Here is a 56,184-nt window from a genome sequence, read left to right as displayed (position 1 = left end):
ATCATCGGGCGTCCCAAAACGCGCGGTCGGGGCAAACAACCCAACCGGTTGATAGCCCCAGGATCCGCCAAACGGGTATTCTGATATCGGGGTAAGCTCGATATGGGTAAAACCCATGTCTTTCGCATAATCCACAAGGTCCGTCGCGAACTCTTGATACCCCAACGAGCGATTGCCCTCTTCCGGAACGCGCCGCCAGCTTTCCAGATGCACCTCATAGACCGAGATTGGCTGATCGACTTTATGGTGTTTGCCACGCGTGTCCATCCAGGCGGAATCTGCCCAGGTGTATTTTCCAAGATCGCGCACGACCGAGGCTGTTTTGGGCGGTAACTCTGAACCACATCCTACGGGGTCTGCCTTTTCTGGAAGAAGATTCCCGTCGGAACCCACGATTTCAAACTTGTAAACCGCACCTTCGCCCAAGTTCGGCATGAATATCTCATGCACGCCGGTTGCACCGCGCCGGCGCATGACGTTCCTGCGCCCGTCCCAGCCATTGAAGTCGCCGATGATCGATACGCGACGTGCGTTTGGCGCCCAGACCGCGAAGTGCACGCCGTCGCACCCCTCATGTGATACGACATGCGCCCCAAGCGCCCGCCACAACTGGCCGTGCCTGCCTTCGCCCAGCAAATATTCGTCAATCTCGCCCAGAACCGGCCCGAACGCGTAGGGGTCATGTTCCGACCAGCCGTCGTTTTGTCGGGTTAGACGCAATAGATACGGGAACCGCTTTTTTCGGCGCGGAACGACCCCGGCGAACACGCCACTTTCCGCATCGACCCTTGAAAGCGCACAGAGTTTGCGCCCGGTTTTCCGGTCAAGAACTTCGACTTCGTCCGCTTCGGGGTGGAAGCATCGGATCACCAACCGCCCGTCAACCTCATGCAGCCCAAGAACCGAGAACGGATCGCCATGCTCGCCCTTTGCAATGGCAGCGGCATCGCTGGGTTGGATGAGGTCGCTGCTCATGCTGATTTGCCCAGTGTCTTGGTCAGAACGCTGTCCGCCTGCCAGATATCGCGGGCATAGCCACGGATCGTTCGGTCTGACGAGAACCAGCCCATGCTGGCGGTGTTTTGCAAGGCCATCGCGGCCCATTTCTGGCTGTCGCGATAGGCCACATCGGTCCGGCGCTGGGTGTCGAAATAGCTGTCGAAGTCACATGTGACCAGAAAGTAGTCGTGATCGTAAAGCGTTCCGATCAGGGAATGATAGCGCCCCGGCTCTTCGGGTGAAAACAGCCCTTCGAAAATCTGGCCGAGGACGCGTTCGAGCCGTGGGCTGGCGGCGATGGACGCCCGCGAATACTCATGAACGGTACGCCGTTCCATGACTTCCTGCGCGGTCAGTCCGAACAGAAAGAAATTGTCCGCCCCCACATGTTCGCGGATTTCGACATTGGCCCCGTCCAGAGTGCCGATCGTCAGCGCACCATTCAAAGCAAATTTCATGTTTCCGGTCCCCGAAGCCTCTTTCCCAGCGGTGGAAATCTGTTCGGACAGGTCTGCGGCAGGGATCAGGTTTTCGGCCATCGTGACATTGTAATTTGCCGGGTAAACGACCTTTAGCAGGTCGGCCGTTACCGGATCCGTGTTTATTACCTTGGCTACATCGTTGATCAGTCGCACGATTTGCTTGGCGACGTGGTAACCCGGCGCTGCCTTGCCGCCAAAGATCTTGACCCGAGGCGTCCATTCGGACCCCGGATTATCCCGCATCTCATTCCACAACGCGACCGTTTCCAAGATGTTCATCAACTGACGCTTGTATTCGTGGATGCGCTTGATCTGGACATCGAAAATTGCGTCCGGGTTGATGGAAACACCGCAATTGTCTGCGACCCAGTTTGAAAGCTGTTCCTTGTTGTGACGCTTGGCAGCGCTGAAATCATGCAAAAAACTATTGTCGGATGCGCGGCTTTTGAGTTGTTTCAACTGCTCGAGATCGGCCACCCAGCCTTCGCCGATTTCCCGGGTTATCAGATCGCTCAGAACCGGATTGCAGGTGTGCAACCACCTGCGCGGCGTGATGCCGTTGGTCTGGTTGATGATCCGCGTGGGGTGAATGCGATGCAGGTCGGCGAAGACCGTATCTTTCACCAATTCGGTGTGCAGAGCCGAGACGCCGTTCACCTTGTGCGCCATGACGAAGGCCAATTCACCCATGTGAACTTCGCCATTCTTCAGGATGCGCGGGCTGTCGGGAAACTCTTGCTGTTGCAGTTGGTCGATGGCCCGAATGATCTCAAGGTGCCGTGGCAGGACGCGACCCAGCAAGCCTTCGTGCCAACGTTCCAGGGCCTCAGGCAAAAGCGTGTGGTTGGTGTAGCCGAGACAACGGCGTGCCAGTGTTATCGCCTCGTCCAGTGGCAGGTCGTGTTCGTCTGCCAACAGACGCACAAGCTCAGGCCCGGCAATCGCCGGATGCGTATCATTGAGTTGAATGGCGACGGCATTCGGCAATTCGCGAATGTCACCATGATCGCTGAGGAAACGGCGCAGCAGGTCCATAATCGAGGCGGCGGTAAAGAAGTATTCCTGCTTTAACCTCAGTTCTTTGCCCGCGTCTGTCGTGTCGTCGGGATACAAAACGCGCGAAATCGTACGCGCCAGTGCTTCAGATCGGCTGGCAGCGAGATAGTCGCCGCGGTTGAAGCTTTCCAGATCAAACTCGTTTTCAGGCCGGGCGGACCAAAGCCTGAGCGTATTTCCCCACGCTCCTTTCCACCCTACGACCGGTGTGTCGAAAGCCTGCGCCAGAACCGTATCTGAAGGATGCCATTCAGCGTTGCCATTCTGGTGGGCCACGTATCCGCCAAAGGCGATCCGGTAACGTACCTCGGGGCGCTCGAATTCCCATGCAAAACGCTGGCTCAGCCACGTTTCCGCTTTTTCGACCTGTCGACCGTCGACAAAGCTCTGTTCGAAAAGCCCGTGCTCGTATCGAATGCCGTAGCCATAGGCCGGTATGCCCAACGTGGCGAGGGAGTCCATGAAACAAGCCGCCAGCCGGCCAAGGCCCCCATTGCCCAAAGCGGCATCCGGTTCGTCCTGAAATATGACAGCGGCATCCTGCCCCAAATCTTCCAGCGCCTGACGCACTTCATTCGTGAGGCCGAGGTTGGCCGTCATATCTTCGACCAGTCGACCGATCAAAAATTCCATGGACAGGTAATAAACGCGCTTTGCGCCGGATTGATACGTTTCACGCGTGCTTTCAAACCACGGATCAACGATCCGGTCCCGCAAAGTCAGTGAAACTGCCATGCGCCAGTCATAGGTCGAGGCGTGCGGAACGTCCTTGCCCAGCGAATATGTTAGATGTCGGAGGATTTCTGATTTCATAGTTGCAGTACGACCAGGGTTTTAGATTGGGTTGACGTTGAGTGTGGGCACGATGTGATCCAACGTGCCGCAGTAATTTTCGAATTCATGGCCTTCGGTTTTCGGAACAGAGCGCATGGCATTGAGCATAACGTGGTTCATCCCGCTTTTCCCAGCTTCAAAGCGATGTCTCCTTACGTTGGATTGCCATAACAGGATCGCGGCCCATACGTTCTGCAAGCCCGGCAACGCAAAATGCGTTTATTGCCAGTTACATAGGCTCCAAGTCCCGTTGTTTTGCCTCAGATTTCATCGATGTATGCCGTCAGGGCGGCCTCGCAGCCGTCCTGCCATATTACGCTCAACCAACGCGAAAACGCTTCTGAAAATGGTTTCGCGTCTTTCAAGTCTCCGTAAATCCGGCTTTGTTCAAGCCAAGCGGCCGGATTTGACCGCGCCGCGCGGGCGGTTGCGTTCAGTTCTTCCCAAATGGGATCATTGGGCTCGATCACGCTGCCATCTTCCCGCTTTCCTGCGCACATGCGCGCCCAGAGCGCTTCGACCAAGGCCAGTCCGCTAACCGGGCCATCCGTGCTCAGCTGATCTCGTAGAATTGGTAAAACAAAGCCCGTGTGGCGGGCTGAACCATCAAAGGCCACGCGTCGATTCGTGTCGACAATCCGAGGGTTGGAGAACCGGCGTTCGACCAGCCCGACATATTCTTCCGGCGAGACCCCCGAAACCGGTGATACGGTTGGAGCGATTTCCGTTCGCTGAACTTTACCGAAGAAGAGCGAAATCAGCGGGTGCGACATACACTCGGAAATCGTCTGCAAGCCCAGAACTTCGCCGACATTTGCAAGGACCTGATGACCGGCGTTGAGGATACGAATTTTCATGGTTTCGAAGGCGTGGACATCATCAGAGAAAACCGCACCAACATCGTTCCAGTCAGGGCGTCCGGCGCAGAACTTATCCTCAATCACCCATTGGCGGTATGCCTCATGCGTGACGACGGCGGCATCTTCGATACCGAATTTCTTGGCAAGGGCCAGTTCGTTCGGCCCGGTCGCCGGTGCAATGCAATCCACCATCGAATTGGGGAAGGTCGCGTGGGTTGCGATCCAATCGGCCAGTTCGGGGTCAGACAGTTTTGCCAGGGACATCACGGTTTGCCGCAGGACATCCCCGTTGCTCTGAAGATTGTCGCAGCTTAGCCCGGTGAAGGGAGGGTGCCCCGCATCGCGTCTCAGACGCAATGCCTCAACGATGGCACCAAACAACGTGCGCGGTGTCAGGGGATTTGTGGCATCGTGTTGAATGTCAGGATGGGCGGCGTCGAAACCTTTGGTGACCGGGTCTACATAGTAGCCGCTTTCCGTCACCGTCATGGACACGATGCGAATTTCCGGGTCCGCCATCTTTTGAATGAGCGTTTCATTGCCCTCTTCAATCGGCAGGTAATCGATCATGGATCCAATCACCTCGGCGCCAACACTTTTCGGGTCCAACTCGATCAGGGTCGTAAGACAATCCTGAGCCATCAGTTTTTCCCGCATCGCGGCGTCGTATGGTCTCACACCCGCACCGATGATTGCCCAATCGCGGGCTTTGCCCATTTGCATGAGGCGGTGAAGGTACCAGGCCTGATGAGCGCGGTGGAAGTTGCCGACACCGATGTGAACAATGCCCGGTTCAAGCTTTGAACGGTCATACAAGGGCCGCTCAATGGTGAGCTTATCGAGTGTTGCGTTTGAAAGTGGCATCAGTTCCTGCATGGCCCGCCACCCACATTGCGGGGTTTGGCACCCAGTTTCCGCCCTGATCGACTGCGCACCTTGCTTTCGAGTTCTGAGCAGAATGCGCTCCGCCCGATTGCTCGAGCGGAACCAGTCTTAAGGGCTGCTTCTCCAGCCAGTTGCATTATTCGATCCTCAGACCCTGAGCGTCGAACTTATGCAGCTTGTCCATCTGCGGCGTCAGGTAGATCGTGTCACCGTGTTTGGCTTGGATGTCGCCGGTGATCCGAACCGTGACCATGTCGGCAAGACCTGTGTCATGGACGTGAATGAACGTATCCGAACCGAGGTGTTCAGCGACGCCGACAACGCCCTTCCACGTCCCTTCTGTCATGCTGACATCGGTGTGTTCAGGGCGAATGCCGATGGTGGCGGCTCCGTTCTTTTCGGCTTCGGCACCACCGATGAGGTTCATTTTCGGGGACCCGATGAAACCGGCAACGAATTCATTGCGCGGACTGTGATAAAGCTCCAACGGTGAGCCGACCTGCTCGATCACACCGGCACGCAGCACGACGATCTTGTCCGCCATGGTCATGGCTTCGACCTGGTCATGGGTGACGTAAATCATCGTGGTCTTGAGCCGTTCGTGCAGTTCGCTGATCTCAAGCCGCATTCCGACACGCAAGGCCGCGTCAAGGTTGGACAAAGGCTCATCGAAAAGGAACGCTGCCGGTTCGCGAACAATTGCACGTCCGATGGCCACACGCTGCCGTTGTCCGCCGGACAGTTGGCCCGGACGCCGATCCAAATAATCGGTGAGGTTCAGCGCCTTTGCGGCACCCTCGATCCGACGGTTTTGTTCCGCTTCGTCAATCCCGGCCATTTTCATCGGAAATGCGATATTCTTGCGCACCGACATATGCGGGTAAAGGGCATAAGACTGGAACACCATTGCAAGGCCACGCTTGGCCGGAGGCACATTGGTTGCATCCGAACCGTCGATTTGGATGTGACCTGTCGTGATGTCTTCGAGCCCTGCGATCAGGCGCAGCAACGTGGATTTACCACACCCGGAAGGTCCGACAAAAACTGTGAACTCGCCGTCTTCAATCGTAAGGTCCAAGGGTGGAATAACTTGAACATCGCCGAAGCTTTTGGTCACTTGGTTGAGTTTGATTTGTCCCATTGATCAAGTTCCTTATTTGACGGCGCCGAAGGTCAGGCCGCTGACAAGTTGTTTCTGGCTGAACCAGCCAAGAATGAGGATTGGCGCAATGGCCATGGTTGATGCCGCACTGAGTTTGGCAAAGAACAGACCTTCGGGGCTTGAATAGCTGGCGATGAAGGCCGTCAGCGGAGCCGCGTTGGCTGCCGTCAGGTTCAATGTCCAGAACGCCTCGTTCCACGCCAGGATGAAGTTCAACAGCAAGGTCGAAGCGATGCCGGGAATAGCCATGGGCGTCAGGACGTAGAGGATTTCTTCTTTCAGAGTTGCCCCGTCCATTCGCGCGGCTTCCAGAATTTCTCCCGGGATCTCTTTGAAGTACGTGTACAACATCCAAACGATGATCGGCAGGTTCATCAACATCAGGATCACGACCAGCGCGCCGCGACTGTCGAGGATGCCAAGTTTGATGCAGATCAGGTAGATCGGGTACAGAACCCCAACCGCCGGAAGCATTTTGGTCGAAAGCATCCAAAGAAGAATGTCCTTGGTGCGCTTTGAGGGCACGAATGCCATCGACCATGCCGCAGGGACTGCGACGATGATGCCTAATATCGTCGAACCGCCCGCAATGATGATCGAGTTCCAGAGGAACCGGGCATAGTTCGACCGCTCCATCACAGCGGAATAGTTTTCCAGGGTCCAGTCAAATGCCAGGAATACCGGGGGGTCGGCAATTGCGGTGGCTTCGGTTTTGAAGCTGGTCAGGACTGTCCAGAGGATCGGGAAAAAGATCAGCAGGCCGATGCCCCAAGCGGCGGTCGTATTGATGATCTTGCGTTGCTGAGTTACTGCGCGGGCCATTTTTTCCTCCTCACGCGTCCAGATTCTTGCCGACGATGCGCATCAGGAAGATCGCAACGATGTTGGCGAGAATGATTGCATAGACACCACCTGCGGACCCGAGGCCGACATTCTGACTTTCGAGAACGCGCTGGAAAATCAGATAGGTCAGCGTTCTGGTGCCAAAGGCACCGCCGGTCGTGACGAAGATCTCTGCAAAGATTGCAAGCAGGAAAATCGTCTGAATCAGGATCACGATCGTGATCGCGCGGCTGAGGTGCGGTAGCGTGATGTAGCCAAAGCGCTTAAGCGGGGGCGCGCCATCCATTTCGGCCGCTTCCAGCTGTTCCCCGTCCAGCGATTGTATTGCCGTCAAAAGGATCAGCGTGGCGAAGGGCAGCCATTGCCAGGAAACGATAATGACAATCGATGGCAGCGACGCTTCGGACAGCCACGAGATCGGCTCGGCACCGAAAAAGCGCCAGAGATGCGCGAGCAAACCGTTCACCGGATCCATGAACATGTTCTTCCACACCAGCGCCGACACGGTTGGCATGACAAAGAAAGGTGCGATCACCAGAATGCGGACAACGCCTTGGCCCCACATCGGCTGGTTCAAGAGGATGGCCAACAGAACGCCAAAAATCACCGTTATCAACAGAACCCCGCCAACGATCGTCAGGGTGGCTGCGACTGATGGCCAGAAGGCGCTGGAGCTGACAAAGCGGACATAGTTTTCGAAACCGACCCATCCGAGGTCTCCGCCCCGCAGCGGGAGGTATCTCTTGAATGAGAAGATGAGTGTCATGATCAGGGGGACAAGCATCCAGCCAAGGAGCAGGATGACCGCCGGCGCCATCATGAGGCGAGCCGCTGATCGGGAATGTTTGGTTGCCATGGGGCATACCTCCTGTGTTGATCGCCATTCGGCCATCTTAGTCGGAGCTGCGAAATGGAGAGAAAAAAGTGCTTCCCCGGGGGCGCAATTTGCCCCCGAGGAAAAGGGAGAGCTTAGCGGTACCCTGCGGCCTCCATGGCGTCATTGGTCAAAGCCTGAGCCTTGGCAAGCGCCTCGTCGACAGTCTGCTGCCCGGCATAGACGGCCGAGAATTCCTGGCTGACTTCAGTGGCGATGCCCGCGAATTCGGGGATTGCCACGAATTGAACGCCAACATACGGAACCGGCTTTACGGTCGGATTGTTCGGGTCAGCAGCAAGAATTGAGTCAAGCGTCTTCTGAGCGAACGGAACGGCCTGATAGTTGGGGTTTTCATACAGCGATGTGCGCGCACCCGGAGGTACGTTGGCCCAACCTTCGTTTTCGGCAACAAGCTCGATATAGTCCTTGGACGTTGCCCATTCGATGAACTCTTTTGCAGCAGCTTCTTTCTGTGTGCCTGCCGGAACGGCCAGTGCCCAGGCCCAGAGCCAGTTCGCCTTTTTGTCGACGCCCTCGCTGTTGGGGGCAAGCGCAAAGCCTACCTTATCCGCCACGGTCGAATCGTCTGGGTTCGTCACGAACGAGGCGGCAACTGTTGCGTCGATCCACATGCCGCACTTGCCCTGCTGAAACAGCGACAGATTTTCGTTAAAGCCATTCGTTGCGTATCCTGCGGGACCGGACTCTTCCATCATGCCAACAAAGAAGTTGAGCGCATCCGCCCATTCCGGTTGGTCAAACTGTGCGTTCCAGTCTTCATCGAACCAACGTGCACCGAAAGAGTTTGCGGTCACGGTGATAAAGGCACCCCCTTCACCCCAACCGGCTTTGCCGCGCAAACAGATTCCGTTGATGTCATTGTCACGATCCGTCATGGCCGCAGCCGCTTCGCGGATGAACTGCCATGTTGGTGCTTCGGGCATCTCCAGACCTGCTTGTTCCATCAGGTCGGTACGATACATGATCATTGAGCTTTCACCGTAGAACGGCGCGGCGTACAGAGTGCCGTCGTGGCTCAGGCCCGCCCGCATCGCCGGCAGGATATCATCGGCGTCATAGTCAGCCGACAAGTCATCCAGCGAAACCAGCCAGCCGTTCGCGCCCCAGATCGGTGTTTCGTACATGCCGATGGTCATGATGTCGAACGAACCGCCCTTTGCGGCGATGTCGGTGGTCACCCGCTGGCGCAGAACGTTCTCCTCCAAAGTCACCCATTCCACCGTGTGGCCGGTTTTGTCGGTGAAATCCTGGGTTAATCCCTGCATGCGAATCATATCGCCATTGTTAACCGTGGCGATGACAAGATTCTCAGCTAGTGCGCCGCTGGCAGTGACGAGTGTCATTGCCGTCGCTGCGCATAGAGCTTGTTTGAATGACATCCTAATTCTCCTCCTCGTTGGATGATGACTTGGACTCTAGTCAAAATCACAACGCGAAGTCAATTAAATATTTACGCGCGTAAATTTATGGGTGGCTGCGCGATCAAAAACCCCTCAGGCCGACTCCCGCATGATCAATCGGCCTTCGAACAGTTTTTCCTGCCTTTCAGGAGGGACCTGTCCCTTCTCGAACAATGCAAACAAAGTGGACACCGACCTATTCGCGATGGCTTCGTAATCCTGTGCGATCGTTGTCAAAGGGGGACAAGTAAATCTGGAGAATGGATGGTCGTCGTGTCCCGCAATCCTGAGGTTACATTCGGGACCATGACCAACTTTGAACCCAAGGCCATATGCGGCTGACAAAAGACCGATGGCAAAGCGATCATTGCTGCACAGGATCGTGTTGGTGCTGAATGCTCCATCGGACAAAAGTCGGCCCCCTTCGACTTTTCCAATTTCTTCGAAGTCCCATCCTTCGCCATTTACCCGAAAGATGTTCGGCGTTTGACCGTGCCGCTCCATGCTTTCGATATAGGCTTGTCGGTGTTTGTTGGCATTCGGGTTCAGAGGTTTCTTCATCTCGAAAAAACACGGTGGCTCACCGCTGCGACAAAGGTACTCGACCATCAGATCGACGCTCTGAAAATGATCCGTGCCGACAAATGCCCGCCCGACATCAGGCATATTTGCATCAAACAAGACGACCGGAATTTCGGCATCGAATGATTTCACTGCATCTGTGTCGGACAGCCTGCCAAAAGGTGCAAGCAACACGCCCGCAGGCTTCAGGGATTTCAGCGAATTGAGATTGTCTCGCTCCATTTCCGGATTGCCGTGCGAACTGAGCAAGATCGGGCTGTACCCGGCTTCAATGCAAGCAAGCTCAACGCGCCGGCCGATTTCAGAGAAGAACGGATCGGCCAGATTAGGTACGACGACACCAATATTCTTGGTGGTTCGCCGGTTCTGGTTCATCGCGAACACATTCGGATGATAATCGTACTCTTCCAGCGCTGCTTCGATCTTTTTTCTTGTGGAAACACGCACGCTTTCGGGATCGTTGAAATACTTCGAGACGGTAGGTCGGGAAATCCCGCTGACCGATGCAAACTCTTCCATATTACGGATTTTACGTTGCAAACTTTACCCCTCAAGATTGCAAAATAGCGCGCGATAAGTTTTGGCAAGTTTTGTAGCGAAAGCCCTGCGATGTCAACCAGAGGGCCATTTGCGCGTCATCGCGCCAGTTCGGGATGCCTGTAAGCTTCCGGGTAGCTCATCGGGGTCTGCGGCCCCAGGGGGACGACACCGTTCCACGATCGTCCGAAGTACCCTTGGCGACAATGGGTCAATGACCCAGCGCCGGCCACTCCGTCAAAGGCGTATACGCGACAAAGCCAACGCCACAGGTGCCTGTAATCGAGAATATGGGCACCGTTCAGCTTCATACGCAGGTAATAGACCGGGTCATGGCGATAGAGTGTCGGAAACAGGCGCAAGTCCGCCTCGGTAAAGTCCTTTCCGGTGAGAAAGGCGCGTCCGTCCGCCAGCAAGTCATCAAGATCGGCAAGTGTCTTGAAATAATCATTAAATGCCTTCGTATAGACACTTTGATCCGACGAGAACCCTGCTTTGTATGCACCATTGTTGATCGTCAAATAAATCCGTTCATTCAGGGCGGTGACAGCGGCGCTGGTGCCCTTGTCTTTTGGCAGGAGTTGAGGTCGATTTTTCGGCGCACCCAAAGCAACCGCGTGGGTATCAAGCATGCGGATGATCTCGGCGCTTTCGTTGTTCACAATGCGACCGGCCTTTTTGTCGTACAGGATTGGAAGAGATTGCTCATCCGAACCTTCGCGTCGATAAATCTCCTTCGCCAATCTCAGGTTCAGTCCCGTTCCGGTTTCAACCGTGCATTCGGGCAACGTTGCTTGGGTCAACGAGGCAACCCGGTGTGGTGCAAACTCCCAAAGGTTCGGGCCCGCCGGGTCATCATCGCCAGTGCGATTTGGGAAAGCGACATCCATTGTGATGCTGTCATTCAATCCCAGGATTGAGCGTGCCAGCGTTACGCGGTGACACCACGGACAATTGAGTGCGACAAAAAGGTGATAGCGGCCCGGTTCGGCCGGGAACTCTGCAGACCCGATGGCATGGCGAAACCCGCTGATGCCACGCACGAATTCACCCTTCGCCCGGCGCTTGGTCATGTCGGTCTGGTCTTCTTCTTTGGAGGTGTCTGTTTGCATGAGGCCATTCTTGTCCATACCGGCGGTTATGCAAGATATTCGTGGTGGCATACGCTTGCCATCAGCATGAAGCGTTGTCTGGCAAGTTTCGTGTTCCAAACCGAGTTGCTTACTGTAAGCTTCAGCGTCATGTCGCGACCGATAAAAATCGAAGAAATCGAGAGGCTTTGGGATCAAATCGCAAGCGGTCGCGATGTTGTTGGATTCGAGGACTTGGCGAAAGCTCTGTCAGGACTTGGGAATCAACAGGCGACCGACCATCTGGACTTGATTGCCGACGAATACGACCAGGTCGATGGCATTACCCGGCAGCAATTCCTGGCAACACTTGCATCGTTGACAGGAGACCTGACCAGCCGAGTGTCGATCGCCTTTGACGTCTTTGACGCAAATGGCGACCGTAAGATCACGCACGACGAATTGCGTGACGTACTTTTGGCCTTTGGGATTGCCGAGGATCTGACAGATCACTTCTTTGCCGCTGCCGATAAAGACGGGGATGGCGCGATCAGCTTTAGTGAATTTCAAGCGGCGACGTCCAATGCAGAAGGGCGTCATCCGCTGCGTTATCGCGATGTTCATCCGTCTTTGATGGCGCCCGCACCGACTGAAACAGTGACGTCGGTCCAGTTTTCAAAAAATCCGCAGTCCGCGCCTCAAGGCAAAGATCGACGCCGTGGGGAGGGTACATCCCGGCTGCAAATGCAAATTGGACTTTTTCGCCTGCTCCAAGGTGCAGCCTACCGCAGCTTTCGCGAGAATTTCGCTGCCAACTACGAAACCCACCTTGCCGCAAAAACGATGCCGTACACGATCACGGAATTCGCACGGTACACGGAACGTGCAATCGAGCTCTACAAAGCGCTGGGCGTTGTCGAGCCTGCGTGTTTCGAGGTTTTGGATGCCGTTCCCTTGTCGTTGCGACAAGAGCTAATAAAGCTGGACGATCGCATTTCGACGTGGGCTTCGATTGAGAAATCAATGGAAATGTCGAGGGCTGCGGCGGAAATGGATGCCGAGCGTACAGATCGGGCCAGAACGCATCACGTGTTTGATGCCCTGGTCGAATGCGCCCTGACGCTGCGCCGCAAGAACCTTACAGTGGCCGATCTATCCGATGGTGCCCTTGACCTTCATGAAGTCAAGCGACTGCGGTCTTTGGACCTGCATCAGCCGCCACCGTCGACGAAAGGCGGGCAGGATGGCGATAACGCCGACTACCTTGCGGCCTGGAACGGTGTGATCCTCGAGACGGCTGGCGAGGAAATAGATGGCGCCATGATGCCGAATGCCTATTGGTACCAGGAGTTTATGCCAAAACTGCTGGCCGCCTGCAGCGTGGCAACAGCGGATGACATTGTGGCCAACACCATGCCGGATGAAGCCGATCTTGATGAATGGTTTCACGAGGCGCGTGCGTCCGGAGAATTCCATCCATTTGCCGAGGCAGAGATGGACCAATTCGCAACGTGCGAGCCGTCACAAAAGCTGATGATCAAGCAGGCATGGCGTCTGACCCGCCACTATCTGAACGGCATTCAAAAGCGCCGGGAACGGCTGGAGTTTGGTCGCGACTCGGGATCGCTGTCGCAATACGTGGCCTTTTTGGACGTGTACCTTGGGCGCAGCGACGTCCGGGATGCAGACATGCGGTTGAGTTTTCCCTACTTTATAGGCCCATCAACGTGGCGGTTTCTTCATACAACGGCCGAAATCATCTGCCACCGCGATGTTGAAGATCAACCGAAGCTGATTGCGTTGTTCAAAAGCTTCTTTCGTTCCTTCGCTGCGATGTATCCCTGCCCATACTGCCGGTATCATCTGAACCGGTATGTCGTGCAAAACCGCGAGGTCGAGTACTATCCGCTCGAATACCTGGTTTTGGGCTGTGACCAGAGGAAAAACGGCTTCGAAGCCTCAATCGACAACAAATTGGACACGATTTCGGACGGTCCTTCGCTTCGCCTGTTTCTTTGGAAGCTTCATAACGCTGTGTCGTCCTCTATTACCCGGACGGAACCCTGGTTTCATCGCGACGAGCGCGCATTCTATGCCAGCCGCTATTGGCCAAGTCTTAGCGAGGAAGTGGCTTGCGCGCGGGCGTTCGGAGAAACCGAGGTTCCGATCAACCGGCTTTCACATTTTTCGGGCATGCTGACACCGGTTGGACGTCTGGCATCGCTGCGCGGGCGTTGGCGCGGGATGCATATGATGACCGGATCAGCCAATCTTGCGCAACTGGTGAGCGATGCAGAAAGTTCGGTGCGTGATCTGGAGGACGCTTTGGCAGCCGGCGAGTTTCTTGAAAAGACTTATCGTTTTGATCCGAGTTTCGAAGACAATGCCCCGCATTTTACACCTGAAGAAGAGGCCTATAGCCGAAGCGGTTTGTTTGTAGAGGCCTGAATAAAGCGGATCACCAGACCCCTAAGGAATGCCAACTTCATAGGCCCGGGACTCGTATCAATATGGATTGACTAATAGCTATTTAACTATTTAAAGTTCCCGCATGCCGGATCGCCTGGAACAAACAAAAGCGCTTGCCAGCGGCGCACGCCTTTCCATCCTCGACTGGTTGTTGGAACCAGATCGGCATTTTTCTCACCAGATTACCGGCAAGCCTTCGGACATTGGGGTGTGCGTGACATTGCTCACCGAAAAACTGGAAATGGCGCAGCCAACGGTCAGTCGGCATCTGGAACTGCTGCGCAGGGCGGGTTTTCTGACGGTCAACAAGATTGGACGGTGGTCTTTCTTTCAACGAGACGAGGGTGCCATTGCTGAATTCAAGGACTGGATCAATGACCATCTTTGAAGAAGCGGACGCAAAATTGTTGCCCGGTTTCGAACGCCGGCTGATTAGCGTCAACGGCAACTCAGTAATGACCCTGACGGCAGGCACGGGACCGGCGCTGTTGATGCTGCACGGTGATCCTCAGACCCATCTGTGCTGGCACCACATCGCGCCGAAGTTGACCAAGAACTTCACGGTGGTGCTCACGGATATTCGCGGTCGTGGCGAGACGCACAAACCAGCGCGTGATGCAGAAAGCAACGCGTATACCAAACGCGCGATGGCAGATGAGCAATTGGCGGTCATGCATTCACTGGGGCACCGTTCTTTCGCTGTTGTCGCGCATGATCGCGGTGCGCGCGTCGCACGACGACTTGCACTGGATCACCCTGAAACGGTGACTCGTCTTGTCGTTATGGACATCATTCCAGCGCTCGATTTCTACGAGGCATTGAATGCCGAGATCGCCCAGGACTATTTCTATTTCTCCTTTCTGACGCAGGATTATCCCATCCCCGAAAGATTGATCGCAGGAGATCCAGAAGCCTTTCTGCGTCTGATCCTCGAAGGTCTCTCAGACAAGCCTGTGCATTATGACCCATTGGCTCTGGCGGCTTACCTCGCAGCAAACAGTACGCCTGACGGAATTACGGCAATGTGTGAGTGTTTTCGCGCAGGGTATCATATCGACCAGCTGCATGATCTTGAGGATCGTCGGATCGGACGTCGAATTGCTTGCCCGACACTGATCATGTGGGGCGAAAAAAGTGTTGTTGGCAGACATTTTGACGTCAAAAGTGTCTGGCGGAAATGGTGTTCTGATCCAAGCTTTGTTCAGACACGCGGCGGGCATTTCATTCCGGAGGAAACGCCGGATGCCGCCTTGGCAGCCATCGCGCAGTTTTTGCAGCAGGATAGGCTTGTGTCGAATTAAGGTGTGACGCGAATAGGCTGTCCTTCCAAGAAACTGCTTTTTGGTTCTGACGCCGTCGAGAGCAGCCAAAAGTCATCACAATCGAAGGTCAGATATCAGTTCAGCCAGCGTCGCAAATGCGCCTAAGCACGGCATATGTCCGGTCGATCACGCCGCGTACTTCCGGCAAAAACCTGTCTTCGTGATGCGTTACCATCCATTGACTGTGGTTCAATTCTTCAATCCGATCTGAAACCGCAATTAGTCCCGGTTGGGCGTCGCCGATAAAGGTCGGCAGAACCGCGCGTGCGATACCTGCAAGTGCCAGATCAAGGGCATTTTGCGGTGTCGTTACTTCGATAGAGTCCGCGCTTTTTTGAGTCTCGCTTACCCACAGGGCCGAGGGTGTTGAAGAAACGACCCGTGCCCACGTCGTGATTTTGGGGTTTCCTGCATAGACCGCAAAACTAACCTTTCCAATGCGTCGACAGGCCAGACCGACGCCGTCGGGTCTGTGATTACGGATGCCGATGACCGCTTCGCGACGGCCGATGTCGACAACTTCTTCGGCCGACATGAACCGTAGGCGAACCGGTGTCGAGCCTCTGATGGTGTCTGCGGACTGGATCAGTGCCCGTGTCACCCACGTTCCGGCTGAAACCTTGACCAGAGGAACCGCGGAACCGTCGACGAGGTCCAGAACCCTCTCTTCGATTCCGTTGATCTTGTCCAATAGCGCGAGGCCGTCTTCGGTCAGATCGTACCCGCGCGGCTTTCGAACGAACAGTTCCTGACCCAGTCGGCGTTCCAACTGCAGCATGCGCCTGCCGAGCGTTGGCGCGCTCTTTCCGGTTGCAGCCTCAGCGGGGCCTAATCCGCCCGCCCGTGCCACCGCCAGAAACAGCTTTAAATCATCCCAATTGATTTCATCCATGAAACGTTTGTTACATTTTAAACCACTGGTGAAAATAGCGGGCCGCGCACAAATTCAGGGAACGCAACTGAAGGCAGACGAGTATGAAATTCCTTGATCAAGAGATCGCGCCGCTTGGCATGGGCTGCTGGCCCATTGGGGGGGCGATGTTTTCCGGCTCCCAATCGTTGGGGTACACGCAGGTTGATGACGACACTTCAATCCGGACAATTCATGCGGCCTTGGCAAGCGGTATACGCCTGTTCGACACGGCCGCCGCCTACGGCGCAGGTCATTCCGAACGTCTGCTCGGCCGTGCGCTTGAACGACACCCCGACGCGATTGTTGTCACCAAAATCGGCATCGGAATAGACGAGCAGAGCAAGCAGATTTCATTTTCGCCTTACGTGAAAGAGGCGGTGGAACCGGCCATCGAAGACAGCCTGGTTCGTTTGAAGCGCGATTGCATTGATGTCGTTCTTCTGCACCTCAACGAAATGCCAGTTTCCGAAGCTGCGGCTATATTCGATGAGTTGGAGCGGATTCGGGATCTGGGCAAAATCCGCGCCTATGGCTGGAGTACAGATTTTTCGGAAAAGGCGAACGCAATGGCCGAACGAAATGGCTTTAAGGCCGTTGAGTACGCCATGAACGTATTTTTCAATGCGCCGAGAATGCAAAAGGTCGCGCGTGAAAGCGGTCTACATTCTTTGATCCGATCACCGCTTGCGATGGGGTTGCTGAGCGGCAAATACGATAGCGCAACTGTCATGCCCCCTGACGACATACGCGCCACCAGCGAAGATTGGATGGAGTATTTCAAGGATGGTCATGCCAACCCAGACTTGGTCAAAACCATCGATGCCGTGCGTGAACTTCTCACCTCGGATGGGCGGACCATGGTACAAGGTGCCTTGGGCTGGCTGTGGGGGCAGGGTGCGGCCAACGTTCCCATTCCGGGTGCCCGCACGCCCGATCAGATCGAAGGGCTGGCTTCGGCAGTGCAAAAAGGCGCCTTGTCCGAAAACACTCTGGCGGAAATCGAGTCGCTCATTGATCGCAATCCAGACGAGCCAGATCGGTCAAGATAGACTGGTCAGAGATTTATTGAGAGCTTGGGCCGTTCGCGTGCGATGCGACGGCCCTTTTCGAAAAGACAAATTCGTGAACCGAATACTGGACCCGTTCGCTGTATCCTGATGCAATGAAAGAGGCGTTCTTGCCGTGGCATTTTTGCGCATCGTATCCCGCGGAATAGGCGAATGCGCATCATTTTTAGGGGCTGCGGACTTGCCAGACTAAAGAAATAACGGGGCAAGCGAGAGGACCAGCAGAACAGCCATGGCGACATTGAAGAAGCGCAGGTGCAATGGGTTGCGAAAGATGGCGTTTATTTTTGTTCCGGCCACCGCCCACAGTCCAACAGCTGGGAAATTCACTGACCCAAAAATGCATGACACAAGAACGACTTGCGCTATCCCGCCGCTTGGCGCGTAGATCGAAATCGCGGCCAGTGCCATTGCCCACACTTTGGGGTTTACCCACTGAAATGCTGCTGCTTGAAGAAAGCTCAGAGGTGACGATCTGCCACTTTGATCCGAGTGTCCTGAAGATGTGGCAATCTTCCAGGCGAGCCAAAGCAGGTATCCCACGCAAACAATGCGCATGACGTGTTGGAGCGTTGGATTGGTCTCAAGAACCTTGGCCGCGCCAGAGCCTGCGAAGCTGGCCAACACAACGAAGCCAACGGAAACCCCGAGCCAATGGGGAATTGTGCGTCGAAGCCCGAAATTGGCACCTGATGTCATCAACATCAAGTTGTTGGGCCCCGGGGTGACAGAGGTGACAAAGGCCATTGTGATCAGCCCGGTAATAAGTTCAAAAGTCATGAGCAATAATCGCATGTATCGCGTGGCAATGTCCTTGCTTTCTTCCGGAATCTTTCGCAATCTGCGCAACAAATGGCAGAATTAGACCAAATTGACGAAACAATATTGATCGCGTTGCAGCGTAATGCTCGGATCAGCAATGTGGACCTTGCGGATCGCGCCGGGCTGTCGCCATCCGCCTGTTTGCGGCGCGTACAAGCGTTAGAACGGTCGGGTGTGATTTCCGGCTATCATGCGAAACTGAACCCTCGCGCATTGGGGCGCGATTTTGTCTCATACATCTCTGTCGGTCTTTCCAGCCAGAGAAAGGCCGCACATGAAGCTTTTGAAGCGGCTGTGAAAGACGCCCCGCAAGTGGCGGAGTGCCACAATGTGACAGGCAGCTTTGAGTATCTTTTGCGGGTCGAGGTGGCGGATCTGGATGCTTACAAGGAGTTTCACACGCAAATCTTGGGCGCTCTGCCTGACGTTGCCTCCATCACCAGCCTGGTTGTGATGGCGTCTCCAAAAGACAGGTTCGTCTAGAAGAATGCCCGAGGCAACAAGTGGCTCCCTCACCAATTAGGCGATGAAGTCTCGGACACCCTCGGCTGTCAAAAGCAAACCAATTGCGCAAAGCAGAACTCCACATCCCTTCGCAAGCCAAAGAAGGGGCGTTTCATGTCTGACTGATTTGGCGAACATCGCACCGACAAAGCAAAAGCAAATGCCTCCAATGCTTTCCAAGGTCAGGGAGACGGCAACCATGCTGGAGTATTTTGCCAAATATTGCGCGTCTGCTGGATCGAGAAATTGACTGTAGAATGCGGTGGCAAACAACACGGCCTTTGGGTTTGCAATTGCGGTCAGGAACTCTTGGCGCATCGTCAGCTTCTGTTTCGGCCTGGTTTCCGCCGATCCGCCCACGGTCTTCGAAAGCCGCAAGGCAGTGGATGCCCCGAGCCATGAGAGATAGAGGCCCCCTACCAGTTTGAGAAGGGCAAAGCCGCCTGGGAAACTGTTCAGCACCGCGGCGAGGCCAAAACCCGCAGCGATGAAGATGATGATGTATCCGGGCAGTCTTCCCAACATTGAAATGGCTGCCGACAGAATTCCGTCAGAGCTGCCATTGCGAAGAGCAAGAAGGTTGTTCGGACCGGGTGCAAAATGAACAGGCAGTGAGGCCACCACGAAAATGGACCAGAATTGGAAGGTCATGTGCGTCTCCTTTGAGGGCCGCAACATAGGACCACACAGCGTGGAATGTCCTTGCGAAATAGCGCTGATTTCGGCAGTAAATTAGAAGATATAGGTAGTCTAAGGGTCAATGATGGTGAAATCAGCTAACTTGGATCAATTTGATCGTCAGATCCTCTCGGTTCTTCAAACGGAAGGCCGGATAAGCAATGTAGAACTTGCGGATCGTATCGGTTTGTCTCCAACGCCTTGCCTCAGGCGCGTACGGGCTTTGGAAGAAGAAGGGATAATTGAAGGGTACCAAGCCCACCTTGATCGAGAGTCGGTGGGTTTGGGAATGACGGTTTTTGTTGAAATCACGGTGTCGCGACATTCCGACGACAACGCCAAGACGGTTCAGGACCAAATCGCGTCACTGCCGGGATGTGTTGCCTGCCACATGGTCTCGGGTGCGGCAGATTTTCTGGTGGAGATGGTGGTAGCGGATCTTCAATCCTACGAGCGTATCCTGTCCGAACACCTGTTGGTGATCGACATGATAGCGAGTATTCGGTCAAATTTCTCACTGCGCCCGATCAAAACAAACGGTGCATTGACGTTGCCAGAGTGATTGGCCGCATTGCGACCTGCGTACGCGGCTGGTTCTTCCCGAACAAAGAGAAATTGTGGGCAGCTTTGACTAAGCATACCGAAAGTTCCGCGAATTGGCATTTTGTAGCCGGGTAGGGGAATTGCAAACCCCGACAATCCAATTTCACTCCGTGTTCTCATTGGCTGGGAACACAGGTATCTCGAAACCCAATACCCTATCGCGAATGGAGTACCTGAATGCCGCAACCCAAAATCAATGACACGGTTCGGACCGATATCGAAAACTCCGTACTATGCTGGCTGGCAACGGTCAGCGCCGAAGGCAAGCCGAATGTCAGCCCCAAAGAGATGTTTGCCGCGTACGGCGACGACTGCCTTGTCATTGGCAACATCGCCTCGCCGAACTCGATCGCAAACATTCGGGAAAATACGTCTGTTTGTGTCAGTTTTGTTGATGTCTTCCGCCAGAAAGGGTTCAAGATCGAGGGTGAAGCCACGATTATCGCCCCGGACGATCCGCAATACGCAGTTGTGGGTAAAGACATTCTTGCGATGGCTGGTGAAAGCTATCCGATAAAGCACGTTATCAAAATTCAAATTGACCGCATTTCACGTATCTGGGCGCCCAGTTATGCGATCTTCCCGGACCGCAGCGAAGAGGCACGCATCCAGAGCGGCTATGACGTTTACGGCGTGCGTCCTGCGTGAGCGACCACGGGTTTGAACACTGAGCTGGATCGCCCAAGGGGTCGCCAACAAACACAGTCACGTACGGAAGGGCGTCGCGGCATGTGATATGCGGCAATATCCGCAAGATGTCGTGAACCCCGACGTTTCGGATTTCCCATCCAACTGCGCCTTTTCGAAACGCGTTCGACGCCTTCTTGTAAGGCGATTTTTGGCAAATCGTTTTGCCGATCTGGTCGTTGCGCCGGGAGGTCGCGAAATGAGATAAACCTTGTGTTTAACAGAAGGGAAATTGCGACGTGAAACGAGAGCTATTTGACGGTGTCAGTGTCTTTCCGGTCGGCCTCGGTTGTATGGGCATGAGCGAATTCTACGGCGCGACAAATGACGCGGAATCTCTGCGCGTTCTTCATCGTGCTGCAGAACTGGGTGTCAACTTTCTCGATACGGCCGACATGTACGGGCCGCATCACAATGAAGAGTTGATCGGGAAGCTTCTGAAAGAAACCAAAGAAGACTTCGTGGTTGCCACCAAGTTCGGAATTGTGCGTGAGCCTGGTCAATACGCGCGCGCCATCGACAACACGCCAGAGTACTTGCGCAAGTGCTGTGAAGCGTCCCTGAAACGCTTGGACGTCGACTGTATCGATCTTTTCTATGCACACAGGTTGAATCCGGATCATCCCATTGAAGACATGATGGGAGAGATGTCGAAACTGGCGGAAGAGGGCAAAATTCGCGCGGCCGGCATATGTGAAGCCAGCGCAGCCACGCTGGAGCGTGCACATGCCGTTTTCCCGGTTGCCGCATTGCAATCAGAGTATTCGCTGTGGTCCCGTGGGTTGGAAGAGAACATCCTGCCAACCTGTCGGAAACTTGGCGTCAAACTTGTGGCTTACTCACCTCTTGGCCGCGGCTTCCTGACCGGATCGTTCCGCAAAGCCGCAGATGTGCAAGAGGGCGACTTCCGTTCGATGTTGCCGCGGTTCTCACCCGGAAACCTCGAGCAAAATCAGGTGTTCCTGCAAGAGATCGACAAGCTTGCCGAGGACAAAGGTGTGACAACCGGACAGATCGCGCTGGCTTGGGTTCTGGCCAAGGGCGACGATATCATTCCGATCCCCGGCACAAAACGCATCAAGTATCTGGAACAAAACTGCGCCGCAGCCGAGGTCGAGTTGACGTCGGATGAGGTGAGCTCGCTCGAAGAGGCTTTGAATAGCGTTGAAGTCCTCGGGCTGCGCTACACCGCCGAGGGCATGAAAGGTGTCGAAGTATGAGCACCACAGAAAGTGATCGCCGCACGCGTGCGCTGGAGCTGCTCAAGCAACTAGAGCCTTCTGCGCCGCCGCGTGTGGCCGCGAATTTCGATAGCCTGCACGAGGATTACCTGGAAATTGTCCTGGGATTTGCTTTTGCTGATGTTGTGGCTCGGCCTGCCATTGATCTGCGGACACGGGAAATGATGACCGTTGCCGCGTTGGCAGCAATGGGCACGGCGCATGGCCAGCTCGAATTTCACATTCGTGCGGCCATGAACCAAGGCGTCACCAAGGAAGAGATCCTCGAGATCATTTTGCAGATGGCGGTTTATGCCGGTGTGCCTGCGGCCATGAATGGCTTTGCCGCCGCACGGGCTGCATTCGCCGCTCGGCCTGACTGACCACCACTCACCAAAGCCAGTGAAAGCGCGTGCGTTGCGCGCTTTCATATTCCTCGATCTGCGGCAGGTGGCGTTCGGTCATATCGATCATGTCCCGGCCAAACCTCAGCCTCTCGCGAAAACCATCATCCATTTCGATGGGAACGGCATAATCCTCTCCGCATCGCAATATGTTGTTTTCGATGTCGAGCGAAACTTCCAATTCGGGATCATCTGCCAAGAGTTGCAAGAGATCGTCGTGGCGATCTGCAGGTAGCCTCACACATGAAATCAGATTGTTGACGCAGTTGATTTCGAAGATCGACCCAAACGATGGTGCGATGACGGTCGTGAAACCGAAATCGGCCAGCGCCCAAACCGCATGTTCCCGTGACGACCCGCAGCCAAAGTTCTCACCACCGATGAGAACGCGCGCGCCTGTCGCGCGCTCCTCGTCCAATGGATGGGTCGAGCCGCGTTCATCATGCGCCTGCCGGTCACTGTGAAAGAAAGCACTTGCGAGGCCGGTGCGTTTGACGGTCCGCAAGAACTGCTTTGGCAGCATCGCGTCGGTGTCGACATTCAGACCGTGAATGACGACCGCGCGTCCACTGTAATCTCTTTGAAGCGCCATAGGTTACGCGACCATTTCTGAATTTGCGGTCAGGCAAAGCTTCAGCAATTCGTTCTCTGAAACTTCGCCGTTCAGGGATGCAACCAACTTGCCTTCACTCAGGACCATGAACCGGTCAGCCAGCTCGATCAGTTCCGGCAATTCCGAGGAAATCAGAATGATGGCGCAGCCGGACGCGGCCAGACGCATGATCTGACTATAGATTTCCGTCTTGGCGTCGACGTCGACACCATGGGTGGGCTCATCCAGAATCAACACTTTGCACCCAGCCGAAAGGGATCGCGCCAAGATCGCCTTTTGTTGGTTCCCGCCCGACAGGTTGGCAAGACTTTCTTCCGCCGACGGGGTTTTCAGGTTCAGCGTTGTGATCTGGTGTTCTGCTTCGCGCGCTTCTTTTCCAGTGCTCGGGAAAGGCAGCCAATTTCGGCTGCGACGAAGCTTGAGCGAGGATAGTGTTATATTGTGTGTAATTGGAAAATTCAGCAGAGCGCCTTCGTTCCGGCGATCTTCCGGCACAAGGCCGATACCGCAGTCCCACGCTTGCTTCGGCGATGTGATCTGAACATTGCGTCCATTGAGCGTGCAGGTGACCCCAAGGTTTGGGTTCGCGCCCAGGATTTGACGAATGGTTTCCGTGCGTCCTGCGCCGCCCAGGCCCGCAAGCCCGAGAATTTCGCCTGCAGCGACGTGCAGGTCAAAGGGCGAGCCACGATAGAACGGATCCAGCCCCTCCACACGAAGCACTTCGTCGCCGAATGTCCGTTCCGCCCTTTTTGAGGTCAGGCTTTCCTTGCGCTTGCCGGCGATCAGAGCCACCAACGCGTCTTCATCAATCTCCTTCATTTGGACGTCAGCCACGAGGTGTCCATCGCGCATGACCAGCGACCGGTCACAAAGCTCGGTGATCTCTTTCAAACGATGGCTCACATAGAGAAAGGAGACGTCCTGTGACTTCAGCCGTTTGATCACGGCAAACAGTTCTTCGATTTCTCTTTCCGTCAGCGACGCAGTTGGTTCGTCCAGAACAATCAGCTTGGCATCCGTCAGCAATGCACGTGCGATCATGACCATCCGCCGTTCCGCCACGGAGAGTTCGCCGACCAATGCGTTTGGGTCCACGTCCATGTGCAGTTCGGCAAGGGCCGCTCTGGCCCGCGCATTCAGGGCGCGTCGATCCAGAATGCCCGCCTTCTTGGGATAGCCCAAACCCATTGCCATGTTTTCCGCAACGGTCAGCAGCGGCACGTCGTTCAGTTCCTGATGAACCACGGCAATGCCCGCGTCAGCGGCCTGTTTGGCCATTGTGAACGTGCAAGGCGCTTCGTACATCGAGATCGTACCGCTGTCCGGCTGTTCCACACCCGCTAGAATGCGGATGATGGTACTTTTGCCTGCACCGTTCTTTCCGAGGAAGCCGACAATTTCGCCTTCATCAATTTCAAACGATACGTTTTGGGCGGCTTGAACGCCGGGATAGCTTTTGCAGATATCCTGGATGCTGAAGAGCGCCATTACTTTGACCCCTTCTTGCCGATACGGCTCAGCAGCACGGCCAGAACCAGCAATCCGCCTTGGGCGATGTTGATAGCGCCTGTCGACAGTTGCATCATCGTCAATCCGGTTTGGATCACACCGATGAACAGAACGGCGACCAGCGTGCCGATCACGGTAAAGCGACCGTCGCGGGACATGGTGGAGCCAAGGAATGCAGAAGCAAAGGACGGCAGAAGATAGGGCTGGCCCGCGTTAGAGAACGCCGACGCAGACTGTGCTGTCAGCAAAATACCAGCCAGCGTTGCACAGACGGCGACGATTATGAAACCGCACATCCGCAGGCGGGCTACTGGAATACCGGCCAAATAGGCGGCTTCCTGATTTGACCCGGTCGCATACATGTAACGGCCGGTCTCGGTCTTCTCCAACAGAATCCAGGCGATCAGACTGACGAGGAGGGCAATCCAAACCTGGACATTAACGCCGAACATATAGGACTGGCCGATCGCGACATAGCCGGCGGGTATCCCGCTGTAGATCGTGCGTTGATCGGTAAGCGTGAATTCAATTCCGGTTAACAGAGTGGCCATTCCGAGGGTAATGATCAGAGAGTTGGCCCCCCCAAACGTCACCATCGCGCCCGTTGCCATGCCAGCGGCAATAGCCAACGTGAATGCAAGTACGATCGCGAGGAACCAATGGACGTCCCAGAAAGACATCAGGCAGACAGCAAAGGCGCCGCCAAGACCGATCATTGATCCAACCGAAAGGTCGATTTCGTTCATGACAAGCGCGACCGTCAGTCCGAGCGCCGCGATCGCCAAAGGAGCAGCAAGTGTCAAAATCGCCAGTGCGTTTGTTGACGTGAAAAACGCGTTCGGGCGCAGGATACTAAAGATGCAAACCACCACGAACAGAGCGATAAGAAGTCCCCAATTTTGCAGCAGATTACGCGCCCAATGTGGGGAGACATGGCCAGAGCGAATGCTCTGGCCGGTCTCTGAGCGGCTGCTTCCGTTTGTCTCAGAAACACTTGTCATTTCGGTTAGCCCCCAATTCCGAATTCGGCGGCCCATTTCGCTTTGAAGAAGGACTCAAAGTCATCCGTGGGCTGCACGTACTCACCTTCGGGCGGCAGGTTGTCTGTGGTGACCAGGGTCGCTTCGCGCAGGTCCATTCCGTAGACATCCTTCGCGTTGAGATAGGCTTCGGGATCGAGTGCTTCGCCGCGGGCGAAGAACTGTGCCAATTGGTCCACGCCGACCCAGCTGGCGGCATCAAGCCGCATGGTCGCAATCGCATCCGCCTGTCCACGGCGCACGGTTTCGAGGTTCACGAGGTCGTCGAGATAACCAACAACCAACGGGCGCTCGGGGAATTGCTTGCCGGGGAAACGCTGCGCCACAAGCTGACCCATCACAGGCACGGTGTAGTTTGCTGTCCCAAGCAGTGCATCGACATTTGGGAAGGCAGTCAATTGGCTTGTCACTGATTGACGAGCATCCGCGATCTGGTTCGCCAGGTCGCTGACATGTTCATCCACCACCGAGATATTCGTGCCTTCTAGGTCGACATACAGATCATCCGAGCGCTGTTTGCCTGCCCAAACCTGGCTGAAGGTCGAAATGGCGATTTCCTTGTCGTCGCCTTCACGTTCATCAAGCTTTTCGATCAGATATTCGTGCAGCAGGTCCGACATCTCTGTTTCCAGCGGCGCATATTGTGCCGTGATCAGATCGTTCGGCGTGGTGCCGCCGCCCAGCGTTACCCATGGAACGCCAGCTTCGTTTGCCTTGCGCAGCTGTGCCATGATCGGCGCCGGCTCGATTGCCACAGTGACAATCGCGTCAGAGCCTTGGTTCAGCAAGCTTTCCGCGCAGCTTGCCATGCGTGCCGGATCGCCGAGGCTGTCGCACACAATGACATTCCAACCCAAGTGTTCAGCGGGAATGCGTGCGCCTTCGGCGATGCGGAACGCGACCTCGGCCTGTGCATTCAACTGAAGGATGCCTAGGGTCTTGGTCGGTAGTTGCACCGAGTCTCCTGCAGCTTCAGCACCGCTGGAGCTTGCGTCATCAGCCGCAACCGCATTTGCGGATGCAACCAAAAGTGTTGTTGCGAGTAGGTGTCGAATTCTCATGTATTTCCCTCCCGATTTCGACAAGTTCAGTTTGTGTCTACGCTCGAGTACTCCCGTTCACGTGACAGGAAGTCCGAGGTCTCCAAGAGCTGGTTAAGCTCGTTGAATTTCAGATGAGGTTGTTCAAGTGGGTCGTCGCGACGCAAAAGCGTTGTGTAGCAGGACGCGGCTGCTGCAGCCGCTGTCATCAACCCTTCGATCGGATGCAGGACGATCCGAAAACCCAACCTTTCAAGTTCAGTGGTTCGTGGATTTTCGCTGACGCCTGTCGGTGCTGCGTTGAACACCGCTGGTCCATTCAAACGATTTGGGATTGCCTGGATCTGGGCTGGCGTTGTCGGCGCATCTATGAAGACTGCCGCTGCGCCACAGTCAAAGAACATGTTCCCACGCTCAATCGCGTTTTCAAACCCATGAACGGCAATGGCGTCCGTTCGGGCGATCACATCCATGCCGAATTTCTCGGCGGTTTGGACGGCGACGGAAACACGCGCGCGTGCTTCGTCCCAGGACACAACGTCCTTGCCATCCAAGTGGCCGCATCGCTTGGGGCTTACCTGATCTTCGATATGAAATGCCGAGACACCGGCATTCGCCAGGGTCTCAACCGTGCGCTGCACGTTCAGAAGACCGCCATGACCCGTATCTGCGTCCACGATCAGTGGCGCACCTTTCGATGCGACACTGAGAGTTTTGTAGTGGCTGGCAAGTTCAGTCAGACCCAAGAGCCCCAGATCCGGCAGCGCCGTGCTGCTGGCCGTTGCGGCAAAGCCACCGCAATAGACAGCCTCGGCACAGGCAAGTGTTATCATCCTTGCCGAAAGAGCGTCGTAGGCGCCGGGGAGGACAAGAATGTCCTCGTGGCTACTCAGTCTGTTTGCCAGCCAACCCATCTGTCTTATCCGATGCTGAACGGATCGCGGGTGGCACCTGTCAACTCGGTCCAGACGGACTTCGTTTCGGTGTATGCGCGGATTGCGTCGAACCCGTTTTCGCGACCGATACCGGAGTGGCCAAAACCACCGAACGGAACGTTGGGCGCAACAACGCGGTAGGCGTTGATCCAAACGGTACCCGCGCGGACCTTGTGCGCTACTCGGGTGCCCCGCTGACCTGATTGCGTCCAAATACCTGCAGCCAGGCCGAAACGCGTGTCGTTTGCGATTTCGATGGCTTCTTCTTCCGTTTCGAAGGTCAGAACAGAGAGGACCGGGCCAAAGACTTCGTCGCGAACAACTTCGAGATCGGTATTCTCTGACGCGTCAACGATCGTTGGCTGGATGAAGAAACCGTCATGATTTGGGCTGGCGTCGCCGCCGGTTACGATTTCCGCACCAGCGTCACGTGCGCGGGCCAACATACCCATGACTTTTTCAAACTGCGGGCGTGTCGCCATCGGACCCATTTCAGTCTCAGCGGACATCGGGTCACCCATGACAATGGTTCTCGCGCGCTTGGCGACGCGCTGCAGCAGTTCTTCTTTGACCGATTTCTGAACCAGCAAGCGGGAACCGGCCATGCAAGTCTGGCCCGTTGCGCCAAAGACACCCGCAATCACACCATTTGCGGCGGCTTCCAGATCGGCATCGTCGAACACGATGTTCGGTGACTTGCCGCCCAGTTCAAGCGTAACGCGTGTGAAGTTTTCTGCGCCCGCCTGCAATACCTTGCGGCCGGTGGCGTCGGACCCGGTGAAACCGATCTTGTTGATGCCAGGGTGCGAGGACAATGCAGCACCTGCGGCCGGACCGCCGGTTACGACATTGAATACCCCCGGTGGGAAGCCGGCCTCTTCGAACAGCTTCGCGAATTCCAGAGTGGACACTGGGGTGTGCTCCGAAGGCTTCACCACCAGTGTGCACCCTGCCGCCAAAGCCGGAGCCAGCTTAAAGCCCAGTAGGAGAATTGGGGAGTTCCAGGGAGTGATTGCTCCTACGACCCCGATCGGCTCATGGCGGGTATAAATGTGAAAGTTCGGACGCTCGGACGGAATGACGTCACCACCGATCTTGTCGGCGGCGCCTGCGAAGTAATAAAGCCATTCCGGCAAATACTTCGCCTGAGCGAGCATTTCCTTGTAGAGCTTGCCATTATCGGTAGACTCGACGCTGGCCAGATGTTCGGCGCGTTCGGCGATCAGGTCGCCCAGGCGGCGCATCAGCTTGCCGCGATCCCGTGCTGACAAGGCGCCCCATTCGCCGTTCAATGCCGAGCGGGCAGCGGCCACTGCGGCGTCGACGTCAGCTTCTGCACCATCCGGTACACTCGCCCAATCTGTACCCTTATAAGGGTTTTCAGACTTCATTTTGCTGCCATCGGCAGCCTCGACCCACTCGCCACCAATAAGCATTTGGTAATCGACTAAGCCTGTTCGTTGTTCGTCCAACATGAAGAATCTCCCAAAATCCCAGGAGACTGCAGGAGCTCATGTAAGCTCTCTCCGGCCAGCCTCCCTTCTGACAAGGAGCAATGTCTCATGCGGAGGGCCGCTCAAAAAAGAACACATTTAGCAAAGTGGCTTTTCATTTTTGGCAAGCCTGAAGCCGGCGCACCTATTCTGAAAGAACGCCCTGGGCCTCGGCAGCAGATCGGGCTGCCGCCAAATTCATAAGACGTGTGAATTCTTCGTTACTCAGCGTCAGGCGGCTGCGCTGAAGGTTTTGCCGCAGATGCGATGGGTTGGTCGTGCCAAGTACTGGCACAATCCCGCGGTGCAGATAATGCAGCCAGCACAGCGCGATCCGGCTTGGCGAAACGCGATGTTTCTTAGAGATTTCATTGAGTTCCGTCATCAGTTTTCGCAACATCGAACGGTCGTTGACCTGATGCTTCGACGAAGGTGTGCGGGCCAATACGCCCCGGCCCAGCGGATTGGCTGCGTGAACGCGACCGCCCCTGTCGATGATCTCCAGAACGTATTTTTGACGGTTGAAAAACCTGAGCAACGAGATTTCCATTTTTACCACGTCGATGGAGTACTCTTTCTGTTTGCTGCTCAATTTCTCGGGCGAGGCATTCAACAATCCCAGTTCCAAAACATGTCCGGACTTTTTTGCCTTTTCAAACAGCTCGACAAGCAGGTCCATGATCGTGGGATTCGAATGGGGTTGGACGTACAAGGTTTGAACCTGGATGCCGTTCAAGTTTCTCAGCGACATGGTCAGGCTGCGCTCGGCAATGGCCTTCAGGTCACTTGTTGCGTTTCCGGTTAACTCTAACGAAACCGGCAGGCGCCATTTCGTGGAGACAAGCGCATCTTTGACCCCTTGAAGTTCCTGCTTGATCAGTCGTTCACAATCCGAAGGGTTTTTGTCTCCGGACACGTCGAAAATGCGAATACCGTGTTCAAATGCTTCTCGGATAACGTCCGAAATGTCCTGTTTTTCCATCGGCGGCACCCCCCCTGTTAGAGAGTGGCACCCGAACGCAAAGTTTGGTGTTCCATTGGCGGGCAAAGCCATTGATCCTTTTATAAAATAGAATTCCAATCTTATCGTCTAGAAATGCAATAAACACTCTTGGAAACTGCAAGCCGCTTGCCGATAATAGAAAACATGGAGTGGGACGACCTTCGATATTTTCTATCCGTTGCGAGATTGGGAAGCCTGACGGCGGCATCGCACGAGCTCAGAGTGAGTGCATCAACCGTACGCCGGCGATTGCTTCAACTCGAGCACGATCTGGAAATCCCTTTGTTTTCGCATCATCAAACAGGTTACCTGCTGACCGATGATGGTGCGGATCTTCTGTCCTACGCCGAGTCGGTGGAGGCATCCGTTTTCGATTTGGAGCTCAATATTGCCGGGCGGTCCAACAGCGCAATCGGGCAGGTTCGCATTGCAACTGCGGAAAATTTTGCGAATTTTCTGATTATTCCCGAACTGAATGAATTCCATTCCAAGCATCCGGGCATCGTGATCGAGCTTTCGACAGGTGTGGGCAGCGTCAGCCTGACGAAGCGCGAGGCGGACATCGCGGTCAGGCTTCACCGGCCCGAGCAGGGGAACGTGAACATTCGCAAACTGGGCGTGATGAGATTCGGTTTATATTGCTCCGCGTCCTACAAGCCTTCGCTTCCCGGCGGGTCGCTGGAAGAGAACCTTGAACTGTGCGACTTCATTGTATGGTCCGAGGACTACAATCACCTGCCCATGGCGCAATGGCTGCAACGTGTTTTGGCGGGTCGACCCCCGGCGCTGGTGACGCACAGCCTTTACAGCCAGGTCGCGGCAGCGCGCGCTGGGTTTGGCCTTGCAATTCTGCCCTGTTTTTTGGGCGATATGCACCCGGATTTGCTGCGCGTCGAATTTGAAGGCGACCTTGTCGAGCAAGAGATTTGGCTGGTCATTCACCGCGACCTGTCTGGATCATTGCGTGTGCGCGTGGTGGCTGACTTTTTGGTCGAGCTTTTTGCAAAGAACAAGGCACGTCTGGAAGGACGGCAGGACACAGTCGCAGATCGATCGCCCTAAAAATAAGCTGTTTTTTGGTGGTTCTTGATCAAGTTGCGGCCAGTATGCCGCTCATCGCAAAAGAGCTAGACCTCAGCGATCGAGAACCTTTTTCGGTACTCAGCCGGGTTGATTCCGAGCTTTCGCTGAAAACTCCGTCTTAGTTTTTCACCATCCAGAAAGCCGCTTTTGACAGCAATGGATTTCAACGGAAGATCGGTGCCTTCCAGCAACTCCCGGGCGACTTCGAACCTGCAGTTTTCGACATATTTGGCCGGAGAGCAGGCAAATGCGACGCGGAATTTTCTGGCGAAAGTGCGGGGGCTCATCCTGCACCGCTTGGAAAGTGTTTCGATGGTCATGTCTTGCGCGATGTTTTCGCGGATCCAGCCGGGTAGGTCGCTAAAGTCACCATTTGACTCGACAGCCTGGCTTTCCAGAGGGGCTGAAAACTGCCTCTGACTTCCGGGGCGTATCATGTAGACGATCAACTCGCGGGCTACGTTCAACGCAATTTTTCGCCCGTGGTCTTCAGCGATCATCGCCAAAGACATGTCGATTGCCGATGTTGCGCCGCCGGATGTCCAAATGTTCCCGTCGCGTACAAAAATCGGGTCCTTTTCGACGGTAACGTCTGGAAAGCAATCGGAAAACTGGTCATGATATTTCCAGTGGGTTACTGCGCGCTTTCCGTTCAGCGCCCCGACTCTGGCAAGGGCGAAGGCGGCGGTACAAACGGACGCAACGCGCCTGGATCGCTCGATTGCCTGAACGACGGTCTTTCTTTCGCCCAAGGCGCTGCCGGATTTCGGATTGCCGACAAAAATAGTTGTGTCCACTGTCCCATGCGGCAGGTCAGTGACGGCCCGCATTTCTGGTGAAAGCACGGTGTCTGTCAGGGTCGCACCGGCATTTGTGGAAACGACAACCGGCTCATACCTGTCTTGGTGCGGCAGGTGATCGCTTGCGTCCGAGAACACCTGCAACGGGCCAGCCAAATCAAGAAGCTTGATTGGCTCCAAGCAGACAAAAACGACTCTCTTCATCCTGCGTCTTATCTTCTATCGAATGAATTCTCGTCAAAGACAGTTAGTGAGAAATGGGTTTCCATTTTTGGAAAGTCTTGCGCGTATGCTCTGCCGCCGCATGAAGGACGTTGCAGCCAGCTCGTTTTTCCGGCTGCGATATCAGTCAATTGCGGCGAGTTTCACCGACAGGCAAAACGCTGGCACCACCCCAGATGCGAGATGATGCCATTATTCAGGCGCTCACAACCTCAAAGGTTGGTTCATAACTGACCGGGAAGTTGACCGATCGCGCAATGAAACAAACTTCGTGAATCTTGTTGTGAAGTTCAGCGGCGAGCGTCAGATCGGTACCCTCTGGAACCTTGATGTGCGGACGTAATACAGCCGATTTGAAAGAGCCGGCCCCGCCAGCAGCAACCGCACCAATGCCTATGGCCGAGTCAGCATAATCGGATACGGCAATGCCTTCTGCAGAAGAAAAATGCAGGTACCACAACATATGACAAGCCGACAGAGACGACAAAAGCAGATCTTCAGGGTTCAGCTTTGTGGGATCTCCGCCCAGCAAAGGGTCGTTCGAGCAGTGCACGACTTCTTTGTCGGGAACCGCGATATCCCAAGTTCTGTCGTAAGCCTTATAGGCAGACGTGCCTGTTCCCCGATTTCCTGTCCAGACGACTCGCGACGCGTACTCATGTTCCATAGACTTGCCTCAATATCCAAGATCGTATACATGTATACACATCATTTTTGAGAGATCAAATGGAACTTGTAGACAAAATTCGAAATGCTCTTTTGGAAGGCAGGTTCGATCCGGGGGCATCCTTGTCGCAATCGGAATTGGCGAAGACTTTTGGGGTCAGTCGCATTCCGGTGCGTGATGCGTTGCAAATCCTTGCATCCGAGAAGCTTGTTGAGGTCGTTCCCGGCAAAGGTGCGAAAGTTGTATCGGTGACTGCCGATGACTTGAACGAACTGTTCGACCTCCGCCTGCATTTGGAATGCGATCTGTTGACAAGAGCGATGGAGAACCTGAACGCGTCAGCCGTTCGCGAAGCAGAGTATGCCTTTCAAAAGTCGTCGTTGGAGGCTGGGCGGCCGGGTTGGCAAAGCGGTGATTGGCTTTTTCATCACACGTTGTACGAACCGGCAAGCCGGGCTCGGCAGGTTGCCATCACCAAGGAGCTTAGAGCTGGTTGCAGTTTATATGCGGGTGGATACGGCAACCTTGCGGACAATACCGACAAATGGATAGCGGATCACAAGGCATTACTGCAGGCCTACTCAAACGGCGAAGCCAATGAGGCTCGCACGATACTTGAGCGGCATATTCTCGAAGCCCGCGATCATTTGTTGGCCAGATAATACTTAGGTCTGTGCGAAAGCTGGTCGGCTATGAGATTCACCTTGTTTGGTGTGCAATGCTCCGGACTGTCTAATGCACATCCGCAAACTTGTTTCTGTACTCACCCACAGTTGTACCTAAATGGCGCTTGAACGCACGCTGCATCATCTGGAAGTCCGAAAATCCCGAAATCTCAATTGATCGTGGAACATCAACGCCGTTTTCCAATGCGATTTTGGCCAACTTCAGCCTGAAGCGTTCCAGTGTTTTGGCGGGCGTAAATCCAACTTTTTCGACGCAACGTCTGGAAAGCGTGCGGGGCGTCAGGCCGGCAACATCCGACATGCTTTCCAGGCTCCAATCCGTACCGGGGTTTTGCTGAAAAGCCGCCATGAGGCGGGCGATGGCCGGGTCATTTACGAACTGTGCTTCAAGCACCTCGGCGAACTGGTTTTGCCCCCCGCTTCGCTTGAAATAGACAACAAGTTCCCTTGCAACCGAAAGCGCCAGTTCGGGACCGTTGTCGCGCCGGATGATTTCCAGCGCCAAATCAATTCCAGATGTGACGCCAGCCGACGTATAGATGTCGCCGTCAATACGGTAGATCTCGTTGACAGCCCAATTTACGTCCGGGAACTTTCGTACGACAAGCTCGCTTCGGCGCCAGTGTGTCGTAGCCGATTTGCCGTTCAGCACGCCGGCGTTCGCCAAAATCAAAGCGCCGGAACAGACAGAGATCACCCTGCGACCCTTCCTTTGTGCAATCCAATTTTTTACCAAGTGTTGGATATCCGGATCGCCCATTGCCGCATCGACCCCGTCGCCACCCGGGACAATCAGATCATCCAACTCGTCGTCTTCACAGATATGGTCGGTTTCAAGTCGAAGGCCGCAACAAGCCTCTCTCGGTGTCCCGTCAGTCGAGACAAAACTCAGTGAATACAGATCTCGACCAAACCGGTTTGCTGTCTTGAAAGCCTGTATTGGCCCGGCAACATCCAGGATGTTTACTCCGTTAAACAGAAGCACCGCTATGGTTCTAATTTTGTCCATAATTGACTATAATATGTCATTCAGGACAGTTCGCCAAGTGGTTAATGTGCGCGGAACGAAATCCAATGGTGCCCAAAATGCTCACGCGTAACTTTGTTTTCATCCTGATCGGGAACGTCATTCTGGGATCGGCAATGCCAATGCTGATCATCCTCGGTGGATTGGCGGGGGCGTTCCTGGCGCCTCAGGAATGGTTCGTGACGGTGCCCCCGTCCGTACAAATGCTGGCTGGTATCCTTGTGGCTTCGCCAATCTCGCTGTTTATGGGACGTTTCGGAAGACGCGCCGGGTTTCTACTGGGTGCATTGACCCTGGGCGCCGGGGGTTTTCTTGCCGTGGTTTCATTGCTCTACCACAGCTTTGTCTTGCTTTGCGTCGCGCATTTTCTGTTCGGTGTGGCTTTGGTCTGTATCAACTATTTCCGTTTCGCCGCAGCAGAAGCCGTTGTCGAAAAGTACCGCCCGCAGGCTATTTCTTTTACATTGGCGTCCGGACTGGTGGCGGCGATCATTGGCCCCGAACTCTTTTCGATCTCGAAAGATGCGTATGGACCGATTCCGTTCACCGGTGCCTACCTGGCAATTTGCGGACTGGCATTGGTTGGCGCGCTTCCGATTCTGCCGCTCAAGCTGAGCACTCCCAACTCTGCCGGGCGTAAAGCCAAGCGCGCAAACTTGTTCAGCGTATTGAAAGACAGCGCCGAAGTGCGGGCTGCCATTGCAATCGGGGCCCTTTCCCAGGCTATGATGGTTCTCCTCATGACGCCCACGCCTTTGGCCATGATTTGGTGCGGCTTTGCCGAGACCCAGGCCGCAGATGTAATCCGCTGGCACGTCATCGCGATGTTCGCGCCGGGCTTCTTTACCGGGACCGTCATCTCACGCATTGGTGCCCTTCAAACGGCGACTATAGGCATGTTCCTTATGGCTGTGTCGGCCGGGATGGCCGCGCTGAGCCTGGACTTGGTTAACTTTTATGTCGCGCTTATTCTGTTGGGAGTTGGCTGGAACTTTGGGTTTGTTAGCGCAACTCACATGCTTCAAGCGGCGGTATCGGATGAAAACAAGCCAGTGGTCCAAGGTGCAAATGACACGCTGCTTGCGATATCGGCGTCATCGGCTTCCTTGATTTCCGGGATCGCCTTTGTCGGCATTGGATGGCAGTGGCTGGTTCTCGTGTCGGCGGCGGTCGCGCTTGTCGTATTCGCGGGAATGTCCGTAATGGGGCTCAAAAGGCAACTGGTTGGTGGCCGGACCTGAGCAATCACACTTGCCGAGAGAGAGAATGCGTCTTTCTCTCGGCAATCCGCACAGTCGAAACGCTGACACACGCAACACGCCCGGCAGAATTGCATGACCTAACGTTCCGAGCAGCTGTCCTCAGGTTATCTGCCCGTGCAGTTTGAGCGCTATGTGCTTCAACGCTTCGCGGTCCAGATCCCCGACAAGCGTATAGTTCCAGGACTTGTCGCCCCAACTGACGGATTCCAAATCTCCGTCGGACCCGAACCGAAAGGAAGAACTTCGGGGGTTGGCCGAAACAGTGGCAAAGAACGTCAGCCGATGCCCGGACGCGTCTTCGTACATGAATTGCGCAGCGGGTTGGGCTCCGAACGGCAGCAGGCGGCCACCGATCAGATTGTACCCCTCTTCTGACAAGTTCGGTGCCTCAACAGGTGCGCCGAGCCGATTGGAAAGCCATCCCAACAGATGGTCTTTCTCACGAACGGACACCTCGACCGGGTGCACAACCTCGACGCTGTACAAGGCGTGTGCGGCCATGGCGCTTTGGCTTAGTCGTTCAATCTCGCTGCGCAGGGCGTGAACCTCTGACATGGGACCCTTGGACGCCAACCCATATCCAAGCCCGGTTCCGGCTGCGATCAGAGCAAGGGATGCGGCAACGTTGGTGATCATGGGCCGATGACGGCTGCGCCCTTGCTTGGCGTCAGCGACAAGCTTGTTCAGCCGATCACGCGAGGGGGCGGGAAATGCGTCCTTCAACATCTGGTTTTGTCGCAGAAGCCTGTTTAGTTCCTCACGCAATGCCGGGTCTTTGCTTACAATTTCGTCGACGCGCTTTGCATCTTCGTTCGAGAGCTGACCATCCGCGTAGGCGCTGAGTAATTCTTGTGTCGATTTCGGAGAACTCATTTCACACTCCTGATATTTGGCTTGTGAAGAGGTTTGTCGCGCACTCGAAGTTTCGCCCGCGCACGCGATATCCGGGACATCAGCGTACCAATCGGGATGCACAGCGCGTCCGACGCTTCTTTGTAATCCATTCCACCGACGGTGACGGCCAACAGCGCTTCTTTCTGATCGTTGGGCAAATTGTCTATGTTTTTTAGAAGTTCGGTCAATTCCACCCGATCTTCCGGATTTGAAGGACACGACAGGTGCAGGGTTTCATCATACTGCACATAGCTGCGCGTTTCATTCGCTTTCATCTGGTTGCGATAGATATTGAGCATTATCCGCGCCAGCCAAGGTTTCAGGGGCTTGGATGAAAGCCAAAGCCACCGCTTTCTGAGTGCGCGTTCTACACAGTCCTGAACCAGATCATCCGCAGACGCGGAATTTCGGGTCAACGAAAACGCATACCGCCATAGATCCGGCAGAGCATCGTTTAATTGGGTATTGAAACCAGACATCGTCCAAATCCAGCGGAACCGGTGCAGGTACGGCGCCGGAAAAGGCACCGTACCCTGAAACGCTTTTGCGGTTAGGGTTTGGCGACGTGCCAAACGTCCTTAACGCCATCACCGGTCATGTCGCCTGGTTTTTGATCTTTGAACCACAGGTACAGAGGCTGGCCTTTGTAAGCGACCTGCTTGGTGCCATCGGTGCGCTCGATCAGGGAATAGCCTTTGCTCAGTTCAACGCTGTCGTCGGCGGTCAGCGGCGGCCATTTCGTTGCGCAATCGCCGTAGCAGTTGGATTTGTCTTTTTCGTCTTTATCAAATGTATAAAGGGTCATTTTTTCGGCGTTCATCAGATAGGTCACGTTATCAAACTGACCAGTGACAGCGGGTGCGCCAGCGAATGCACCAGTTGCCGCCAATACGGCAGCTGCAACAGCCGCAGTAAGAGTATTCGTTTTGAACATTTCAATTCCTTCGATTTGCGATCTGCAACAGCGCAGACACAACAAATACAGTTGAGGCGTCGGGTTTATTCCCTGCCGTTCGAAACTTTTTTTGATTCTTTTGGAGACTCGCATTTTCGGATCAGTGAACAGGGCCGTGATAGGCCTGCTGTCGTTGTGAATTTTCGGACAAATCTGGGGCGATAATTCACGATGTATGATTACGATTGCGTCACGAAACGATGTCGGAGCTTGCCGAGGCGCATCAGCATAACGGTTGTCCGGGACAACCGTGCGGCGTCCGGATTGGCCGCATTTGCGTGGGTTATGGCCAGAATTGCTTGCGGGTCAATTTCTTAGCTCTTTGACGATGTGCTACCGATTTCGAGGTCGTGGCGTCTCTCCTCACGTTGCACGATCGTAACTCACGGACGAAGCTTGTGGAGCCCGGCCTTGCACCTTGTCAGTTCATGCTGACCACGCAGGGTCGGGCTGCTTCGTCTTTTGTCGTCAGTGCAGACGCGCACCTGTCGTCGGTAAAAGCACCGAGTATACGCTGGTCGATGCGGTGATGAACAACCGGTTGCGCTTGAGCCCGCCGAAACAAAGGTTTGACACTTCTTCGGGTACAAAAATCTTGCCAAGCAAGGTGCCATCTGGGTGGTAGCAATGCACACCGTCCCGCGCGCTTGTCCATATACGTCCTTGCGTATCCAGGCGGAACCCGTCGAACACTCCGGCCTCGCATTCGGCGAACACTTCACCGCCGGTCAGTTCGCCATTATCAAGAACCGAGAAGGCCCGAATGTGATGCTCACCGCTGGGGTATCGGGTGCCACCGCTATCGGCGATGTAAAGGGTCTTTTCATCCAACGAAAACGCGAGCCCGTTCGGACAGGCAAAATCTGTTGTAACCTGCGAAATTTGACCATCAGCAGGGTCCAGGCAATAGACGTGCTCTCCGTCAATTTCTGGCTCGGCCTGAAACCCTTCATAGTCGGACTCGATGCCGTAGGCGGGGTCGGTGAACCAGATGGTGCCATCTGATTTCACCACCACGTCGTTTGGACTGTTGAACCGTTTTCCATTGAAATGACTCGCAAGTGTGGTGACAGAGCCGTCGTATTCGATCCGCGTAACGCTGCGTGTACCGTGTTCGCACGCTACGATCCGCCCTTGCCGGTCCAGCGTCGCGCCATTCGTATAGCACCCAAGCCCACTTCGAATATCGGCAACTGCATCGCTCAACTCATCCCATCGCAGGCGGCGGTCATTTGGGATATCGCTCCAGATCAAGCATCGAAACATCGCGCTGTAAACCGGGCCTTCCGTCCATTTTCCGCCCGTCCACAGCTGTTCGATCGGCTCGTCAAGTTTGACACTTCGCTTGAACCGCTCGTCGCGGATTTCATAATTGTCTGTCTTGATCATTGGCAGCCGCTCCAATTGCGCTTTATATTCACGCGGACATTAATGCGCTACAGAAAGCATAGCAAGTGACCAATATACCGACGCCAGGTCGTCCAGTCCGAGGCTCGCAAAGCGGTGCGCCGATCATGGCGCTGTTTGATCTTCTTGGCCGGCATTGGGCCATGGGCGTGCTTTGGACGCTGAATGAAATCGGCCCTTCCACGTTCCGCAGGTTGCAGGACGAGTGTGAAACGATCTCGCCCGCCACCTTGAACAAACGGCTCAAAGAGCTGCAGGTCGCTGGTTTTGTCCACCGGGCCGAAGGCGGTTATGCCACGACCGAACTGGGGCGCGACCTTTATGAGCGTTTGCGACCTCTGGGGGAGTTCAGCAAAGACTGGGCAAGGCACCTTTCGAACTTGTGACGGACCGCCACAATGTTGCGGTAATCGGATCGCTTAGTGATCAAAGGCACGTTTGCTCCGGCTCAAATTCATACGGAACCATGCCGACGTCTCTGGCAAAGCAAAGCGGATTGACACTTTGCCGTGTTGTCTTGTCAATTGAACATCACCGATCAGATCGCAAGGACCACGGATGGATCAGAAAACCCAATTTCCTGACTCAATGTTCTTGGTGGACGTTGACGGACATCCGGATGGGCAAAGGCACAAGACACTCAGTTTTTCCAGAACGCCTTCGGTGCTTTTGACCTTCGCGGCAAACCGCTTCACGCGCAGTTCGGCCCGGGTTTACATGAAGGATTATGGTATCGGGGCGATGGACTGGCGCATGCTGGTTATGCTTGTGCGCGAGCCGGGATGCAGCGCGGCCAGGGCGTCTGCGGCCATTGGCATTGACAAAGGTGCCATCAGCCGAAGTCTTGCGCGTTTGGAAGCCAAAAATTTGGTGGAGTACGAGAGCCTTGAATCGGATGAACGCCGAAAAAAGTGGTTTCTCAGCAAAAAGGGTATGGCGCTGCACGACGAAATCCTTGAGGTGGCGTTGGCACGGCTCAGGGTCATGCTTGACGGATTTTCCGAGCAAGACATTCAGGACTTCAACAGGTTGCTCCAATTGTTCATGGATAACATGGCCAAGGAAAGCCTCAGCTAGTTTGACTTAGAGGATTGTTAGAAGCTGACGTCTGTCTTAGGGACGGTGACGCAGCTTCTAATTTGCTAATGCTCCATCACGGAAAAACGCTTGCGGTAATCGACCGGAGATATGCCCAAGTTCCGGTAAAAGCTTCGCCTCAGACGTTCCGCTTCCAAGAACCCACTTTTTGCCGCAATGGTCTTGATCGGCATTTCTGTTTCTTCAAGAAGGTCCTTGGCCGCTTCCAGCCTGCACATCTCGACGAATTTGGCCGGCGTGCATCGGAATGAGGCGTGAAACCTTCTTGTGAAGGTGCGCGAACTCATCCTGCAGTGCTTCGCCAATGTGTCGACCGTCAGATCCAAGGTGACGTTTTCGCGAATCCAGGACGCCAACTCGCGGAATTGTCCATCCGCCTCAGACAGCTGGTTCTTGAGCGATGTCGAGAATTGGCTCTGCCCACCGGGCCGCATCATGTAGACGACCATTTCACGCGCGACATCCAGGGCGACTTTGCGTCCATGATCCTCGGCGACCATGGCCAGCGCCATATCTATCGCTGACGTGACGCCACCAGACGTCCAGATGGCACCTTCCCGGATATAGATGGGGTCCTTCTCAACCCTAATTTCAGGAAAGGACTGGGCCAACAGATCACAGTATTTCCAATGTGTGACCGCCCTTAGCCCGTTCAACATGTTCACCCGAGCAAGCGCGAAGGCCCCAATGCAGACAGAGCCAACCCTCTTTGAGTTCTGGGCAGCGGACGTAACGGTTTTCCTGTCTTCGATACTGCGACCGGAATTCTCGTTTCCAATTACCAAAGTCGTGTCGAAGGGAATGTCCGGCGCTTCGCTGAGCGCTTGCGTATCCGGCGACAAAACCGTGTCGGTAAGCTTTGCGCCAGCCTCGGAAGACAGGACAATGGTTTCATATTTTTCGTCTTCCGGAAGATACGCGTTGGCGTCGGAAAACACTTGTAGCGGTCCAACAAGGTCGAGCAGCTTAAAGGGCTCGAGGCAGACAAAAGCAACTCGTTTCATAGTTTCACTCGATAAACAAAAAAACCGCACAAACAGCGAACACAGTTCATCGATTTTTCCTTTTTTGTGAACGAGGTTATGAGAATTATCCAGGTGAGTGGACGGATAATTCCATGAAACCAATACATTAAGAGCAAACCACACAACAGTCGGGTTTTCCTCTATTGAAGATATTACCTATCATGGATATTTAGTATCAGCAATAGGAGCCCAATGGAGGGAGCGATCCTTTGAAACTGAGCGACGGAATAGAATGGGCGGCCCACACGACGTTGTTGCTGGCGGCCCTGCCTTCTGGCGGGCGATTGTCCGGCAAAGCGTTGGCGGCCTTTCACGACCTGTCTGAAAGCTATCTTGCAAAACACCTGAATGCCTTGGTTCGGGCCAAGATCCTTGAATCCAGCACGGGTCCATACGGCGGATTCAGCATGGCACGCCCGCCGGAAGAAATCTCGATGCTGGATATTGTTGAGGCCATCGAGGGTAAATCGCCTTTGTTTCGATGCACAAACATCCGTCGAAACGGGCCATGCGCGATAGAGGATCCAAAGGCCTACGTAAAACCCTGCGGGATCAGCAGCGCCATGCATCGTGCGGAAGCAGCTTGGAGGACGGCGCTCTCTAAAGAACTGATCAGTGATCAACTTCAGAGTTTTATCGCCTCGGCCGACCGTCGGATCGTTGCCCTTGGTGCGGCTTGGATAGGCGAAAACATGAGGGAAAGCAGGAAATGAAAGTCTTTGTAACCGGCGCGACGGGCGTTCTTGGTCGTCCTGTCGTAAAGTCGCTGATCGATGAGGGGCACACCGTGTTGGCGCATGCGCGGTCCGAGAACGCTGTAGCAGCGTTGCAGCCCATGGGTGCCGACCCAGTGACATGCGATCTGTTTCATAGCGAACAGGTGAAGCCGCATTTGGACGGATGCCAGGCGGTGCTTCATTTGGCGACAAGTATCCCCAAAACGCCCGACATAAAAAAAGCGGATGCATGGCGCCAGAATGACAGGCTGAGAACAGATGCCACCGCGGCCCTTGTCGAGGCCGCCACGGAGACCGCCTCAGTCAATACCTTTGTCTATCCAAGTGTCTGTTTCATGTATTCGGACCATGGGTCAAATCGGGTGGATGCCGGGTCAGCCAAATCTACGCCAGTCGGAATATTACACTCGACTTTGGATGCGGAGCGTTCTGTTGCGGATTTCGATCAAAGCGATGCATCCCGGGTTGGCGTTTCGTTGCGGTTCGGTATCTTTTACGGTCCGTCGTCCCGCGACAGTGCGGATGTCATCAAGTTCGCGCGCAAGGGATTGGCCCTGCCTCTGGCACAACGGCAGGCATACAAGTCAATGATTTGGATCGACGATGCAGCAAACGCAGTTATCGCGGCGTTGAAGCTGAACGATGGTGGTGTTTACGACGTTGTAGAAGACGAACCACTTACCATCGCACTGTCCATAACGGCGTTGGCCGAGGCTGTTGGGCGCGCAAAGATCCGGTCGCTTCCGCGCTTTATGCTTCGGTTCTTATTGACGCCGGAGCTGCGGGAAATGATGGGTCGAAGCCAACGCGTGGACGCGTCGCGGTTCAAGAGTCTAACAGGCTGGGCCCCTCAGGTTCCTTCGCAACGGGAAGGATGGAAGATCCTTCAGCGCACTTTCGAGGCGTAGCTGACGCAGTCAGAACCGCATCCATTCATTTCAAGGAGCGCAGATAGTGTTCAGCAAAAGCGTTGTTTTCCTGAGGTTCCACGGAACCTTTGTCATCATTCTCGGGTGTGCAATGTCGATTGCCGCAACCATCGGGCATCTCAAAGCGGCGGGGCCGTTGGCTGTGCTGGGGCAAGATGTTGCTGGCTATGTGGGGCTTATGCAGGCGTATATCCTGATTGCGGTCATCGGGTTGTCGATGTGGGGCGCTACGATGCGCACCCGGAGCTTGCGCTTATGGCATTTGTGCGGTGTGCTGGCCCATTTGCCGGCGTTTGTGCTGACCCTGATGTTCTGGAATTGGATGGTCGACAACGGAATCCCGACCGCCGCGATCTACATGCATGGGTCCTTTATTGTCGCGGAAACCTGTTTTTTCTTTTTCGGTCAAATCCCCATAAAAGGCGAGCGGCGCATGGCAACAGACCCGCGCTAAGTTCGGGCAGGGTTCGCGTTTTCTTGGGTGGTATCTATGAGGCTATTTGAACGTTCCATGATGATGACGGATGCGGTTTGGCGTCGCCACGCAAACCCGTTCAGTGTCTATTCCCGTTTCACCGTGCTGCCATTGCTGAGTTTGGCGATTTGGTCGCGGGATTGGATCGGCCCCTGGGCCTGGCTTGTGGTTGCACTGGCTTTGTTTTGGAACTGGTTCAACCCACGGGCCTTTCCACCGGTCTCTAAAATCGAGGGGTGGGCTTCGCAGGGGGTTTGGGGCGAGCGGATCTTTTTGAATCGGACAAACGCCACGGTCGCCAAAGAACACGCCGTTTTCGTCTACGTCCTTTCTGCTTTAACCGGCGTGTTCACCTTGTTGCTGGCTTGGGGTCTATGGGAACTCAGCGTGCCGACCACGGTGTTCAGCCTCATTCTGGCTGTCACGTTCAAGACTTGGACCTTCGACAGAATGGTTTGGATTTACCGAGATGGCGACAGCGCGGGTCGAGACTTTGATAATTTCTCGGTGTCCTAGATAAGCGGTCGTTTTGGCTAAGAATGTTAAAAAACGCAAAAACAGCCATATCGTCAGTTTTCTCTGTCAAATTCGGGCGCTGCAATTGTTGTGGCGGGGCCAAAATGCAAAGCCAGTTGCGCAAAGTAAGCAACAGGTGGAGCAGGTGGCATGAGCACGGTCGGGACAGCGTCATGGGCGTATAAGTCGGATGGTATTCTGACGTGGGGACAGTATCTGGGTCTGCACAAACAGCTGGTGACGCTTCAACTGAAAGAGGCGGGTGCCTGGTTGGCCGCCAAAGGAATAATCGGGAAAAAGCCCCTGCAGTTTGACGTAGACGAAATCGTCATCCCGGACTCCGCCATTGCCCGTAAAGCAGACGAACTTGTGCGCGACGTGTCCAGCGCCCCGCTGCATTCTCATTGCGTTCGGACATATGTGTGGGGATATCTGCTCGGCAAACACGCCGGTCTAAAGTTCGATCCGGAACTCTTCTACGTGTCGAGCGTCTTGCATGATCTGGGATTGGTCGAACCGCATATTCAAAAGGCCATGTGCGCCTGCTTTGCCGTGACCGGCGCCAAACAGGCTCGGGAGTTCGTCAGGGGCGAGGGGTGGAGCGAAGAAAAATGCGAAAGGGTTTTTGAAACGATAAGCCTGCACCTCAACCTGGATGTTCGTGCAAAGGATCACTTTGCCGAGGCGCAGATGTTGGCACATGGCGCGCATCTAGATGTTGTGGGTGCTCATTATCGCAGGCTTTCGCCGCGGACGATCGACTCGGTCATAAAACGTTTCCCGCGCGATGGATTTGTTGCCGACATTCAGGACCATATCGAGACGCCGCACAACCCGCTGACCCGAGCGACCATGCTTGGACGAGTTGGATTTTCCAAGCTCGCCAACAAGAATCCGCTCAACGACCATCAAATGAAATGTCATGGGCATCTGTAATGAGCAGGCCAGACGCAACTTAAGCCCTGAATCATCTCATTCTTCCTTTCGTCTCAATTTTCGGAATCTTTGAAATGACCGTCGATCAATCCGTCACACTCCTGAAGCTTGCCGCGCTGGCAACGGTCGGTTTCGGCTTGCTGATCCTGTCTGGCGCGGCGCCAGGCCTGGCGGCCCCGGCTGACTTACTGGCTGATTTGGTGTTTTGGCCGCTCGACGATGTACAAGCCGTGGACAGCGCCACGTCACGGCTTCTCGCTGCTGTGACAGGGGGCGTAATGGTCGGCTGGGGCAGCCTTCTGTACAGCGTTGTGAGTTACTTCGGGGTCCGGGATCGTTCGGCCCTGTTGCGGTTTTTGACGATAAGTCTGGCCTGCTGGTACGTCACGGATTCCACAGGTTCTGTTCTGGCTGGTGCGCCCGCTAATGCGTTTTTCAACCTGCTTTTTCTGATGATGTTCGCGGTGCCGCTGTTCTTTATCTGGAAGGAAGAGAGACGATCCGGGTAACGCGATAGTGGCGGCAGACGCGGATGTGGCAGGGTCCAAACGAACGCGCTGATAGCACAGCAGCCGCACTTGGAACCGCCCAGTTTGCCGTTCAATGCAAAAGCATTCCTTATTGAATCGCGCTTGTATTGAGAAATGCGCGCCCGGAACTGAAACGGGTGGGCAGACCTGGTGAATGGAGGAAACCTCAGGCCGTCCGTTTCGTTCCGAGCGCTTTAAGCTCATTTCGAATATGTCGATGACCACATGTCAGGCGTCCCAGGCCACGGGGAGAGCAAGAGGCCCGCGGAACGCCCAACCTCCGAACTCGACCGGACCATCGATGTGAAGTCCGGTGAGTTCAGAAAAGATCAGTGGCATAGCGAAATCAGCTATTAGGCTGCGCGCGGCCCAGGCACCGGCACAAAAGTGCGGACCGGCACCAAAGGCGATAGACGCGCTGCAATCCTGATTCATGTCGAATTCGTCAGGTTTTTCGAATATATCAGCGTCACGATTGCCAGAGCCGAACATCAGGAAAACACGGTCATCCGGATCAAATGTGACATCGTTGACGGCGTATGTTTGAGTCATGCGACGCGGGGACATCCCGACTGGGGACATCCAGCGGGAGTATTCTTCGAACGCGTTCAGCCAGGTGAACTGACCAGATTTGATCAGGTCGTACTGATCGGGATGGGTCAGCATCGTCCAAATCAGCCCGGCAATCACATCACGCGGTTCGTTTTGACCGCCTGAGATCGCCAGTTTGACATTGGCGCGGTACTGTTCGGGCGACAAACCTGCCTGAAGCTGCACGGAAAGCAGCGACATATCCGGGGTTTCGCTCAGTATCGGAACCATCTCATCAATGTGGCGGTCGATTGATGCGGTGCAATCATGGCAGCGCGCTTCGACATCCGGGTCACCTGCGTAGTTCGCGCATCCATCAATCATTCCCTGACTGACACGATCCATTTCCTGCCACTTCATGTTGGTCAAACCGGTGATCGCCTTCAGCGCCTCGCCCGAGATTGGCATTGCAATGTCGCGAACCATGTCGGCACGACCGGACGGTTTTACGCGTTGTAAAACCTCTTTGGTCAGTTCTTCAAACTTTGCGTTCCAGACGGTTTTCACCGCCTTAGGCGAAACCGCGGGAAATATCACCTTGCGCTCGGCCATGTGGGCGGCACCGTCCTTGCGCATAAGATTCTGGCCCATAAGGACCGTCATCAACCCTTCGGGTTGGTCCGATGAAAAATATTCAATCAGCTTTTCGTTGACGAAGATGTCATCACGTTTTGTCAGGAGTGTCGCGCCAAGCTGCGGAACGTAAGCGATCGGAGCCGTTTCGCGCATCGCTTTCAGATCAGGATACGGGTCGCGCCAAAATGCTTTCAGATCGATTTCGTAAGTCGGTGCGTTTGACATAAAGGTCTGCTTCTCTTCGGCCGCAAGGCGTTTATCAGCATGTAGGAGGTAAGTTGACATGACAACACATCGAATGAACCAAGTCAACAAAAGGTCGTGGTGTGTTGTCGAGGTGATCCTTTGATTTCACATCAATTGAGTGCGTGTTTCAGGGAATTCTAAGAACGATTCCGTCGAGGTCCGAGCTGGCAATCAACTGGCAGGACAGACGACTGGTTTCGCTTCGCTCGCCGTCAACCATATCCAGCATGTCATCTTCCATCTCACCGCAGGTTTTCGCACTTTCCGACCCTTCGAGAACCGCGACATGGCAGGTGGCGCAGGCCAGCGCCCCGCCGCAATCGCCCGAAATCCCGGCAATCCCGTTCGAGACTGCGGCCTCCATCAGATTGTGCCCTTCCTGGACATCAGCAGTGCGGCTGTTTCCGTCAGGAAGCACCCATGTAACGGAAATCGCAGGCATTTCCATTTCCTCCCAGAATGTGTTGGACCATAATCAAGCACATCATGAGTTGTCATGTCAACACGTTTGAGAAATGCGTATTTTCGTAATAATCAAAGCGGTTTACGCGAAACACGCGCTGAGAATCACGCTTGGCGCGGGGCAAAGACCTGCGGGAAAACGGGTTCTTAGATTGAGAGATCAGGCAGGCTAGATGGGTCGGTTAAGCGCTGAATTCGCGCGCCGCAACTCAGATGGGCTCACCTGATACCGCTGCTTGAACCGGCGGGCAAAATGCTCGGGAGAGTGAAAGCCCGAGCGAAAGGCGATCTCGCCGATGCTCATGGCCTGATACTCAGGACGCACTAGGAATTTACGCGCGTGCTGCAATCGCATCTCAAGCAGGACCGAGGTGATGGATGTATCATCACCGGACAGGATTTCGTTCAACCGTCGCACCGACAGGCCCGACGCTGCGGCGATCCGCTCGCGCGATAGGTCGGCATCTGCGATGTTGTCCTGAATGAACTGCCGCATGCGTTGAACAAGGATTTGGGCGTGGGTTCCGCCCTCAAGCGGATGGTCGTGTGTCGTCTTCAGGTTGATCCAGATAAGATCAAGCAGAACATCTGATAATGCAGATCCGATCCGATCATCTTGATCTGCGGTATTTGCCGTGATGCTTTTAATGTTGTCAGACAGAAGTCGCGCGAAAGGGCTGTTTCCAGATATTTTGTGTAGTTTCTGCGGATCGTGTAAAAGCACGCGCGGTTCAAAGTCTTCGGCTGGGATTTTCAGCACGATTTGCTCAAACTCATTGGGTACATCAATGCGATAGGTGCTGGAGCTTGAATAGAGCATGAGATCGCCGGTATGCAGCAGCTCTTCATGGTCCCCGATTGAAAATCGCGACACGTTCCGTGTTTGAAGACTCAGCAAATACCAGTTGCGAGAGGCCTTTCGAATGTCCTGCCTGCGTCGCGCCACGGATTGACGGCTGCCGCCAATGCGCGACAGCGTCGACGCCCCCAGATGCTCGACCGTCAGATGGCTGTGAAATCCCTTCTCTCCGCGCAGGGGCGACTCGCAGTCCAGTTCGACATAGGTGCTGCATATGGCTTCGCGCCAGAACGCAAATCTGTTCTGACGTTTCAGGGCATCCGTATTGAAGTCCTGGCGACTCATGATCTGCGTTTGCACCCCCTATCGCCCAAACCATCAGCTCTTTCCGCCCGCACGGACAGGTCCGATCTAGCAAACGTTGCTAGGGTGCCGCAAATAGCGCACTGAGGAGGTATGTAATGTCAAGCCCAATAAAAGTTGCTGCGGTTCAGGCCGCGCCGGCGTTCATGGATCGTCGGGCGGGGGCTGAAAAGGCTGTCGCTTTGATCGACGAGGCGGGTGCCAAGGGCGTCCAGCTGATCGTGTTCCCTGAACTTTGGTTGCCCGGATACCCGTGGTTTTTGTGGCTTGGCTCGCCTGCGTGGTGCATGCAGTTCATTGGCCGATACAATGAAAGCAGCCTGGAAGCAGGTTGTGAAGAAGACCTGATGATCGCCGAGGCCGCGCGCCGCAACAGTATTCAGGTTGTTCTCGGCCTCTCCGAAAAGCTGGGCGGCAGCCTGTACATTTCGCAGTGGCATTACGGTGCAGACGGCAAGATGATCGACCGCCGCCGCAAGCTCAAGCCGACCCACGTTGAACGCACTTTGTTTGGCGAAAGCGACGGCAGCCACATCAACGTGCACGACACCGAGCTTGGCCGGGTCGGATCGCTTTGCTGCTGGGAGCATCTTCAGCCCCTCGTGAAATATGCGATGTTCTCGCAGAACGAACAGATCCATTGCGCTGCCTGGCCCAGCTTTACGCTCTATCTAGGCGCGGCCCACGCATTGTCCGGCGAGATGAACATGGCGGTCAGCCAGGTTTACGCGGCCGAAGGCCAGTGCTTCGTGATCGCGGCTTCGGCGCTGTGCTCGCAGGAAATGTGCGATATGCTTTGTGACACCCCCGACAAACAAGCGCTTCTACAGGCCGGAGGCGGGTATTCCCGCATCTTTGGACCTGATGGTCAATCGGTGGTCGAGCCGCTGCCTGCCGATCTGGAAGGATTGTTGATTGCAGACATCGACCTTTCAATGATCGCCTATGCCAAGAACGCCGCCGATCCGGTTGGTCATTACGCGCGTCCCGACGTGTTCAAGCTGATGTTCAATGACAGTCCACATATGGTTGTCGAGGACTTCGGCGTCAAAAACACTCGGGTCTTGTCGGGTCGGGAAGAACCTGAACCGCTGCCCAGTGAAGAGGAAGACGCCTAAGCACCTTTTGGCATGTCGTATGTCCCAAGCCCGAACACGATGATCTGTTACGGCCTGGATACACCGCGAAACTCGACGAGTCAGATTGCGTTTCCTGAAACACTGGCCCGCGGCGTCAAAGCCGGCCTTCCAACGCGTTCCGGTCCGCTAGGTAGCGGCATCAAAGCTCATTGCGGCTTCGATGGGATTTCCATCGGGGCCGATCAACGTGCGATGATCGGGTAATTGAAGCGATACACGCAATTCATAAACGCCGGGCGTCAAGCTCCCAAGGTTTACGACCGGTGTCATTGCGGTCATCACTTTCTTTCCGTTTATGTGTATATGCGCGTGCCCGTGAATCGTGGGTTGGGCTTCTGCGGTACAAACCTGAGAGAACGAGAAATTCTCGACAGCCATGTGCAGGATCCATTCGCCATCAGTCCTTTCCAGTTCAGCAATACTGACACGGGGCACTTGGATACCAACCGGCAGTTTCACCGACTTGTTCACCATGTGCTTTTTGTTCGGGGCCTCATCCAAATCGGATGCGGTCACTGAGCTTGAGGGCTGGTCTCCATAAAATGACGCCTGAAGCCCATAGTAGAGCAGCGTTGTTGAGGCCAAAGATGCAATCAGGCACGGCGTCAAAAAAGCTGCGCGCGGCCTGATTTCGAAGCTGCGGTCGTCAACCACAATCATGATCAACACGTAGATGATCATCATATGGCCGATGGCATCAATTTTCCCGAACAGGATCACCGCCGCTGCGAAAACTATGGCAAGGAACAAGGCTGATCCGCGTCGCAGAACCGGAGTGCAAACAAGCGCAAAGGCAAGCGCAAACTCGACAAGACCCGCGAGCGTCATGAAATTCCGGTGTTCCAAACCAAGCGCCAGGGCCGGATAACGCTCCAACACCGGAAAGGACCATTCCGGATAAGCAAACTTCTCGATACTGGCCCACATCAACGTCACCGCCGCACCCCAGCGAAGAATGTCGAAGCGATATGGATAGGCCCGGTTTTTCGGGAGACCTGTGATGATCAGATACGCAGCGACGGCCAGAAACAACGGGTAATCGAGCAAATGAAACAGGCCGTACTTGCTTGCGGCGTATCCCCACAAAAAGATGATACCTGCGCCGCAAAAAACCATCGTGCGCCGCCAGAACAAAGAGGCGGCCATTGCCATTTGCATCCAGGGAACCCATGCACTTTCAGTCTTAAGTTCCGGCGTGAGAATTACGCCGCCCAGAACCCAGAGACACACCAGAAACACAGCGGCTCCGGCGCGCATCATAGTGTCCAGCTTTGGCTTGAGGCCGTGCGTTGCATTGTTGAGTTGGCGGATCGTCCAAGGCCCGGCGTCAGTTTGTTCCACATACAGCGCAATTGCCATTATTGCGCATAACGCCGCGAGTATCAGCCAGAACGCAGGTGAAAGAACGTGTTGCAGCGCCAGCGGTTCGGCCGAACTGTCATAGGGTGCAAACCACTTGACGTGCGCCGTCGCCAGGTTCGGCAGGGCCAGCGCGGCCAGGACCGCTGGTGTCCAAAAAAGCAATATCGTCGAGCGCCTGAATCGCATGAGCTCAAACTCCGGGTCTGTCGATGTGCTGGTAAGAGCAGCTCGACAATGCGCGCGGTTCATCGACTTCTCGAAAACCAGCGGCTCGCCAAGTGCCGGGACACTCGTGAACAAAGTGTTGTACGGGTGTCTTTTAATCGGGTTGTGTAAAAACCGAACCTTGCGTGACACGCAATTTCGGTCAAAAATCCCTCAAATAATGCAATCTCAGGTTGAGTAGCCAAAAATCGCTAATTTTGGAATGTGTCTGGGCGCTCAGAGCCTATCGTTTCACAATGCTGATCTTTTCATTGAGCGGGACAAGACAATAGAAGTTCTAACTGCGGAAACATACTTGGAGCCGAGCAATCGATCGCTCAGGTTCGAGAGATCGCGCGTACTGGGCACAGAAACGGAAACTACAGCGTCAATTTCTCCGGACAGAGAAAAAACAGTGTCCACACCGTCAAGCGTTTGCAGCCACTCAATCGCTGCAGCACAGGGACGTTGTGCAATGGTCACAAACATCAGCGCATGGGTAAGCTGTGCAGCTTCCCCCAAGCTGGCGTGGTAGCCCCTGATTACGCCTTGGTTTTCCATCGCCGTGATACGATCTTGTACGGCTGGGCGCGACAGACCGATCTCTTTTCCAATGGCGGTGGCCGTCAATCGGGCATTGTTTTGCAGCAGCGCGAGGATGCGCTTATTTGTCCGATCCATTTTCATGGCATTAACTGCATGTGGCAGGCGATTTCCTTCGATCCGCAAGCTGACATTCAGTGGCTTGCCGTGCTTAGTGATCATATCACAACGGAGCGAGCAATGCGGAAAATATCACCTGAAACCTTCACTGGATCGCATGCGTGGGAGGCCATGGATATCGAACGGTTCACCGGCGCGACAACGGTTCGGTTGCACTGGACCGACGAACCGTACAAATGGCATATCAATGACGGACCCGAGGTCTTTGTTGTGCTGGACGGAGCTGTCGACATGCACACCCGTGAAGACGGCAAAGAAACTGTTCACGAAATGAAGGCGGGCGAGGTTTTTCACGCAAGAGAGGGCGACGAACACGTTGCCCATCCCTGTGGCGCTGCGCGTGTTCTCGTGATCGAGACCGAGGGTAGCGTCTGACGAGGCGGTCTTTCCCGTCCCGCCAAGGCGGCGAAAGACTACGCCGTGGCTTTCGGCAGAAATTGCGATGAGATTGGCGGATTTTGCTCGATTCCTAAGCTTCGCGCGAAATCCTTCCGGGTGTTAACCCATGTCCTAGCACACGGATTGCCAGCGTAACTGCAAGTTCGCAGATACAAACTTGTCGGTCCGCGCGTATCGCCATTTGGAGCGCTGTATAACTGTCTTCCAGATTGAACTTGGGACGAGGGCAATCAGTTGATTTCTGCAGTTCGTCGCCTCAGGCTTTCCACGACCTATCAGGGGATCGTGGCCCTGGTCGCCGCACAGTTCGTCTTTACCGCAATCGGCATAATCGATTTTTGGGCAGCATCCAAAGTTGATGCTGTTCATGCCTCTGGCCAGCTTCTGGGATGGCAGCTTTTTTGGTCTCTGGGCACCGGTACCACAGCGTTCGTGCTTGTGGTGCTTCCCTGGCTTAGCCGGGGCGCAACCCGTTCAAACGACGATTTCGCGATCTGGACCGGATCCGCAACGTTGATTGCGCTGGCATTGGGTCTCGTGTGTTGCGCGATCTTTCTTGTGTACCCGACCGCTTTGCTGAAATCCGGCGTTGAAAGCACGCTCGTCGCCGAGGCCAAAACCTATTTGTTGGGCCTGTCGACTGCCCCGGTTGCGTTGCTATTGACTGTGATCCTGCGCTCGGTTCTGGTTGCGAACGGTAAAGGCGGATCTGTGTTTTGGGCGGCGGTGACAATACTGCTTGCAAAGACGGCAAGCAACGGCGCGTCCAGCTACTTCGGATGGGAACAAAACAATCTGATCCTTGGTCTGTCCACGGCGATTTCGCTTTGGCTGGGCGCTGCGCAGATGGTCTTTGGACTGGATCGATCGATCTTTCCCGCTTTGGGCCGACTGCGGTTCAATTCGCTCGCTGCGCCAATCAAGGCACTGCTTCGGCTGGGATTTCCCGCATCGGTCACGGCTTTCGCAGAAACCGGATATTTTGCGGCCACAACCTATTTGAGCGTCAGGATGGGAGAGTCTGCGGCGCTGGTCCATGGCGTCGCCCTTAACCTCGTTTCTCTTGTCTTCGTTGTCCCGTTCAGCATCGCCCAGGTGGCGTCCATGGAAATCCAATCCTCGGTTGGTCAAGCAATTCGAGACGTGTCCAAACGGTTTCTCAAAATCTCCGCCTGTTGCTCGGCTGTCATTGCGGTTTGCTTCTTTGTCTGGTCGGGGCAATTGGCGCATGTGTTCATTTCGAACGAGGGCGAAGAAACGGAAGAACTGCTGCGGCAAGCAAAACTCCTCATCCAGTTTTGTGGTCTGTTCATCATTGCCGATGCAATTCCGATAACAACAATCGGGCTGCTGCGCGGTCTGCGCGATACGTTCTATCCGATGGTGATTTCGCTGGCATGCTACTGGGGTGCCGGGTTCACAGCGGTTCTTATTCTTGGCGACAGCCCGGCAGGGATCTGGCAAGGCATGCTGATTGGGGTTTGCTGTTCCGGGCTGTGCTTGAACGTTCGGCTGCGTCTGCTGGCAAACAAGATCTAGGATACGCAGTGCGACAGGTGTCAGACGATCAGCGATTCAAGCAGCGTGGCGCCAAAATGGCTTTGCGTCTGAATAAATCGCGACCTGAGTTGTTTAACCTATGTGAAACAACCAGAGCAGGCCAATGAATCAGAGGCTTAAATCGAAGGGTTCGCGTCGCAATGTAAAAACGCGGTCCGCTGACAGACTCGCAGGATTTCCAGCCTTAAACCTCGGCATTGTTTGCGCGGCAATGACTTTGCCAGCTTTTGAATCCAGTTCGCCGGATTGTAGAGCGATCAGTGTTATACAACTTAAAGGAATATTATAGTGGCTCTTAAATTATCTGCCCCCGTTGGTGACAAAAAACGAATTACCAAGGCTGACCCAAAGAAGAACGAAAAATTCAAACCCGTTCAGAACAAACCTGCCGATGTCGAGTTGGTGCAACTGATGCTGGTGGCCAACGGGTTCCGTGTGGACGTGAACGGCAAATGCGACACGGTCCTGATCAAGAACATCCGCGAGTTTCAGAAAAAGAAGCTTGGCTTCAAAAAGCCCGACGGCATCGTCGATCCCGACGCAAAGACTTGGAAAGCCGGCCTGCCGAAGCTGTCGGCCATGATTTCGGCAAATGCCAAACTGGAACTGTATGAAGTCTTTGAAGGCGGGAAGAAAAAGCTCGTCAGCAAAAAAGACTACGAGGCGGGTCTGAATGCCTTGAAAAGAGAGGTCCTGTCCAAGGCCGTAAAGATGCACAGCGAGGCAGAGTGCTGGGTCGATATCTGTAACGGGTTCGAAAAAACCCGACAGGCTCAGGATGGGCTAGTGAATGCCTTGGTGGAGTTTTCGGTCAGCGTCGTGAACAGCGATACCAACCCTCCTTGGGACGATATCCTGAAAGCGAGATCCGAGGCATCGACGTTGAAGGCACTTGCGGGTGCGGCGTCTCCGGATTGGCGCAGAGTTCAAAAGCAGGATCAGAAGGCAACAAAGGCTTACAACAAGGCTGTTAAGTCTTTCAAAAAGTTCATTGAGGCGCGCATCGGAACCGCTGGAGGTATCGTAACCGGTCTTGAAGTGGTGCGCGACACCTCGTTCGCAGCGGTCGAAACCTACATGACGGCGCGGCTGGTTATGACGAAGGGCATGAGCCCGGCGAAAGCGGGCATGATCGCCGCATCCAGTGTCGAGGCACTAAAGTCAGGTGCAGGCCAGTTCGGAGAATATGTCGCTGGAAACAAAGTGACTTGGGATGGCGCCGCCAAGAAGGTTTTCATCGACAGTTTCATTGCGGGTTTGGCAGGAGCAGCTGGAGGGAAACTTGGTGACAAGCTGTCCAAAGGATTGGCGAGCCAACTTGCAAAACACGTCATGCCGAAACTGTCCGGTAGTATTTCGACCAAGGCAGGCGAGCTGTTTTTCAAGCGCTTTCTGGGATCTGATGCTGGCCAGGCAATGGTTGTCTCTGCGTTGAAGGAGACAATCGGCTTGATGAAGCCGCTCATAGAGAAAGGGCAGCCGCCCAAGCTGAAAGACGTCAAAGACGCCGTTACCAAGACACTTCTCGCGGGGATCATGACGCATGCCTCGGTCAAGGCGCTGGATTATTTTACCAAAAACTTGCCGGGGAAGGGCGAGGCTTTTCTCAAAACCATAATGGCTCCAAAAATCATGGAATCCATGCGTAAGGAACTTTGTGTGCTTTACGGTGCAAAGACCTTTGACGAACTAGCGGCCAAACATGCCGGTGCGATTTACGTAAGGGTGGCAACAAGCGTCAGCGAAAAGTCCATCGAAAAAGCCGCATTGATTGCGGTCAGCGCGTCGGACGGTTCGCAAAGCGCCGCGCAGCTTCAAAAACTGGCGAATGACGAATTGCGAAAGGATGCGGAACTGCGGAAAAAAATCCAAGATATGATCCGCTCTGAATTCGCGCGCGTAGCCAAGAAATTGCCCGCACCTGCGAACTAGCCAGCAAGACAGGGTCGGTTTGACGCGGACTTAGGACTTTGCGTTGGGACATCCTCCCGGTGTCCCAACGCTGGGGCCGCGAGTTATCTCACAATAGCATCTCCGGTTGCAACCAATGGCTCAATTGTCCAGCGGAACAACAAAACCTGTTTTTATCGCATCCATGATCATGGTCGTGCGGAATCCTTTGATGTTCTTGTTTTCATAAAAGAACCGACGGCTGAAGGCCTCGTAATCCTCCATGTCCTTTGCCGTGACGATTAGAACAAAGTCGCTTTCGCCGGTTACATAATAGGCCTGCATGATTTCAGGGGTCTTTCGAACGGCAGCCTTGAAACTGTCGATAATATCCGCGCGTTCCCGCTCCAGCGTCACGTTTACAATCATGCTGAGGCCACGTCCGGCCATCTTCGGTTCAATGATCGAAACGTCCTTGCTAATGACGCCAGCCTCTCTGAGCCTGCGCAGACGCCTCAAGCAGGTCGAGGCCGAGATTCCAACGCGATCTGCAAGGACATCGTTTGGAACTCGATTATTTTCCTGAACAATCGCAAGGATTTTTCGGTCGAACAAATCGAGCTGAGCGATATTTTCGTTCATTTTTGCCTCGTGTCTGCAATTTTCAGTCATAAGATTCAGAAAAACG

57 protein-coding genes and 1 pseudogene (1 of these 58 only partly in view) are annotated in these 56,184 nt (G+C 54.8%); 25 read left to right on the top strand and 33 right to left on the bottom strand.

The genetic code is table 11. The features are described from left to right. The 9 genes from glgB to RA28_RS09840 form a co-directional block, all read right to left on the bottom strand. On the bottom strand, positions 1-975 hold the start of the coding sequence (gene glgB, locus RA28_RS09880; RefSeq protein ID WP_039527366.1) for a 1,4-alpha-glucan branching protein GlgB. The gene continues 1,233 nt to the left of window position 1, outside the view; 975 of the gene's 2,208 nt are visible here — the first part of the coding sequence; the start codon lies at positions 973-975; its stop codon lies beyond the left edge, outside the window. Continuing rightward, the gene (locus tag RA28_RS09875; RefSeq protein ID WP_039527363.1) at positions 972-3,350 is read right to left on the bottom strand and encodes a glycogen/starch/alpha-glucan phosphorylase; all 2,379 of its coding nucleotides are present in this window, start codon (positions 3,348-3,350) and stop codon (positions 972-974) included. Before RA28_RS09875 ends, glgB begins: the two co-directional genes overlap by 4 nt. A 281-nt stretch (positions 3,351-3,631) precedes the next feature. Next, complete coding sequence (locus tag RA28_RS09870; protein WP_039527360.1) at positions 3,632-5,107, bottom strand: mannitol dehydrogenase family protein; 1,476 nt, start codon at positions 5,105-5,107, stop codon at positions 3,632-3,634. 145 nt (positions 5,108-5,252) lie between these two features. Further along, positions 5,253-6,257, bottom strand: coding sequence for an ABC transporter ATP-binding protein (locus RA28_RS09865; RefSeq protein WP_039527358.1), 1,005 nt, complete (start codon positions 6,255-6,257; stop codon positions 5,253-5,255). Positions 6,258-6,269: 12 nt separating this feature from the next. Beyond that, the gene (locus tag RA28_RS09860) at positions 6,270-7,100 is read right to left on the bottom strand and encodes a carbohydrate ABC transporter permease (RefSeq protein WP_039527355.1); all 831 of its coding nucleotides are present in this window, start codon (positions 7,098-7,100) and stop codon (positions 6,270-6,272) included. Between the two features lie 10 nt (positions 7,101-7,110). Further along, a complete protein-coding gene (locus RA28_RS09855; RefSeq protein WP_039527888.1) occupies positions 7,111-7,977 on the bottom strand; it encodes a carbohydrate ABC transporter permease in 867 nt (288 codons plus the stop codon). A gap of 113 nt (positions 7,978-8,090) precedes the next feature. Further along, positions 8,091-9,398 carry an ABC transporter substrate-binding protein gene (locus RA28_RS09850; RefSeq protein WP_039527352.1) on the bottom strand — a complete coding sequence of 436 codons (1,308 nt, stop codon included), beginning with the start codon at positions 9,396-9,398 and terminating at the stop codon, positions 8,091-8,093. A gap of 114 nt (positions 9,399-9,512) precedes the next feature. Continuing rightward, positions 9,513-10,520, bottom strand: coding sequence for a LacI family DNA-binding transcriptional regulator (locus RA28_RS09845; RefSeq protein ID WP_039527350.1), 1,008 nt, complete (start codon positions 10,518-10,520; stop codon positions 9,513-9,515). Positions 10,521-10,636: 116 nt separating this feature from the next. Further along, positions 10,637-11,650, bottom strand: a complete 1,014-nt coding sequence (locus RA28_RS09840) for a glutathione S-transferase C-terminal domain-containing protein (RefSeq protein ID WP_241481099.1) — start codon at positions 11,648-11,650, stop codon at positions 10,637-10,639. A gap of 129 nt (positions 11,651-11,779) precedes the next feature. On the opposite strand from RA28_RS09840, the gene RA28_RS09835 reads away from it, so the two are divergent. From RA28_RS09835 to RA28_RS09825, 3 genes are all read left to right on the top strand, one after another. After that, positions 11,780-14,056 (top strand): EF-hand domain-containing protein, encoded by a 2,277-nt coding sequence (locus RA28_RS09835; protein ID WP_039527885.1) that lies wholly within the window; start codon positions 11,780-11,782, stop codon positions 14,054-14,056. Between the two features lie 103 nt (positions 14,057-14,159). Next, complete coding sequence (locus RA28_RS09830) at positions 14,160-14,465, top strand: ArsR/SmtB family transcription factor (RefSeq protein ID WP_039527344.1); 306 nt, start codon at positions 14,160-14,162, stop codon at positions 14,463-14,465. Continuing rightward, entirely contained in the window at positions 14,452-15,378 is a 927-nt protein-coding gene (locus RA28_RS09825) for an alpha/beta fold hydrolase (RefSeq protein WP_039527340.1), read from the top strand. The genes RA28_RS09830 and RA28_RS09825 overlap by 14 nt, the downstream gene beginning before the upstream one ends. A 100-nt stretch (positions 15,379-15,478) precedes the next feature. Here RA28_RS09825 and RA28_RS09820 read toward each other — a convergent pair whose 3' ends face one another. Then, positions 15,479-16,291, bottom strand: a complete 813-nt coding sequence (locus tag RA28_RS09820; RefSeq protein ID WP_039527337.1) for a LysR family transcriptional regulator — start codon at positions 16,289-16,291, stop codon at positions 15,479-15,481. A gap of 83 nt (positions 16,292-16,374) precedes the next feature. Between RA28_RS09820 and RA28_RS09815 the strand changes: the two genes are divergently transcribed. Beyond that, on the top strand, positions 16,375-17,361 hold the full coding sequence (locus RA28_RS09815; RefSeq protein ID WP_052261397.1) for an aldo/keto reductase: 987 nt from the start codon (positions 16,375-16,377) through the stop codon (positions 17,359-17,361). Positions 17,362-17,568: 207 nt separating this feature from the next. On the opposite strand, the gene RA28_RS09810 is transcribed toward RA28_RS09815, so the two are convergent. Then, complete coding sequence (locus RA28_RS09810; RefSeq protein WP_039527880.1) at positions 17,569-18,159, bottom strand: LysE family translocator; 591 nt, start codon at positions 18,157-18,159, stop codon at positions 17,569-17,571. 72 nt (positions 18,160-18,231) lie between these two features. On the opposite strand from RA28_RS09810, the gene RA28_RS09805 reads away from it, so the two are divergent. Next, positions 18,232-18,684 (top strand): Lrp/AsnC family transcriptional regulator, encoded by a 453-nt coding sequence (locus tag RA28_RS09805; RefSeq protein WP_039527334.1) that lies wholly within the window; start codon positions 18,232-18,234, stop codon positions 18,682-18,684. Between the two features lie 36 nt (positions 18,685-18,720). Here the strand turns inward: RA28_RS09805 and RA28_RS09800 are convergent, their stop codons facing one another. Beyond that, positions 18,721-19,356, bottom strand: a complete 636-nt coding sequence (locus RA28_RS09800) for a LysE family translocator (RefSeq protein ID WP_193747383.1) — start codon at positions 19,354-19,356, stop codon at positions 18,721-18,723. A 109-nt stretch (positions 19,357-19,465) separates the two neighbouring features. On the opposite strand from RA28_RS09800, the pseudogene RA28_RS23140 reads away from it, so the two are divergent. The 5 genes and pseudogenes from RA28_RS23140 to RA28_RS09780 all read left to right on the top strand — a co-directional run. Continuing rightward, positions 19,466-19,618: pseudogene (locus tag RA28_RS23140) on the top strand (Lrp/AsnC family transcriptional regulator); the annotation flags it as partial. 54 nt (positions 19,619-19,672) lie between these two features. Further along, a complete protein-coding gene (locus RA28_RS23015) occupies positions 19,673-19,945 on the top strand; it encodes an Lrp/AsnC family transcriptional regulator (RefSeq protein ID WP_241481098.1) in 273 nt (90 codons plus the stop codon). Positions 19,946-20,163: 218 nt separating this feature from the next. Beyond that, a complete protein-coding gene (locus tag RA28_RS09790; RefSeq protein ID WP_039527330.1) occupies positions 20,164-20,634 on the top strand; it encodes a pyridoxamine 5'-phosphate oxidase family protein in 471 nt (156 codons plus the stop codon). Between the two features lie 278 nt (positions 20,635-20,912). Next, positions 20,913-21,893 carry an aldo/keto reductase gene (locus RA28_RS09785; protein WP_039527327.1) on the top strand — a complete coding sequence of 327 codons (981 nt, stop codon included), beginning with the start codon at positions 20,913-20,915 and terminating at the stop codon, positions 21,891-21,893. Then, entirely contained in the window at positions 21,890-22,276 is a 387-nt protein-coding gene (locus RA28_RS09780) for a carboxymuconolactone decarboxylase family protein (RefSeq protein ID WP_039527324.1), read from the top strand. Before RA28_RS09785 ends, RA28_RS09780 begins: the two co-directional genes overlap by 4 nt. Before the next feature lie 7 nt (positions 22,277-22,283). Here the strand turns inward: RA28_RS09780 and leuD are convergent, their stop codons facing one another. The 7 genes from leuD to RA28_RS09745 all read right to left on the bottom strand — a co-directional run bounded on the left by leuD (position 22,284) and on the right by RA28_RS09745 (position 29,984). Beyond that, positions 22,284-22,889 carry a 3-isopropylmalate dehydratase small subunit gene (gene leuD / locus RA28_RS09775; protein WP_039527321.1) on the bottom strand — a complete coding sequence of 202 codons (606 nt, stop codon included), beginning with the start codon at positions 22,887-22,889 and terminating at the stop codon, positions 22,284-22,286. A gap of 3 nt (positions 22,890-22,892) precedes the next feature. Beyond that, positions 22,893-24,401 carry a sugar ABC transporter ATP-binding protein gene (locus tag RA28_RS09770; RefSeq protein ID WP_039527319.1) on the bottom strand — a complete coding sequence of 503 codons (1,509 nt, stop codon included), beginning with the start codon at positions 24,399-24,401 and terminating at the stop codon, positions 22,893-22,895. Further along, complete coding sequence (locus RA28_RS09765; RefSeq protein ID WP_193747382.1) at positions 24,401-25,423, bottom strand: ABC transporter permease; 1,023 nt, start codon at positions 25,421-25,423, stop codon at positions 24,401-24,403. The genes RA28_RS09770 and RA28_RS09765 overlap by 1 nt, the downstream gene beginning before the upstream one ends. Positions 25,424-25,428: 5 nt before the next feature. Then, positions 25,429-26,523: a sugar ABC transporter substrate-binding protein gene (locus RA28_RS09760; RefSeq protein WP_082029791.1), complete on the bottom strand. Its 1,095-nt coding sequence runs from the start codon at positions 26,521-26,523 to the stop codon at positions 25,429-25,431. A gap of 26 nt (positions 26,524-26,549) precedes the next feature. Continuing rightward, complete coding sequence (locus RA28_RS09755) at positions 26,550-27,416, bottom strand: isocitrate lyase/PEP mutase family protein (RefSeq protein WP_039527311.1); 867 nt, start codon at positions 27,414-27,416, stop codon at positions 26,550-26,552. A 5-nt stretch (positions 27,417-27,421) separates the two neighbouring features. Further along, a complete protein-coding gene (locus tag RA28_RS09750; protein ID WP_039527309.1) occupies positions 27,422-28,912 on the bottom strand; it encodes an aldehyde dehydrogenase in 1,491 nt (496 codons plus the stop codon). 163 nt (positions 28,913-29,075) lie between these two features. Beyond that, positions 29,076-29,984, bottom strand: coding sequence for an aldo/keto reductase (locus RA28_RS09745; RefSeq protein ID WP_082029790.1), 909 nt, complete (start codon positions 29,982-29,984; stop codon positions 29,076-29,078). 93 nt (positions 29,985-30,077) lie between these two features. Between RA28_RS09745 and RA28_RS09740 the strand changes: the two genes are divergently transcribed. Continuing rightward, entirely contained in the window at positions 30,078-30,995 is a 918-nt protein-coding gene (locus RA28_RS09740) for a LysR family transcriptional regulator (protein WP_039527303.1), read from the top strand. A 65-nt stretch (positions 30,996-31,060) separates the two neighbouring features. Here RA28_RS09740 and RA28_RS09735 read toward each other — a convergent pair whose 3' ends face one another. After that, the gene (locus RA28_RS09735) at positions 31,061-32,020 is read right to left on the bottom strand and encodes a GlxA family transcriptional regulator (protein WP_039527301.1); all 960 of its coding nucleotides are present in this window, start codon (positions 32,018-32,020) and stop codon (positions 31,061-31,063) included. A gap of 214 nt (positions 32,021-32,234) precedes the next feature. Next, a complete protein-coding gene (locus tag RA28_RS09730) occupies positions 32,235-32,705 on the bottom strand; it encodes an OsmC family protein (protein ID WP_039527298.1) in 471 nt (156 codons plus the stop codon). 59 nt (positions 32,706-32,764) lie between these two features. Between RA28_RS09730 and RA28_RS09725 the strand changes: the two genes are divergently transcribed. Beyond that, on the top strand, positions 32,765-33,367 hold the full coding sequence (locus RA28_RS09725; RefSeq protein WP_039527296.1) for a GntR family transcriptional regulator: 603 nt from the start codon (positions 32,765-32,767) through the stop codon (positions 33,365-33,367). A gap of 70 nt (positions 33,368-33,437) precedes the next feature. Here RA28_RS09725 and RA28_RS09720 read toward each other — a convergent pair whose 3' ends face one another. Then, positions 33,438-34,400, bottom strand: a complete 963-nt coding sequence (locus tag RA28_RS09720) for a GlxA family transcriptional regulator (protein WP_039527293.1) — start codon at positions 34,398-34,400, stop codon at positions 33,438-33,440. 77 nt (positions 34,401-34,477) lie between these two features. Here RA28_RS09720 and RA28_RS09715 point away from each other — a divergent pair, with 77 nt between their 5' ends. Then, on the top strand, positions 34,478-35,659 hold the full coding sequence (locus RA28_RS09715) for an MFS transporter (RefSeq protein WP_052261427.1): 1,182 nt from the start codon (positions 34,478-34,480) through the stop codon (positions 35,657-35,659). A 120-nt stretch (positions 35,660-35,779) separates the two neighbouring features. Here RA28_RS09715 and RA28_RS09710 read toward each other — a convergent pair whose 3' ends face one another. The 4 genes from RA28_RS09710 to RA28_RS09695 form a co-directional block, all read right to left on the bottom strand. Further along, positions 35,780-36,553, bottom strand: a complete 774-nt coding sequence (locus tag RA28_RS09710; RefSeq protein WP_052261396.1) for an anti-sigma factor family protein — start codon at positions 36,551-36,553, stop codon at positions 35,780-35,782. Further along, positions 36,550-37,053 carry a sigma-70 family RNA polymerase sigma factor gene (locus RA28_RS09705; protein ID WP_039527290.1) on the bottom strand — a complete coding sequence of 168 codons (504 nt, stop codon included), beginning with the start codon at positions 37,051-37,053 and terminating at the stop codon, positions 36,550-36,552. The genes RA28_RS09710 and RA28_RS09705 overlap by 4 nt, the downstream gene beginning before the upstream one ends. A 71-nt stretch (positions 37,054-37,124) precedes the next feature. Beyond that, a complete protein-coding gene (locus tag RA28_RS09700) occupies positions 37,125-37,622 on the bottom strand; it encodes a COG4315 family predicted lipoprotein (protein WP_241481097.1) in 498 nt (165 codons plus the stop codon). Between the two features lie 375 nt (positions 37,623-37,997). Next, complete coding sequence (locus tag RA28_RS09695; RefSeq protein WP_039527287.1) at positions 37,998-38,918, bottom strand: SMP-30/gluconolactonase/LRE family protein; 921 nt, start codon at positions 38,916-38,918, stop codon at positions 37,998-38,000. A gap of 125 nt (positions 38,919-39,043) precedes the next feature. On the opposite strand from RA28_RS09695, the gene RA28_RS09690 reads away from it, so the two are divergent. Beyond that, positions 39,044-39,322: a winged helix-turn-helix transcriptional regulator gene (locus RA28_RS09690; protein ID WP_039527283.1), complete on the top strand. Its 279-nt coding sequence runs from the start codon at positions 39,044-39,046 to the stop codon at positions 39,320-39,322. Positions 39,323-39,494: 172 nt separating this feature from the next. After that, complete coding sequence (locus RA28_RS09685) at positions 39,495-40,013, top strand: MarR family winged helix-turn-helix transcriptional regulator (RefSeq protein WP_039527280.1); 519 nt, start codon at positions 39,495-39,497, stop codon at positions 40,011-40,013. Positions 40,014-40,078: 65 nt separating this feature from the next. On the opposite strand, the gene RA28_RS09680 is transcribed toward RA28_RS09685, so the two are convergent. After that, positions 40,079-41,038: a GlxA family transcriptional regulator gene (locus tag RA28_RS09680; RefSeq protein WP_039527277.1), complete on the bottom strand. Its 960-nt coding sequence runs from the start codon at positions 41,036-41,038 to the stop codon at positions 40,079-40,081. A 230-nt stretch (positions 41,039-41,268) separates the two neighbouring features. Here RA28_RS09680 and RA28_RS09675 point away from each other — a divergent pair, with 230 nt between their 5' ends. The 6 genes from RA28_RS09675 (at position 41,269) to RA28_RS09650 (ending at position 45,161) form a co-directional block, all read left to right on the top strand. Next, a complete protein-coding gene (locus RA28_RS09675; RefSeq protein ID WP_039527274.1) occupies positions 41,269-41,772 on the top strand; it encodes an RrF2 family transcriptional regulator in 504 nt (167 codons plus the stop codon). Next, complete coding sequence (locus RA28_RS09670) at positions 41,769-42,704, top strand: NAD-dependent epimerase/dehydratase family protein (protein WP_039527271.1); 936 nt, start codon at positions 41,769-41,771, stop codon at positions 42,702-42,704. The genes RA28_RS09675 and RA28_RS09670 overlap by 4 nt, the downstream gene beginning before the upstream one ends. A 46-nt stretch (positions 42,705-42,750) precedes the next feature. Next, positions 42,751-43,179 (top strand): hypothetical protein, encoded by a 429-nt coding sequence (locus tag RA28_RS09665; RefSeq protein ID WP_039527268.1) that lies wholly within the window; start codon positions 42,751-42,753, stop codon positions 43,177-43,179. A 36-nt stretch (positions 43,180-43,215) separates the two neighbouring features. Continuing rightward, on the top strand, positions 43,216-43,716 hold the full coding sequence (locus RA28_RS09660) for a DUF6653 family protein (protein WP_039527266.1): 501 nt from the start codon (positions 43,216-43,218) through the stop codon (positions 43,714-43,716). 150 nt (positions 43,717-43,866) lie between these two features. Then, entirely contained in the window at positions 43,867-44,652 is a 786-nt protein-coding gene (locus RA28_RS09655; RefSeq protein ID WP_039527263.1) for an HD domain-containing protein, read from the top strand. 74 nt (positions 44,653-44,726) lie between these two features. Beyond that, entirely contained in the window at positions 44,727-45,161 is a 435-nt protein-coding gene (locus RA28_RS09650) for a hypothetical protein (RefSeq protein WP_039527260.1), read from the top strand. Between the two features lie 249 nt (positions 45,162-45,410). Here RA28_RS09650 and RA28_RS09645 read toward each other — a convergent pair whose 3' ends face one another. The 3 genes from RA28_RS09645 to RA28_RS09635 all read right to left on the bottom strand — a co-directional run bounded on the left by RA28_RS09645 (position 45,411) and on the right by RA28_RS09635 (position 48,201). Continuing rightward, positions 45,411-46,574: a cytochrome P450 gene (locus RA28_RS09645; protein WP_039527863.1), complete on the bottom strand. Its 1,164-nt coding sequence runs from the start codon at positions 46,572-46,574 to the stop codon at positions 45,411-45,413. A 148-nt stretch (positions 46,575-46,722) separates the two neighbouring features. Continuing rightward, positions 46,723-47,037 (bottom strand): 2Fe-2S iron-sulfur cluster-binding protein, encoded by a 315-nt coding sequence (locus RA28_RS09640; RefSeq protein WP_039527860.1) that lies wholly within the window; start codon positions 47,035-47,037, stop codon positions 46,723-46,725. A 189-nt stretch (positions 47,038-47,226) separates the two neighbouring features. After that, positions 47,227-48,201, bottom strand: a complete 975-nt coding sequence (locus tag RA28_RS09635; RefSeq protein ID WP_039527257.1) for a helix-turn-helix domain-containing protein — start codon at positions 48,199-48,201, stop codon at positions 47,227-47,229. Positions 48,202-48,317: 116 nt separating this feature from the next. On the opposite strand from RA28_RS09635, the gene RA28_RS09630 reads away from it, so the two are divergent. Then, on the top strand, positions 48,318-49,337 hold the full coding sequence (locus RA28_RS09630) for a carbon-nitrogen hydrolase family protein (RefSeq protein ID WP_039527252.1): 1,020 nt from the start codon (positions 48,318-48,320) through the stop codon (positions 49,335-49,337). Between the two features lie 147 nt (positions 49,338-49,484). Here the strand turns inward: RA28_RS09630 and RA28_RS09625 are convergent, their stop codons facing one another. Both RA28_RS09625 and RA28_RS09620 read right to left on the bottom strand, forming a co-directional pair. Next, entirely contained in the window at positions 49,485-50,906 is a 1,422-nt protein-coding gene (locus RA28_RS09625; RefSeq protein WP_052261395.1) for a hypothetical protein, read from the bottom strand. 270 nt (positions 50,907-51,176) lie between these two features. After that, complete coding sequence (locus RA28_RS09620; RefSeq protein WP_241481096.1) at positions 51,177-51,689, bottom strand: Lrp/AsnC family transcriptional regulator; 513 nt, start codon at positions 51,687-51,689, stop codon at positions 51,177-51,179. 18 nt (positions 51,690-51,707) lie between these two features. Here RA28_RS09620 and RA28_RS09615 point away from each other — a divergent pair, with 18 nt between their 5' ends. The 3 genes from RA28_RS09615 (at position 51,708) to RA28_RS09605 (ending at position 55,538) form a co-directional block, all read left to right on the top strand. Continuing rightward, complete coding sequence (locus RA28_RS09615; protein ID WP_039527853.1) at positions 51,708-52,022, top strand: cupin; 315 nt, start codon at positions 51,708-51,710, stop codon at positions 52,020-52,022. 258 nt (positions 52,023-52,280) lie between these two features. Then, a complete protein-coding gene (locus RA28_RS09610; RefSeq protein WP_152612050.1) occupies positions 52,281-53,585 on the top strand; it encodes an MATE family efflux transporter in 1,305 nt (434 codons plus the stop codon). A gap of 309 nt (positions 53,586-53,894) precedes the next feature. Then, positions 53,895-55,538 carry a peptidoglycan-binding domain-containing protein gene (locus RA28_RS09605; RefSeq protein WP_039527243.1) on the top strand — a complete coding sequence of 548 codons (1,644 nt, stop codon included), beginning with the start codon at positions 53,895-53,897 and terminating at the stop codon, positions 55,536-55,538. Positions 55,539-55,658: 120 nt separating this feature from the next. On the opposite strand, the gene RA28_RS09600 is transcribed toward RA28_RS09605, so the two are convergent. Next, on the bottom strand, positions 55,659-56,138 hold the full coding sequence (locus tag RA28_RS09600; protein ID WP_039527239.1) for an Lrp/AsnC family transcriptional regulator: 480 nt from the start codon (positions 56,136-56,138) through the stop codon (positions 55,659-55,661). Between the last annotated feature and the right edge of the window lie 46 nt (positions 56,139-56,184).

Origin of the sequence: Ruegeria sp. ANG-S4 (assembly GCF_000814005.1) — a bacterium.
In the GTDB taxonomy this organism is placed as follows: Bacteria; Pseudomonadota; Alphaproteobacteria; order Rhodobacterales; family Rhodobacteraceae; genus Ruegeria.
The sequence above is the reverse complement of the archived record's forward strand: the minus strand, read 5'-3'. Positions and strand labels throughout refer to the sequence as shown.

Coding starts and splice junctions, on each gene's coding strand:
- RA28_RS09830 (WP_039527344.1), top strand. CDS start 14,160: ATGCCGGATCGCCTGGAACAAACAAAAGCGCTTGCCAGCGGCGCACGC.
- RA28_RS09845 (WP_039527350.1), bottom strand. CDS start 10,520: ATGGAAGAGTTTGCATCGGTCAGCGGGATTTCCCGACCTACCGTCTCG.
- RA28_RS09850 (WP_039527352.1), bottom strand. CDS start 9,398: ATGTCATTCAAACAAGCTCTATGCGCAGCGACGGCAATGACACTCGTC.
- RA28_RS09765 (WP_193747382.1), bottom strand. CDS start 25,423: ATGACAAGTGTTTCTGAGACAAACGGAAGCAGCCGCTCAGAGACCGGC.
- RA28_RS09740 (WP_039527303.1), top strand. CDS start 30,078: ATGGAGTGGGACGACCTTCGATATTTTCTATCCGTTGCGAGATTGGGA.
- RA28_RS09860 (WP_039527355.1), bottom strand. CDS start 7,100: ATGGCCCGCGCAGTAACTCAGCAACGCAAGATCATCAATACGACCGCC.
- RA28_RS09810 (WP_039527880.1), bottom strand. CDS start 18,159: ATGACTTTTGAACTTATTACCGGGCTGATCACAATGGCCTTTGTCACC.
- RA28_RS09790 (WP_039527330.1), top strand. CDS start 20,164: ATGCCGCAACCCAAAATCAATGACACGGTTCGGACCGATATCGAAAAC.
- RA28_RS09865 (WP_039527358.1), bottom strand. CDS start 6,257: ATGGGACAAATCAAACTCAACCAAGTGACCAAAAGCTTCGGCGATGTT.
- RA28_RS09725 (WP_039527296.1), top strand. CDS start 32,765: ATGGAACTTGTAGACAAAATTCGAAATGCTCTTTTGGAAGGCAGGTTC.
- RA28_RS09625 (WP_052261395.1), bottom strand. CDS start 50,906: ATGCGATTCAGGCGCTCGACGATATTGCTTTTTTGGACACCAGCGGTC.
- RA28_RS23015 (WP_241481098.1), top strand. CDS start 19,673: ATGACGGTTTTTGTTGAAATCACGGTGTCGCGACATTCCGACGACAAC.
- RA28_RS09640 (WP_039527860.1), bottom strand. CDS start 47,037: ATGCCTGCGATTTCCGTTACATGGGTGCTTCCTGACGGAAACAGCCGC.
- RA28_RS09825 (WP_039527340.1), top strand. CDS start 14,452: ATGACCATCTTTGAAGAAGCGGACGCAAAATTGTTGCCCGGTTTCGAA.
- RA28_RS09870 (WP_039527360.1), bottom strand. CDS start 5,107: ATGCAGGAACTGATGCCACTTTCAAACGCAACACTCGATAAGCTCACC.
- RA28_RS09730 (WP_039527298.1), bottom strand. CDS start 32,705: ATGGAACATGAGTACGCGTCGCGAGTCGTCTGGACAGGAAATCGGGGA.
- RA28_RS09720 (WP_039527293.1), bottom strand. CDS start 34,400: ATGGACAAAATTAGAACCATAGCGGTGCTTCTGTTTAACGGAGTAAAC.
- RA28_RS09645 (WP_039527863.1), bottom strand. CDS start 46,574: ATGTCAAACGCACCGACTTACGAAATCGATCTGAAAGCATTTTGGCGC.
- RA28_RS09760 (WP_082029791.1), bottom strand. CDS start 26,523: ATGAGAATTCGACACCTACTCGCAACAACACTTTTGGTTGCATCCGCA.
- RA28_RS09705 (WP_039527290.1), bottom strand. CDS start 37,053: ATGTCTGGTTTCAATACCCAATTAAACGATGCTCTGCCGGATCTATGG.
- RA28_RS09690 (WP_039527283.1), top strand. CDS start 39,044: ATGGCGCTGTTTGATCTTCTTGGCCGGCATTGGGCCATGGGCGTGCTT.
- RA28_RS09805 (WP_039527334.1), top strand. CDS start 18,232: ATGGCAGAATTAGACCAAATTGACGAAACAATATTGATCGCGTTGCAG.
- leuD (WP_039527321.1), bottom strand. CDS start 22,889: ATGGCGCTTCAAAGAGATTACAGTGGACGCGCGGTCGTCATTCACGGT.
- RA28_RS09635 (WP_039527257.1), bottom strand. CDS start 48,201: ATGAGTCGCCAGGACTTCAATACGGATGCCCTGAAACGTCAGAACAGA.
- RA28_RS09875 (WP_039527363.1), bottom strand. CDS start 3,350: ATGAAATCAGAAATCCTCCGACATCTAACATATTCGCTGGGCAAGGAC.
- RA28_RS09755 (WP_039527311.1), bottom strand. CDS start 27,416: ATGGGTTGGCTGGCAAACAGACTGAGTAGCCACGAGGACATTCTTGTC.
- RA28_RS09660 (WP_039527266.1), top strand. CDS start 43,216: ATGAGGCTATTTGAACGTTCCATGATGATGACGGATGCGGTTTGGCGT.
- RA28_RS09650 (WP_039527260.1), top strand. CDS start 44,727: ATGACCGTCGATCAATCCGTCACACTCCTGAAGCTTGCCGCGCTGGCA.
- RA28_RS09630 (WP_039527252.1), top strand. CDS start 48,318: ATGTCAAGCCCAATAAAAGTTGCTGCGGTTCAGGCCGCGCCGGCGTTC.
- RA28_RS09600 (WP_039527239.1), bottom strand. CDS start 56,138: ATGAACGAAAATATCGCTCAGCTCGATTTGTTCGACCGAAAAATCCTT.
- RA28_RS09715 (WP_052261427.1), top strand. CDS start 34,478: ATGCTCACGCGTAACTTTGTTTTCATCCTGATCGGGAACGTCATTCTG.
- RA28_RS09840 (WP_241481099.1), bottom strand. CDS start 11,650: ATGCAAACAGACACCTCCAAAGAAGAAGACCAGACCGACATGACCAAG.
- RA28_RS09835 (WP_039527885.1), top strand. CDS start 11,780: ATGTCGCGACCGATAAAAATCGAAGAAATCGAGAGGCTTTGGGATCAA.
- RA28_RS09780 (WP_039527324.1), top strand. CDS start 21,890: ATGAGCACCACAGAAAGTGATCGCCGCACGCGTGCGCTGGAGCTGCTC.
- RA28_RS09620 (WP_241481096.1), bottom strand. CDS start 51,689: ATGATCACTAAGCACGGCAAGCCACTGAATGTCAGCTTGCGGATCGAA.
- RA28_RS09770 (WP_039527319.1), bottom strand. CDS start 24,401: ATGGCGCTCTTCAGCATCCAGGATATCTGCAAAAGCTATCCCGGCGTT.
- RA28_RS09680 (WP_039527277.1), bottom strand. CDS start 41,038: ATGAAACGAGTTGCTTTTGTCTGCCTCGAGCCCTTTAAGCTGCTCGAC.
- RA28_RS09750 (WP_039527309.1), bottom strand. CDS start 28,912: ATGTTGGACGAACAACGAACAGGCTTAGTCGATTACCAAATGCTTATT.
- RA28_RS09670 (WP_039527271.1), top strand. CDS start 41,769: ATGAAAGTCTTTGTAACCGGCGCGACGGGCGTTCTTGGTCGTCCTGTC.
- RA28_RS09800 (WP_193747383.1), bottom strand. CDS start 19,356: ATGACCTTCCAATTCTGGTCCATTTTCGTGGTGGCCTCACTGCCTGTT.
- RA28_RS09695 (WP_039527287.1), bottom strand. CDS start 38,918: ATGATCAAGACAGACAATTATGAAATCCGCGACGAGCGGTTCAAGCGA.
- RA28_RS09685 (WP_039527280.1), top strand. CDS start 39,495: ATGGATCAGAAAACCCAATTTCCTGACTCAATGTTCTTGGTGGACGTT.
- RA28_RS09745 (WP_082029790.1), bottom strand. CDS start 29,984: ATGGCTTTGCCCGCCAATGGAACACCAAACTTTGCGTTCGGGTGCCAC.
- RA28_RS09855 (WP_039527888.1), bottom strand. CDS start 7,977: ATGGCAACCAAACATTCCCGATCAGCGGCTCGCCTCATGATGGCGCCG.
- RA28_RS09655 (WP_039527263.1), top strand. CDS start 43,867: ATGAGCACGGTCGGGACAGCGTCATGGGCGTATAAGTCGGATGGTATT.
- RA28_RS09700 (WP_241481097.1), bottom strand. CDS start 37,622: ATGCGAGTCTCCAAAAGAATCAAAAAAAGTTTCGAACGGCAGGGAATA.
- RA28_RS09615 (WP_039527853.1), top strand. CDS start 51,708: ATGCGGAAAATATCACCTGAAACCTTCACTGGATCGCATGCGTGGGAG.
- RA28_RS09820 (WP_039527337.1), bottom strand. CDS start 16,291: ATGGATGAAATCAATTGGGATGATTTAAAGCTGTTTCTGGCGGTGGCA.
- RA28_RS09815 (WP_052261397.1), top strand. CDS start 16,375: ATGAAATTCCTTGATCAAGAGATCGCGCCGCTTGGCATGGGCTGCTGG.
- RA28_RS09735 (WP_039527301.1), bottom strand. CDS start 32,020: ATGAAGAGAGTCGTTTTTGTCTGCTTGGAGCCAATCAAGCTTCTTGAT.
- RA28_RS09710 (WP_052261396.1), bottom strand. CDS start 36,553: ATGAGTTCTCCGAAATCGACACAAGAATTACTCAGCGCCTACGCGGAT.